This is a genomic window from Phormidesmis priestleyi ULC007 (assembly GCF_003003695.1).
GTDB lineage: Bacteria > Cyanobacteriota > Cyanobacteriia > Leptolyngbyales > Leptolyngbyaceae > Phormidesmis_A > Phormidesmis_A priestleyi_A.
This window is the reverse complement of record NZ_PVWG01000008.1, coordinates 1-57671: the sequence shown is the minus strand read 5'-3', so window position 1 is coordinate 57671 and position 57671 is coordinate 1. Positions and strand designations below refer to the sequence as shown.

General features: G+C 48.6%; 55 protein-coding genes and 1 tRNA gene (1 of these 56 running past the window's edge). 29 read left to right on the top strand and 27 right to left on the bottom strand.

Going from position 1 to position 57671, the window contains the following annotated elements:
* On the top strand, positions 1-840 hold the 3' portion of the coding sequence (dusB, locus tag C7B65_RS09480; RefSeq protein ID WP_073071053.1) for a tRNA dihydrouridine synthase DusB. It extends 219 nt beyond the left edge of the window; only the last 840 of its 1059 coding nucleotides appear in the window; the start codon falls outside the window, past its left edge; its stop codon occupies positions 838-840.
* A 10-nt stretch (positions 841-850) separates the two neighbouring features.
* Here the strand turns inward: dusB and C7B65_RS09475 are convergent, their stop codons facing one another.
* Positions 851-2197: a sensor histidine kinase gene (locus tag C7B65_RS09475; RefSeq protein ID WP_073071052.1), complete on the bottom strand. Its 1347-nt coding sequence runs from the start codon at positions 2195-2197 to the stop codon at positions 851-853.
* 87 nt (positions 2198-2284) lie between these two features.
* Between C7B65_RS09475 and C7B65_RS09470 the strand changes: the two genes are divergently transcribed.
* Entirely contained in the window at positions 2285-3088 is an 804-nt protein-coding gene (locus C7B65_RS09470; protein WP_073071050.1) for a Uma2 family endonuclease, read from the top strand.
* Positions 3089-3104: 16 nt separating this feature from the next.
* Here the strand turns inward: C7B65_RS09470 and C7B65_RS09465 are convergent, their stop codons facing one another.
* Entirely contained in the window at positions 3105-6335 is a 3231-nt protein-coding gene (locus C7B65_RS09465) for a phosphorylase b kinase regulatory subunit alpha/beta (RefSeq protein ID WP_073071048.1), read from the bottom strand.
* Between the two features lie 220 nt (positions 6336-6555).
* Entirely contained in the window at positions 6556-7977 is a 1422-nt protein-coding gene (locus C7B65_RS09460) for an amidohydrolase (protein WP_073071046.1), read from the bottom strand.
* A gap of 258 nt (positions 7978-8235) precedes the next feature.
* Between C7B65_RS09460 and gap the strand changes: the two genes are divergently transcribed.
* Complete coding sequence (gap, locus tag C7B65_RS09455) at positions 8236-9261, top strand: type I glyceraldehyde-3-phosphate dehydrogenase (protein ID WP_073071045.1); 1026 nt, start codon at positions 8236-8238, stop codon at positions 9259-9261.
* Between the two features lie 182 nt (positions 9262-9443).
* Here the strand turns inward: gap and C7B65_RS09450 are convergent, their stop codons facing one another.
* From C7B65_RS09450 to C7B65_RS27770, 3 genes are all read right to left on the bottom strand, one after another.
* Positions 9444-10013, bottom strand: a complete 570-nt coding sequence (locus C7B65_RS09450; protein ID WP_073071043.1) for a Pycsar system effector family protein — start codon at positions 10011-10013, stop codon at positions 9444-9446.
* A 29-nt stretch (positions 10014-10042) separates the two neighbouring features.
* A complete protein-coding gene (locus C7B65_RS09445; protein ID WP_073071042.1) occupies positions 10043-10894 on the bottom strand; it encodes an adenylate/guanylate cyclase domain-containing protein in 852 nt (283 codons plus the stop codon).
* Positions 10895-11072: 178 nt separating this feature from the next.
* Positions 11073-11246, bottom strand: coding sequence for a hypothetical protein (locus C7B65_RS27770; RefSeq protein ID WP_181314375.1), 174 nt, complete (start codon positions 11244-11246; stop codon positions 11073-11075).
* Here C7B65_RS27770 and C7B65_RS29235 point away from each other — a divergent pair.
* The 3 genes from C7B65_RS29235 to aroC all read left to right on the top strand — a co-directional run bounded on the left by C7B65_RS29235 (position 11246) and on the right by aroC (position 12774).
* Positions 11246-11380 (top strand): hypothetical protein, encoded by a 135-nt coding sequence (locus tag C7B65_RS29235; protein WP_262983534.1) that lies wholly within the window; start codon positions 11246-11248, stop codon positions 11378-11380. The genes C7B65_RS27770 and C7B65_RS29235 overlap by 1 nt on opposite strands.
* A 154-nt stretch (positions 11381-11534) precedes the next feature.
* Positions 11535-11606: transfer RNA gene (locus C7B65_RS09440), tRNA-Lys, on the top strand.
* Between the two features lie 19 nt (positions 11607-11625).
* Positions 11626-12774, top strand: a complete 1149-nt coding sequence (gene aroC, locus C7B65_RS09435; RefSeq protein ID WP_317615810.1) for a chorismate synthase — start codon at positions 11626-11628, stop codon at positions 12772-12774.
* A gap of 11 nt (positions 12775-12785) precedes the next feature.
* On the opposite strand, the gene C7B65_RS09430 is transcribed toward aroC, so the two are convergent.
* From C7B65_RS09430 to C7B65_RS09415, 4 genes are all read right to left on the bottom strand, one after another.
* Positions 12786-13118, bottom strand: a complete 333-nt coding sequence (locus C7B65_RS09430; RefSeq protein WP_073071038.1) for a hypothetical protein — start codon at positions 13116-13118, stop codon at positions 12786-12788.
* Positions 13119-13226: 108 nt separating this feature from the next.
* Positions 13227-14753 carry a bifunctional aminoglycoside phosphotransferase/ATP-binding protein gene (locus C7B65_RS09425; RefSeq protein ID WP_073071036.1) on the bottom strand — a complete coding sequence of 509 codons (1527 nt, stop codon included), beginning with the start codon at positions 14751-14753 and terminating at the stop codon, positions 13227-13229.
* An 84-nt stretch (positions 14754-14837) separates the two neighbouring features.
* Complete coding sequence (locus tag C7B65_RS09420) at positions 14838-15434, bottom strand: 50S ribosomal protein L25/general stress protein Ctc (protein ID WP_073071035.1); 597 nt, start codon at positions 15432-15434, stop codon at positions 14838-14840.
* 69 nt (positions 15435-15503) lie between these two features.
* Positions 15504-16844 (bottom strand): adenylosuccinate synthase, encoded by a 1341-nt coding sequence (locus C7B65_RS09415; protein ID WP_073071033.1) that lies wholly within the window; start codon positions 16842-16844, stop codon positions 15504-15506.
* 168 nt (positions 16845-17012) lie between these two features.
* Here C7B65_RS09415 and C7B65_RS09410 point away from each other — a divergent pair, with 168 nt between their 5' ends.
* Positions 17013-17927 carry a branched-chain amino acid transaminase gene (locus tag C7B65_RS09410; RefSeq protein WP_073071031.1) on the top strand — a complete coding sequence of 305 codons (915 nt, stop codon included), beginning with the start codon at positions 17013-17015 and terminating at the stop codon, positions 17925-17927.
* Positions 17928-18253: 326 nt separating this feature from the next.
* Here the strand turns inward: C7B65_RS09410 and C7B65_RS09405 are convergent, their stop codons facing one another.
* The 3 genes from C7B65_RS09405 to psaM form a co-directional block, all read right to left on the bottom strand.
* Complete coding sequence (locus C7B65_RS09405; protein ID WP_073071029.1) at positions 18254-18628, bottom strand: Mo-dependent nitrogenase C-terminal domain-containing protein; 375 nt, start codon at positions 18626-18628, stop codon at positions 18254-18256.
* Between the two features lie 614 nt (positions 18629-19242).
* On the bottom strand, positions 19243-19644 hold the full coding sequence (locus C7B65_RS09400; protein WP_073071027.1) for a slr1601 family putative cell division protein: 402 nt from the start codon (positions 19642-19644) through the stop codon (positions 19243-19245).
* 403 nt (positions 19645-20047) lie between these two features.
* The gene (gene psaM / locus C7B65_RS09395; RefSeq protein WP_073071025.1) at positions 20048-20143 is read right to left on the bottom strand and encodes a photosystem I reaction center subunit XII; all 96 of its coding nucleotides are present in this window, start codon (positions 20141-20143) and stop codon (positions 20048-20050) included.
* A gap of 239 nt (positions 20144-20382) precedes the next feature.
* Here psaM and C7B65_RS09390 point away from each other — a divergent pair, with 239 nt between their 5' ends.
* A complete protein-coding gene (locus C7B65_RS09390) occupies positions 20383-21144 on the top strand; it encodes a TerC family protein (protein WP_073071023.1) in 762 nt (253 codons plus the stop codon).
* 133 nt (positions 21145-21277) lie between these two features.
* On the opposite strand, the gene ndk is transcribed toward C7B65_RS09390, so the two are convergent.
* Positions 21278-21727: a nucleoside-diphosphate kinase gene (ndk, locus tag C7B65_RS09385; protein WP_073071021.1), complete on the bottom strand. Its 450-nt coding sequence runs from the start codon at positions 21725-21727 to the stop codon at positions 21278-21280.
* Between the two features lie 162 nt (positions 21728-21889).
* On the opposite strand from ndk, the gene speA reads away from it, so the two are divergent.
* On the top strand, positions 21890-23929 hold the full coding sequence (speA, locus tag C7B65_RS09380) for a biosynthetic arginine decarboxylase (protein ID WP_083582850.1): 2040 nt from the start codon (positions 21890-21892) through the stop codon (positions 23927-23929).
* A 5-nt stretch (positions 23930-23934) separates the two neighbouring features.
* Complete coding sequence (locus C7B65_RS09375) at positions 23935-24948, top strand: DNA-methyltransferase (protein WP_223257351.1); 1014 nt, start codon at positions 23935-23937, stop codon at positions 24946-24948.
* On the opposite strand, the gene C7B65_RS09370 is transcribed toward C7B65_RS09375, so the two are convergent.
* From C7B65_RS09370 to C7B65_RS09360, 3 genes are all read right to left on the bottom strand, one after another.
* Entirely contained in the window at positions 24945-26144 is a 1200-nt protein-coding gene (locus C7B65_RS09370; protein ID WP_073071019.1) for an aspartate aminotransferase, read from the bottom strand. The genes C7B65_RS09375 and C7B65_RS09370 overlap by 4 nt on opposite strands.
* 33 nt (positions 26145-26177) lie before the next feature.
* Positions 26178-27347 (bottom strand): iron-containing alcohol dehydrogenase family protein, encoded by a 1170-nt coding sequence (locus C7B65_RS09365; protein WP_073071018.1) that lies wholly within the window; start codon positions 27345-27347, stop codon positions 26178-26180.
* A gap of 140 nt (positions 27348-27487) precedes the next feature.
* Positions 27488-28027, bottom strand: a complete 540-nt coding sequence (locus tag C7B65_RS09360) for an orange carotenoid protein N-terminal domain-containing protein (RefSeq protein ID WP_073071016.1) — start codon at positions 28025-28027, stop codon at positions 27488-27490.
* 237 nt (positions 28028-28264) lie between these two features.
* Here C7B65_RS09360 and C7B65_RS09355 point away from each other — a divergent pair, with 237 nt between their 5' ends.
* Complete coding sequence (locus tag C7B65_RS09355; protein WP_073071014.1) at positions 28265-28639, top strand: hypothetical protein; 375 nt, start codon at positions 28265-28267, stop codon at positions 28637-28639.
* A gap of 78 nt (positions 28640-28717) precedes the next feature.
* Here C7B65_RS09355 and C7B65_RS09350 read toward each other — a convergent pair whose 3' ends face one another.
* Both C7B65_RS09350 and nrdR read right to left on the bottom strand, forming a co-directional pair.
* On the bottom strand, positions 28718-30403 hold the full coding sequence (locus tag C7B65_RS09350; RefSeq protein ID WP_073071012.1) for an NB-ARC domain-containing protein: 1686 nt from the start codon (positions 30401-30403) through the stop codon (positions 28718-28720).
* An 87-nt stretch (positions 30404-30490) separates the two neighbouring features.
* Positions 30491-31015, bottom strand: coding sequence for a transcriptional regulator NrdR (gene nrdR, locus C7B65_RS09345; protein ID WP_073071011.1), 525 nt, complete (start codon positions 31013-31015; stop codon positions 30491-30493).
* Between the two features lie 180 nt (positions 31016-31195).
* Here nrdR and C7B65_RS09340 point away from each other — a divergent pair, with 180 nt between their 5' ends.
* From C7B65_RS09340 to C7B65_RS09325, 3 genes are all read left to right on the top strand, one after another.
* On the top strand, positions 31196-31897 hold the full coding sequence (locus tag C7B65_RS09340; RefSeq protein ID WP_073071009.1) for an esterase/lipase family protein: 702 nt from the start codon (positions 31196-31198) through the stop codon (positions 31895-31897).
* Between the two features lie 129 nt (positions 31898-32026).
* Positions 32027-32692, top strand: coding sequence for a cytochrome b N-terminal domain-containing protein (locus tag C7B65_RS09335; RefSeq protein ID WP_073071007.1), 666 nt, complete (start codon positions 32027-32029; stop codon positions 32690-32692).
* A gap of 591 nt (positions 32693-33283) precedes the next feature.
* Positions 33284-34408, top strand: coding sequence for an RNA-guided endonuclease InsQ/TnpB family protein (locus tag C7B65_RS09325; RefSeq protein WP_073071003.1), 1125 nt, complete (start codon positions 33284-33286; stop codon positions 34406-34408).
* A 36-nt stretch (positions 34409-34444) separates the two neighbouring features.
* Here C7B65_RS09325 and C7B65_RS09320 read toward each other — a convergent pair whose 3' ends face one another.
* Positions 34445-34999 carry a diheme cytochrome C gene (locus tag C7B65_RS09320; RefSeq protein ID WP_073071001.1) on the bottom strand — a complete coding sequence of 185 codons (555 nt, stop codon included), beginning with the start codon at positions 34997-34999 and terminating at the stop codon, positions 34445-34447.
* 187 nt (positions 35000-35186) lie between these two features.
* Here C7B65_RS09320 and C7B65_RS09315 point away from each other — a divergent pair, with 187 nt between their 5' ends.
* Complete coding sequence (locus C7B65_RS09315; protein WP_073070999.1) at positions 35187-35642, top strand: GNAT family N-acetyltransferase; 456 nt, start codon at positions 35187-35189, stop codon at positions 35640-35642.
* Positions 35643-35778: 136 nt separating this feature from the next.
* Here the strand turns inward: C7B65_RS09315 and C7B65_RS09310 are convergent, their stop codons facing one another.
* Both C7B65_RS09310 and C7B65_RS09305 read right to left on the bottom strand, forming a co-directional pair.
* Positions 35779-35979, bottom strand: a complete 201-nt coding sequence (locus C7B65_RS09310; protein ID WP_073070997.1) for a hypothetical protein — start codon at positions 35977-35979, stop codon at positions 35779-35781.
* 42 nt (positions 35980-36021) lie between these two features.
* On the bottom strand, positions 36022-38328 hold the full coding sequence (locus C7B65_RS09305) for a BamA/TamA family outer membrane protein (protein WP_223257350.1): 2307 nt from the start codon (positions 38326-38328) through the stop codon (positions 36022-36024).
* A 371-nt stretch (positions 38329-38699) separates the two neighbouring features.
* Between C7B65_RS09305 and C7B65_RS09300 the strand changes: the two genes are divergently transcribed.
* Complete coding sequence (locus tag C7B65_RS09300; RefSeq protein WP_223257349.1) at positions 38700-39053, top strand: hypothetical protein; 354 nt, start codon at positions 38700-38702, stop codon at positions 39051-39053.
* Here the strand turns inward: C7B65_RS09300 and C7B65_RS27375 are convergent.
* Positions 39050-39319, bottom strand: coding sequence for a glycine zipper domain-containing protein (locus C7B65_RS27375; protein WP_143162042.1), 270 nt, complete (start codon positions 39317-39319; stop codon positions 39050-39052). The two genes, C7B65_RS09300 and C7B65_RS27375, sit on opposite strands and share 4 nt — an antisense overlap.
* A gap of 116 nt (positions 39320-39435) precedes the next feature.
* Complete coding sequence (locus C7B65_RS09295) at positions 39436-39885, bottom strand: pyridoxamine 5'-phosphate oxidase family protein (protein ID WP_073070994.1); 450 nt, start codon at positions 39883-39885, stop codon at positions 39436-39438.
* A 468-nt stretch (positions 39886-40353) separates the two neighbouring features.
* Here C7B65_RS09295 and C7B65_RS29230 point away from each other — a divergent pair, with 468 nt between their 5' ends.
* Positions 40354-40476 (top strand): hypothetical protein, encoded by a 123-nt coding sequence (locus C7B65_RS29230; RefSeq protein ID WP_262983533.1) that lies wholly within the window; start codon positions 40354-40356, stop codon positions 40474-40476.
* Between the two features lie 351 nt (positions 40477-40827).
* Here C7B65_RS29230 and C7B65_RS09290 read toward each other — a convergent pair whose 3' ends face one another.
* Complete coding sequence (locus C7B65_RS09290; protein ID WP_073070993.1) at positions 40828-41889, bottom strand: ATP-dependent 6-phosphofructokinase; 1062 nt, start codon at positions 41887-41889, stop codon at positions 40828-40830.
* A gap of 6 nt (positions 41890-41895) precedes the next feature.
* Positions 41896-42096, bottom strand: coding sequence for a DUF2949 domain-containing protein (locus C7B65_RS09285; protein ID WP_073070991.1), 201 nt, complete (start codon positions 42094-42096; stop codon positions 41896-41898).
* Between the two features lie 203 nt (positions 42097-42299).
* Here C7B65_RS09285 and C7B65_RS09280 point away from each other — a divergent pair, with 203 nt between their 5' ends.
* The 11 genes from C7B65_RS09280 to C7B65_RS09225 all read left to right on the top strand — a co-directional run bounded on the left by C7B65_RS09280 (position 42300) and on the right by C7B65_RS09225 (position 54671).
* On the top strand, positions 42300-42827 hold the full coding sequence (locus tag C7B65_RS09280) for a universal stress protein (protein WP_073070989.1): 528 nt from the start codon (positions 42300-42302) through the stop codon (positions 42825-42827).
* A 13-nt stretch (positions 42828-42840) separates the two neighbouring features.
* The gene (gene hoxE / locus C7B65_RS09275) at positions 42841-43368 is read left to right on the top strand and encodes a bidirectional hydrogenase complex protein HoxE (protein ID WP_073070987.1); all 528 of its coding nucleotides are present in this window, start codon (positions 42841-42843) and stop codon (positions 43366-43368) included.
* Positions 43369-43406: 38 nt separating this feature from the next.
* Positions 43407-45032, top strand: a complete 1626-nt coding sequence (locus tag C7B65_RS09270) for a NuoF family protein (RefSeq protein ID WP_073070986.1) — start codon at positions 43407-43409, stop codon at positions 45030-45032.
* A 391-nt stretch (positions 45033-45423) separates the two neighbouring features.
* Entirely contained in the window at positions 45424-46134 is a 711-nt protein-coding gene (gene hoxU, locus C7B65_RS09265) for a bidirectional hydrogenase complex protein HoxU (RefSeq protein ID WP_073070984.1), read from the top strand.
* A 239-nt stretch (positions 46135-46373) separates the two neighbouring features.
* Complete coding sequence (locus tag C7B65_RS09255) at positions 46374-46916, top strand: NADH-quinone oxidoreductase subunit B family protein (protein ID WP_073070980.1); 543 nt, start codon at positions 46374-46376, stop codon at positions 46914-46916.
* Between the two features lie 12 nt (positions 46917-46928).
* Complete coding sequence (locus tag C7B65_RS09250; RefSeq protein WP_073070978.1) at positions 46929-48380, top strand: Ni/Fe hydrogenase subunit alpha; 1452 nt, start codon at positions 46929-46931, stop codon at positions 48378-48380.
* 105 nt (positions 48381-48485) lie between these two features.
* Entirely contained in the window at positions 48486-48986 is a 501-nt protein-coding gene (locus C7B65_RS09245) for a hydrogenase maturation protease (RefSeq protein WP_083582849.1), read from the top strand.
* A complete protein-coding gene (hypA, locus tag C7B65_RS09240) occupies positions 48968-49309 on the top strand; it encodes a hydrogenase maturation nickel metallochaperone HypA (protein WP_073070976.1) in 342 nt (113 codons plus the stop codon). The genes C7B65_RS09245 and hypA overlap by 19 nt, the downstream gene beginning before the upstream one ends.
* 9 nt (positions 49310-49318) lie before the next feature.
* Positions 49319-52123, top strand: coding sequence for a bifunctional acetate--CoA ligase family protein/GNAT family N-acetyltransferase (locus C7B65_RS09235; RefSeq protein ID WP_073070975.1), 2805 nt, complete (start codon positions 49319-49321; stop codon positions 52121-52123).
* A complete protein-coding gene (hypF, locus tag C7B65_RS09230; RefSeq protein WP_073070973.1) occupies positions 52120-54450 on the top strand; it encodes a carbamoyltransferase HypF in 2331 nt (776 codons plus the stop codon). Before C7B65_RS09235 ends, hypF begins: the two co-directional genes overlap by 4 nt.
* Positions 54441-54671 carry a HypC/HybG/HupF family hydrogenase formation chaperone gene (locus C7B65_RS09225; protein ID WP_073070971.1) on the top strand — a complete coding sequence of 77 codons (231 nt, stop codon included), beginning with the start codon at positions 54441-54443 and terminating at the stop codon, positions 54669-54671. The genes hypF and C7B65_RS09225 overlap by 10 nt, the downstream gene beginning before the upstream one ends.
* Before the next feature lie 162 nt (positions 54672-54833).
* On the opposite strand, the gene C7B65_RS29580 is transcribed toward C7B65_RS09225, so the two are convergent.
* On the bottom strand, positions 54834-55442 hold the full coding sequence (locus C7B65_RS29580; protein WP_073070969.1) for a zinc ribbon domain-containing protein: 609 nt from the start codon (positions 55440-55442) through the stop codon (positions 54834-54836).
* Between the two features lie 438 nt (positions 55443-55880).
* Between C7B65_RS29580 and nifJ the strand changes: the two genes are divergently transcribed.
* Positions 55881-57632 (top strand): pyruvate:ferredoxin (flavodoxin) oxidoreductase, encoded by a 1752-nt coding sequence (nifJ, locus tag C7B65_RS09220; RefSeq protein ID WP_083582847.1) that lies wholly within the window; start codon positions 55881-55883, stop codon positions 57630-57632.
* Positions 57633-57671: the final 39 nt, after the last annotated feature.

The following is a 57671-nucleotide window of genomic DNA, read 5'->3' as shown; positions in this document are numbered from 1 at the left end:
GAGGTAGACCCCAACGAGCGTCCGATTAGCATTCAGCTTTTTGACTGTCGCCCCGACTTTTTGGCAGAAGCCGCACAAATGGCAGTCGCAGAAGGAGCTGATACGGTCGATATCAATATGGGCTGTCCGGTGAACAAGATCACCAAAAACGGAGGCGGCTCTTCTCTGCTGCGAGACCCCGAAACGGCAGAAGCGATCGTGCGCGCCGTAGTCAAAGCGGTAAACGTTCCGGTGACGGTTAAAACTCGCATCGGCTGGACAGACCAAGAAATTAACATCCTCGATTTTGCCAAGCGGATGCAAGATGCGGGGGCACAAATGATCACTGTTCACGGACGGACGCGATCGCAAGGCTATAACGGAGCCGCCAAATGGGAATGGATTGGGCGCGTGAAAGAAATTCTCTCGATTCCGGTGATTGCCAATGGCGATATGTTCTCAGTCGAGGCAGCCGTTAAATGCCTGGAGCAAACCGGAGCCGATGGTGTGATGTGTTCTCGCGGAACGCTGGGCTATCCATTCTTAGTAGGCGAAGTTGATCACTTTTTGAAGACAGGAATCGAGAAACTAAAACCCACTCCGATCGAGCGTTTGGAATGCGCCCGTGAACATCTACAAATGCTGTGGGAATACAAAGGCGATCGCGGAGTCAGACAAGCCCGCAAACACATGACGTGGTATGCAAAAGGGTTTGATGGTGCCGCAGATCTGCGCGGAAAACTCAGTCTAATTGAAAATGTGGGTCAGGGATTAGAGATTATTGATCGGGCGATCGAGCGTTTGACCCATTCTGGTTGGCAAGAAACCGAAGAAGCCGAAGCCCAATTAGTTGAAGCTTAATTTGTGTCAACTAGCTTGCAGTTTCCTGCTGTGGTAGCGTCACTGTAACCGTAGTTCCTTTACCGAATTTACTTTCGATTTGAATTTGTCCGTGATGATTTTCGATAATGGCTTGCGCGATCGCTAAACCTAACCCCGATCCCCCGGTTGCTTTAGTTCGGGCAGGATCGACGCGATAGAAGCGATCGAACAATTGCGGCAATGCCTCTTCTGGAATCCCAATTCCGGTGTCCGTCACTTTAACTTGCAGAGAAGATCCACTCGTGCGTTTAAGTTGCTGTAAATCTATCGTTACCTTTCCATTCGCAGGTGTGTACTGTAGAGCGTTGCTGATTAAGTTGGTGAATAATCGAGAAATTTGATCGCGATCGCATTGCAGCGAGAGCAAATTTTCAACACGAGGGAGTGATTTCAAAATAATTGATTGACTTGCAGCGAGTTCCTCTGATGCTGCACTGCAATTGAGACTTAACGAAATTCCTTTTTCTACGGCGATCGTCTGCTGTTCTTCTAACACTTCAGTCAGCAAATCATCCAGGTTGACTAAAACGCGTCTGGGTTGTGCCGTGCTGCTATCTTGTCGTGCGAGAAACAATAAATCATCGACCAGTCTTCCTAAACGACGAGTTAGCCGTTCAACTACCTGTAAGTGATAGCGTTGCATTTGTGGATCTGATTCTGGATCTGAAAGCGCAACCTGCACATTAGTTTGAATGATTGCGATCGGGTTCCGCAACTCATGAGACGCGTCGGCGGTAAACTGCTTTAATCGCTGATAAGATTCTCGAATCGGCTGCATCGCCAGACCGGATAACAACCATCCGATCGCGGCGACGATCGCGACCATCACCGTTGTTCCAGCTATTAAATCTAGAAATAACTCGCGAGTGGGCTTTGTCACTTCAAACCAGGGATGGCTAACGCGCAAATAGCCTAACACCTGTCGCCCGACTTGCACTCGTTGCGTTACTTGTCGCAGCAAATGATCTGCCGATAAATGCACCGTTTCGCCATTGATATTGAAGTGGAGCGGAACTGCGATCGGGTCGGCAAATGTTGACCACACGATTTCACCTTGAGGGCTAAACCACTCTAGATCAATGTGATCATCTTCAACCGAAATGGCATTATCTCGAAAGCTCGACTCGACATTAACGCGCACGTCTCCGCCTTGATTAATTGGCTCGATTACCAACGATCGCTGCACCACTTCGACCACATGGTTAAGCGTGTCATCAATGCGTTCAATTAACGTGCTGCGGACATACAAATAAAATCCACTTGCAAACACTAGCAGCAACACTGCCGTAACGGTAGTATACCAGATCGCAAGACGACGACGAGTCACCTGAAACATAAGACTAATCAAGGGGCTACACTTATTATCGGTGTAAAATGTGCCGTAAGGGTCAAGCGGAAATTTCGTGTCGGGAGAACGACTGCGATGTCACTAGAAGCCACCACTGAACAGACTAACCCAGTTCTAGAGCCGATCGAGTGGGAACCGCCTATGCCACCGACCGATCTAATTTTTGACGACGGAGAACCTTTGGAGAGCAATCGTCACCGAGTAGCTATGAATGTCTTGATTCGATCGCTCAATCAAGGCTGGTCAGACCGCCAGGACTTCTTTGCAGGCGGCAATATGTTTGTCTACTACAGCAGCAGCCAAGCCCGCAATCGCGACTTTAGAGGACCTGATTTCTTTGCAGTTTTAGGGGTCGAGGCTGACTCGTCTCGTCAAGGCTGGGTGGTCTGGGAAGAAGGGGGACGCTACCCCGATGTGATCGTAGAAATGCTGCCACCTAGCACGACCAACGTTGATTTGGGAGCCAAGAAAACCCTTTATGAACAAGTGTTTCGCACACGGGACTATTTTGTTTATGATCCGTTTGATCCCAGTGCCTTTCAAGGGTGGCATCTTGACTTAGATCAGGGCTATCAGCCGATTCCCGTCAATGAACAGGGATGGCGATGGTGCCAAACGCTGGAGTTGTGGCTGGGATCATGGTCGGGGGCAGTCGATATCGATACAACGACGTGGCTGCGATTTTACGATCGTAACGGCAATCTCGTGCCTCTACCCGAAGAAGCGGAGCGTCAACGAGCCGATGAACAACACCAACGTGCTAATGAACAACAGCAACGAGCCGATGAAGAACGCCAACGAGCCGATGAAGAACGCCAACGAGCCGATCGCCTAGCCGTACGTCTACGAGAATTGGGAGAAGATCCCGATCGTGGGTGAATCACAAAATTATTCTCTAGACAGGGGTAGTTTGCCCCAACTGCGTCAAGAAACGCATTGCTTTAGCGATATAGCTGGCACAATCATAAGGTGACGATTCATAAAACGATCGCCATGCTGATCCTTTGTGTTCATCGTAGCGATCGAAGAAGTCTGGAAATTTGTCGAGCCACGCTAATCGAACTGCGTGACCAATCAACACATCTAGCACGATCGATTCTTCAATTTTGAGATCGGGGTTACGTTGCGCGATCGTGGCTAATTCCATCATGGCTTCTACATTCACCTGGCGATATTCGGGCGCTTGAATTTTGTTTAACAAGTGTTCAATTTGGAGTGCGAAGTTTTTCTCGCCTGCGGTCATTTCCATGATGATCAATTCGCTATCGAGACGGTTGCGGCGTTCTAGCTTGTCACCAATCACCAACCCTTTGCAGTGATGCAATAGCTGCCACACACTGGGATAAAAATCTTTAGGGACGCGGTTAAGAGAGCCGTCTAGTTGCCGCTTGCGCCACCAATCTTGGTTAGCAGGTTCGACTTCAGTTTGTTCGTCTAGCAGAACCACCCAATCGATGCCGCGATCGGGCAATTTCACCCGCAGCGATTCTTGCTTAAACAATGCCTGATTGAGGTCGGCATAACCCATTAGAATCTGTCGCAAACACGTTTTAATCTCAAACGGACTGAGTTGCATTAAGTGTTCGTAGGCTTCGTCTTGTGTGAGAGCAAGTTCTTGGGCGAGGTTGGCTGTAATGAGCAAGATCAGATAGCCCACTTTCAGCGTTAGCAAGCCTTGAAAGAGATTGGGTTCGCTTTTGATCAAGACGCTGAGATAGATGAGAATTTCTTGAGTGAGGACGCGATCGCGAATGTCTTCTCGACAAAAGTGACGAATTTTTTCCAGCACTTCGACGTAGGGCAACGGCTGCATAATCAGCGAGTCTTCACTATAGGCCCGACCCACAGCAATCTGTTTTTGCCGCACTAAAATATCGGTAACTGCATCCGACAAACCGACATCAAGTTTATCGAGCAACCCTGCCGATCGGCGAACAATACCCCAATAAGGACAGCCCAACTCGTCGCCTTTGCTGGCTTTTGCGTAGACTTCGTTGAGCAAATCCATCACGGTGATGATAGGCTGCGATTCGGTGAAGCGGGTATCAAAGTCTAATCCTTTTAGACGAGCTAGAGTACTCAATAACTCGATTTGTTCATACAAGTTATGAGATTGATGCAGACTTGAAACTAACGAGTCAATATCGGTTTCATACTCCAGCTTAAATTCTTGCGAAAGGCTTAATGGACAGTTTTTCTCTGGATGAGAAACCAGATGATAGTTGGGTAACGTTGTATCGACCACAGACGACGGGGGAAACTCAAAATCGTGCAGAGAATCGATGCGTTCAGTCCCCGCTGTGAGGGCAAGTTGGTTCAGGCGACCCAACTGCACAGGAACGTCACCACAGCGACCTTCCTGAAATTCTTGGACGAGGTTGATCAGCGCTTCTCGACCCAGTTCTAGCATTTCTTTGGTTAACAACAGCGTCATCGTCGGTTTGCCCAAATCTTGCCAGTGGCGATGAGTGTAGGCAAGCTCACTTTTGATGTTGGAAACCAGAAAATGATAATCGAGAGTGAGATAAAACCGTCTTGGCTCTAAGAACGATGGCAGAAAGACGATCGTCTCTCCACAAATTTTAAACACTCTAGAAGTTGTCAAACTCCGCATTCGTCGCATGGGGCGACCTGTTAAATCAAGCTTATCATTGCGTCCGACTTGAGCATAGGCGGCGGCTAGTTCTCGTGCATGACGGACTTGAATCGGCTCGACTTGTTTAAGGGTTTGAGTTGTGATGTTGTTGGCAGCGAGTTTAGACTGCAAATCTTCGTCTTCAGCCAAGAGCGCAATTTGTACAGTCGCTTTGCGTTTTTGACCGATGCGGAGATGACCACCGATCGGGTCAATATCGCCCACAGCTAACAATCCTTCGTGCAGCATTTGCGCCAGAAAATATAAGCTTTGTGCCCACACGAGCGGAACATTTTCGTTAGGTAAACGAGTTTGACTAGAGGGATTCGCTTTTTCTGGCTCGATCGCGGCTTCAGGCACATAGTACAACTCTGGCAGCAAGTTCAAGCCGTCTCGTTTGACTACAACTTGTTCCAGTTGATCGAGGTAGTATTGCGCTTGTTGACGATCGTCGCGGAACAATCCATCGAGTGCCAAATAAGTAAAGAAGAGCGGCCATTCAGACTCAATATGCTCAAATTGCTTGAGTTCCCACGGCTCATAGTGAAGACGACTGCTGTTTTCTAGAACAGTTTGGTGCCCGTCGCGCAGAAAGCGTTTGCAGCCATAGCGACCTTGCAGCAGCGTCACAATTTTGGTGCGAGTCCGATCGACCAACTGCACGTCTTCAACAGCAAACGCTGGAAAGCTAATCACACTCAACAGAGCGGCATCGACTTCTTTAGAGCTAGATTCTCTAGGCAACAGTGATTCTAGCGTCGTGCGACACCGAGCAATTTCATCGGGCAAGACGTGAATCACCGAGGCTTGGCTGCCATGAACGCCGAACAAATTTAGCCCATTCAGCGCTTCGAGTGCTGCTTTTGCCATGCCCACCGAGCTGGCATTAAGTTCAGGGTTGCCGTGATTAATTTTGTTGCCTCGCTCCCAAATCCCATAATCGGGTGTGCGATAAGTTCTGCCGATGTAGTAGACGAGATTTTGAATGAAGTTCACCTCATCGGTGGTGAAGACGATCGCTAACCCTGATGCGGTCATTTGCGCCAACATCAGCAGAAAAATTGAGGTCGCGTCAAGCTGCAAATGTCCCCATTCGTCATCGCCAACGACGGTGCTTCCGGTGTCGGTGTCGTATTTGGCATGAAGTGCATCGAGCGGGGCTTGATTGGCTTTGAATTTCTCGACTTTTTCGGCTTGTCGCATCATTGAGAACAGCAAGCCGCGCATCAACTTGACAACGCTGTGTTCTAGCTCGTAGGTACGTCCCCGATCGTCGTCGAGTTTGCGATAGGCGAGTCCCAGCCCCCACACGGCGAGAATGCTGTAGACATTATCGCGCACCCATGCGTCAGTGTAGTCGCCGTGGGCGTTGACAGCAGTACTGGCAGGAAGCAGCCCAGAAATCGGGCTTTGACGGCTGAGAATGACGGCTCGAACCTGTTCGTAGTAGTGATCCAAACGGGTTGCCAAATCAACGGTTTTGATGGCCATGCCGTCCCTCAAGTGATTAGTAAATTTGAGCGGGCAAAGCTTAATTTTAGCGGTTGTGCAACGATCCTGCCGACTTAGGATTGCAAGTAACCGATGTTGTTTAATCCACGATCGGATATTGCTGAACAGGAATAATTTGTAGGGGCAATCCCCTCGTGGTTGCCCTCCGTCAGGGGTAGGCACGAGGGGATTGCCCCTACAGCCATTTCATCGAATAATTTTAAGAATAGCCTAGCGTTGATTCTGATAAACCCATCACCGATCGGTAGTGTGCTTCGAGTTGCGCTACCGTCGGAGCCTGCCGTTTTGCATTCCATTGGCTTTGATTAAATAATTCTTGCTTCAATTGATTCACATCTACATTGCAGACAGTATTATTTGCAACGACTGACTGACCATTCACCCAGGCATGATCAACAACATTGACGGGGCGACCCAAAACCAGAAGCCCGATCGGGTCGGTGCGCGGCAACAAAGACAGATTCATCAAGTCGTATAGGACTAAATCAGCTTTTTTACCCACCGTCAGCGAACCGAGTTGATCATTTAGATTTAAGCCCATTGCGCCTCCTAGAGATGCCATCTCGATCGCTTGGCGAGGCGTAATCCAATTCTGATAATCGAAGTCAGTCGTATTGTGCAAAATCGAACCAATCTTGATCGCTTCGAGTAAATCTTGAGAATCATTACTCGCCGAACCATCACACCCGAATGAGACATTCACGCCTGCCTGCCGATATCTGAGAATCGGGGCAATTCCACTCCCCAATCGCAGGTTGCTAAGAGGATTGTGAACAACTGTTGATTTTGTGGCTGCCATGATCTCAATGTCGGCATCATCGAGCCAAACGCAATGAGCGAGAGAGGTACGATCGCTCAAAAACCCAATTTGCTTGAGATGTTCAACGGCGCTACGGCCATATTTTTCTTGAGCCAAAAGCTTCTGCGCTCTGGTTTCTGACAAGTGAGCGTGGCGACAGAGATTGTAGCGATCGCTTAACTCAATGCACCCTGCAAACAAGGCATCTGAACAGAGTTGTATTCCCGTGGGCGCGACGAGAATGTTCACTCCTTCATCAGGTCGATGAAACTGATTTACGGCTTCCTCGATTAGCGCTAAAGTTGCCGCCGTCGATCGCACATAGTCTCCGTGTTCTCGCTCGATTCCCCCGTTGGGAAGGCTTGCTGCTAAAGCCTCATCTTGAATCAGAGGAGCCACAAACGCCCGAATTCCGACCTGTCGATAAGCTCTAACCGCCGTCGCGATCGTCGCCAATTCCTGACCGGGGATCAAGACCAAGTGATCGACCACACTGGTTCCACCAGAGAGCAGCGTTTCGACCGCAGTTCCGATCGCGCTGAGATAAACTTGCTCTAGCTCTAGGGGCGTAAAGTCATAGAGTTCTGCAATCCACAACTCTAGAGGAACGGGCGGAATCATGCCTCGCTGCCACATCTCAGAGGAGTGAGTGTGAGCATTGACAAAACCGGGCAAGAGTAGCTTATTGCGTCCGTCGATCAAGGTGCCAACGGGTTCTAAATGGGGCGCGATCGCCGCAATCCGATCGCCCTCAATCTGCACATCAACCGTCTCGTAGGCACGATCAACTGGAATTAAAACATTCTGAATCGTAAAACTCATGTCGGTGAACGTTAGGGAACAAGTTTAAGGAAAGGGTAACAGATGTTATCGAAGCCTCGATCGTTGAACTGTTATACTCGCTACAAAATCGATTGTTCTATTTCGTGCAGAGTCCAAATTTTTCTAACCAAAGCTGGAATGATCCCTATAGAGCGATACTTAAACGAATGAAAAGATTACGCTAACCGCGATCGTCGATTAAGTACGCTAATTTATTGAGAAAATCTGAGTTCACTAACGCTTTGAGGAGCTTTTATTATGACCACGCTTAAAGTAGGAATCAACGGATTTGGGCGAATTGGTCGCCTCGCATTTCGAGCTGGCGTTGACAATCCCAATATCGAATTTGTGGGCATTAATGATTTGGTGTCGCCAGACAACCTTGCCTATTTGCTCAAATATGATTCGACTCACGGCAGATTTAAGGGCACCATTGAAGCCAAGCCTGACGGCATTATCGTCAACGGCAAATTTATTCCCTGTACGGCAATTCGCAACCCTGCCGACTTGCCTTGGGGCAAGCTGGGCGCAGACTATGTGATTGAGTCTACAGGTTTGTTTACTGATTTTGAGGGTGCATCAAAACATCTGATGGCGGGCGCAAAACGAGTCATTCTCTCGGCTCCGACCAAAGACCCTGAAAGAGTGCGGACGCTGCTGATTGGGGTGAACCATGACCAGTTTGACCCTGACAAAGATACGATCGTATCAAATGCCAGTTGCACGACAAACTGTTTAGCACCCGTTGCCAAAGTGCTCAACGACAGTTTTGGTTTAGCAGAAGGGCTGATGACCACTGTTCACGCGACCACAGCCACTCAACCAACGGTCGATGGCCCCAGTCAAAAAGACTGGCGTGGCGGACGGGGAGCCGCTCAAAATATCATTCCATCTTCGACCGGGGCAGCAAAGGCGGTGACATTAGTCTTGCCAGAACTCAAGGGCAAACTGACAGGAATGGCATTTAGAGTGCCCACACCCGATGTCTCTGTCGTCGATCTGACCTTCAAAACCAACCAAGCAACCAGCTATAAAGAAATCTGTGCCGCGATGAAGGAAGCGGCGGAAGGCTCACTCAAAGGCATTTTGGGCTACACCGATGATGAAGTGGTTTCGACCGATTTTCAGGGCGATTCGCACTCTAGCATTTTTGATGCCGGGGCAGGCATTGAGCTAAACTCCAATTTCTTCAAAGTCATCTCGTGGTATGACAACGAGTGGGGCTATTCGTGCCGAGTGATTGATTTGATGGTGTCAATGGCCCAGAAAGAAGGGATTTTGTAGAACGGGTGAAGTGTCGATCGGCTCCGGGAAACATGGGAGCGATCGACACCTTCTCGTTCAGTTAAATTAAGAAGATGAATACTTTGTTGCTGACTCAATCTGAGTGGTGAAAAGCGCAGGCAGAAAGCTCTTTAAGGCTTAAACGTGATTCTTCCCATTTAGAGTGATAGAAGAGGGACAACTTACAAACTACGATACAACAGCAAGCTAATCAACAGCGAAATTGGCGTAACAAAAAAGGAAAGTATTAGAATCGAAAGAGAGGCTGTGAAAAACTTAAATTTTATCGATGCGATTTCCGAATTTACGATTGTTTGACTCACTACATCCAAATCTTCTTTTCTAAATGGAAGCTTAATTTGATCGTCGAAATAAAGCCTGTTCATTGAACTTAGTAATTCAACGGGCTGATATTTCTTCAAATCATTGAAGAAATAGAAATTATCGGTATCCTTCAACCCATGTTTGACTCTTCTAGACGGTTTAGACATTAACCAAACAATCCGCTCAAGATCAGTCTTAGGAAGAAAAGACAGAGAGCTTATCAAGGCACTGATAAACAGAAGGGACATCGAAATTGAAGAGCCTTGCTGAAGCGAATTTGGCACGTTTGAAGCTGCACTAAGATAAGTTACAATTACAGTAACACCAGTACCTGAGAAAGCAAGAAGGACAGCATTTTTTGCTTCAGCAAACTTAAGCCAATCATTAGTTATTTGAAAAATTGAAAGCAGCTTCTCTGTAACTTCCATAGAAATTTTTCCTGAGAAATAGACTTAAATCAACTGTCTAGCTCAACTAGGCTTGAGCAGAAGGATCTGCCGTGTTTTTCACACCAATTGCTATCCAAGCTATAAGCAGTATCAAAATCAAATCGGCTGTCGTCAGACATATTCTCCTCTGTCCAAAGCTCGACTTTATTACCACTCGGACATCCACAAGAGTGTGTTGCCTTCTCATCTCTGAGGTTGCCAAAAAATCTATCTGAAACCCAGAGCTTGTTGTCTGTAGATAAACTGGCTAATTTTGCTGCCATATTTATTGGCTTTCCAGCCCAAACCTCATTCTGCCTATCTGTTCTGTTCTGATAGGTTTTTAATCCAAACCTGCGAACTAAGACAGTCTTTTGATCTATTCCGAAGTGACCGCCAATGTGCTGCTCAGTAAGGGCTTCGACTTTAGGCGTAAAATGCTCGTAAACAAAAGTTTTGAATGATATTGTTGCCGCGAGTGCCGAATAGGGTTGATCCTGGTTGAATAAGGCAAAAACTCCGTCTCCTTTGATGTCAATATATTCGGCTCCAAACTCATGAAAAATGCGGATACCCGTTTCCGTAAAAAGCCGATATGCTTTTGCCGTTGTTTTATCATGCAAACCAGCACTAAGTTTTGTAGATCCCTCCATATCTACAAAGCAGCAGATCACATTCGGGATCTTCAACCAAGTTCTAGGATTCTGAATTGGTATCTTGGGAGTGTCTGGAATTTGATCTACGTTAGTAATAGATACTGACTTACTAAAATGACCCAGTTCTGTTTCAATGATTTGCTCAATCGGAGTTAGCAGCTTGCCTTCTACTGTAGAATCTTCTCTAAAGAGAAGGGCATCCCTTACATCATCAAATAGGCTCATCGCGATCACTTGTGTTAAAAATTTACGTTTCTGCGAGGTTCGCGCTCACGTCATATAGAACACTAGCACTATTGCAAGAAAGTGCAACAGTGTGAAGGAATATATGTGGTGTGGATTGCCGGACTTGCGTGAACCGCTACTCCAGATAGAGTATCCACTGTGTTCCAGCACTACACCGTCAAAATTCAACATCATCATCGTCGATCGCAGAGTCAGGAAATCGGGCTTTGAGGGCGGGAATCACAGGGCATGGCTTACGATCGTCCAAATTCTCCGATTTGTTCCAGCTAAAAGGTGCTTGTTTGGTTGCTCTGCAATAGACATCAAACCTTAGAAATTGCGAAGTAGGCAATGAATACTACAGATAATTCTCCAATGGATAAAGATGTGGCTTTTCTTCGAGAATTGATGGATGAAATCAGCGACAGAGCCAGAGCTAGAGGCTTAACGCCGGAGATTCTGGAGTCTATCCTCAATGAGTCTTGAACGGTCATTTGTTCTCGATACCAATATCATGTCAGACCCGATCGCCAAAATTGAGGGTTAAATGCGATCGCCCCGGAGAAAGCATTAAGTAAGTTGCAAACTTCCCTCGAATTCGTGCTATATTTGCAATCGCACGTTCAAAACGCGCAAACAAGGGTTGCTAGCTCAGTGGTAGAGCATTCGGCTTTTAACCGACTGGTCCCGGGTTCGAATCCCGGGCAACCCATAAAATAGGGAGTTAGCAATTGCTGACTCCCTATTCACCTTTTCAGGTACGATCGACACCATCGTCCTCAAAAACCATCATGGGCAGCAATTTTGGTCATTTGTTCCGCATCTCTACGTTTGGCGAATCTCACGGCGGTGGCGTAGGCGTGGTGATCGACGGGTGCCCACCCAAAATTGAGATTTCAGCAGACGAGATTCAGTTTGAGTTAGATCGACGAAGACCGGGGCAAAGCAAAATTACGACTCCTCGCAATGAAGCCGATCGCTGCGAGATTTTGTCTGGCGTGTTTGAGGGCAAAACTCTAGGAACGCCGATCGCGATTCTCGTTCGCAATCAAGACCAGCGATCGCAAGACTATGACGAGATGGCGGTCAAATATCGTCCTTCTCACGCCGATGCGACTTATGACGCAAAGTATGGCATTCGCAACTGGCAGGGCGGCGGACGCTCATCGGCGCGAGAAACGATCGGGCGAGTGGCAGCAGGCGCGATCGCTAAAAAAATTCTGCGCGAGATTGCGGGTGTTGAAATCATCGCTTACGTGAAGCGCATTAAAGATTTAGAAGGCGTGATCGATTCCAACACGGTGACGCTAGAAGACGTTGAGAGCAACATTGTGCGCTGTCCCGACTCAGATTGCGCCGAGCAAATGGTGGACTTGATCGAGCAGGTTCGCAATCAGGGAGACTCGATCGGAGGCGTGGTCGAATGTGTGGCGCGACAAGTTCCGAGAGGACTAGGTGAGCCAGTGTTTGACAAGCTAGAAGCAGACCTCGCCAAAGCGATGATGTCACTCCCCGCGACCAAAGGCTTTGAGATTGGCTCTGGCTTTGCGGGTACGGTGATGACTGGCAGTGAACACAACGACGAGTTTCATACCGAAAATGGCGAGATTCGCACCGTCACTAATCGATCGGGCGGCGTGCAGGGCGGCATCTCAAATGGAGAAAATATTCTGATTCGGGTTGCCTTCAAGCCCACCGCAACGATTCGCAAAGAGCAGCGCACCGTCACCAACGCAGGCGAAGAAGTGACGTTAGCCGCTAAGGGTCGTCATGATCCTTGTGTATTGCCGAGGGCGGTGCCGATGGTTGAGGCAATGATGGCGCTTGTCTTGTGCGATCACCTGTTACGACAGCGCGGACAGTGCGGCGAAGTCCAATAAGGCAACCTGAATTACGATCGCCTACGAAGCTGCTGCCACCAATTTGTGGTGCCTTCTTGCTGCTGTTTGCGCTTTTTACTTCGCTGTTTGAGGCTAGAGTATTGACTGCGTTTTTTACGGACTTTCGTTTCTTCGGCGAGTCCATCTTCGGCAGCTTCTTTTTGCTCTGGCTCAATCTCTTTTGACACCCACCAATCGACAATTAAGCCGCTTGCCAGACCACCGATCGCGCCTAAAAAAATACTTAAGGGCGCAGAGTAGCCCATCCCAAACAGACTGATTAAGAACAGCAGCCAGATTTTCAGTCCTGTCGAAAATCCTTTTGAGATTGGTTGTCTTCGCACGGTCTCGACCCTTAAATAGTCACTACAAAGGATACCTCATTCGTCGTCAGTCATTCGTCATTTTTGAATCGCTTTTAGAGAAGAGGTTTGATGACGAATGACCTATGACTATTTTGGTAATTGTTCTTCTAAGTTTTGAGTGGTGTCTAGCATCTTGAGGTAAGGTTTTTCGGTTTCGGTAAACGGCTCCATCTGTTGGGTTTTGAGCAAATCAGTCGTCGCATCTGAGATATCGCCTTGACGCTGCTGCACGCGATCGCTCAACACCGACAGAGGCGCATCACAATAGAAGATTTCTAGCGGAATCTGGTGAGCAGCGGATTGAGCAACGACGGGCGATCGCAGCGCTTGACGATCGTACTTAGCATCCAAAATCACGGTGTAACCTTGCGATGCCAGCGTAATGCCGAGATTGAGGAGACGATCGTAAGTCTTCTCAGTCATTTCTAGGCTGTAGAGATCGGCTTCTCCTTTGGCATCTAGCGCAACGCCGCCGAGATGTTTGCGAATGGCATCCGATCGCAGGTGAATCGCTCCAGTCTGACGAGCTAACTGCCGGGCTACGGTACTTTTGCCAGACCCCGACAAACCCGACATCATCACCAATCGTCCCGATTTATGACGAGTGTATTCCCACGCCAAACGATAGTAGCGAGATGCCGTTTCGCTGGCTTCCTGCTTCACCGATTCTGCAATTGCCGGGTCGTCTAATAAGAAAGAAGTTACCTTGGCACGAACATAAGATTGACGACTGAGGTAGAGCGGCAACACCTGTAAGCCTTCCCAGTCGCCCGTTTGCTCAAGATAAGCGTTGAGAAATAAATTACTCAAATCAGGACGATTCCGGGCATCTAAATCCATCACGATGTAGGCAACATCGAACATCACATCGACAAAGCGAAACGGCTCATTAAACTCGATGCAGTCAAACAGCAAGATTTTGTCGTGCCAAAAGCAGATATTTCTCAAGTGAACGTCGCCGTGACATTCGCGAATCCATTTATTTTGAACTCGATTGACAAAAAGTTCTGATTGTTCAGCAAATAGTTTGTCTGTGTAGGCGCGAGTCTCATCAAATTGGACTTGGGTTTGCGATCGTCCAACATAACCCACGGTTTGATCATAGTTTTCGTCGATCGCTTGTCGAATTTGCGAGACTTCTCCAAACTTGAGAATGTAATCGCTGGTCGGTGCCTTTAAATGGAACGCTGCTAATTCTCGTGCCAGATCTTCTAGATGTTGTTCGGTGAGTTCGCCGCGATCGAACATTGCACTTAGCAACGTCTCTTGAGGAAACTGACACATCTTGACAACATACTCGACAGGTTCCCCGGTGCCGCCAAGCTGAAAGGTTTCTCCGGTCTGTGTGATCGGCTCAACGCCTAAATAAAGTTCGGCGGCTCCTCGTTGATTGAGACGCAACTCTTCATGACAAAAATGCTCCCGTTTCTCTAACGTCGAGAAATCTAGAAAGCCGAAGTTGACTGGTTTTTTGAGTTTATAGACCACCTCACCCGTGAGCAACACATAAGAGACGTGGGTTTGAATCAGTTCGATCGGCTCCGTCACCGGATGCGGATAAAACTCCGATCGCAGCATTTGCTGAATTAAAGGGGGTAGGGTCGTTTGGGTCATAGTTCGCTTTTAGACAATTATAAAAAAGCCAGGGAATGGTTGCTCCCTGGTTCTATATACACCTTAAGTTGACGTGAACCGCGCTTATACGACAGCGGCGGCTGCTTCGTCGTCGCCAGTTCCAGCACGGGTCGCCGAAATCATCACGACCACTCGACTGGCTTCACCTTGAGCCGTAACGCCTTCAGGCAAAGGCAACTCGTGAACGTGCAGAGCATCGCCAACTTTGAGGGCTGTTACATCAATTTCAATGCTTTGAGGAATGCGATCGGGCAGACATCTCACCTCTAATTCTGTGAGTTCGGTTTCCATCACGCCGCTCTCTTGCTTGACCCCATAGGCTTCGCCCACAAAGTATAGAGGCACCGTGATTTCAAGAACACTCTCAGCCGACACTGAGAAAAAGCTGAGGTGATAGAGGTAACGCTTCCAGGGGTGTGACTGAATCTCGCGCAGCAGCGCTTTACCCGTCCAGGGCAGTTCAGGGATGTTGACATTGATCAGCGTATTGTTAACCGAGGCATCGCGCACCAAAAATTCAGCCTTTTTAGCGTCAATGGTTAACTCAAGGGATTCGTTGCCTTTGTGACCATAGAGTACGGCCGGAATTTGTCCTGAGCGGCGCAGGGCATTGGGCTTACTTCCGGCAGCGCGTTTATGACAGTCGATCGTGATTTGCATAATGACCTTGGGAATGTGAGAGATGAACTTTGGACTTTGGATTTCAAGCAGTCTCAATCCAAAATTCTTTTATTTGACCACTGCTTGCGGCGTGCCGTTGGTGTATAGCAGCGCTCGTTTGGGCCCGTGAATGGGGTCTTCGACGATAATGGTCTGGTCACGGCTTGCGCCCAGAGACACGATCGCGATCGGCACATCCATTAATTCTGCCAGGAATTTGAGGTAATCGAGGGCTTGGCTCGGCAGATCTTCGAGAGATTTGCATTCCTCGGTCGATCGTTTCCACCCTGGCACGGTTTTATAAATCGGCTTGCAGCGAGCAAACAGCCGCGAATTGCTCGGAAAGTCTTCACAGCGCTGCCCATCGAGTTCGTAAGCAACACAGACCTGAATCTCTTCCATCTCGTCTAAGACATCTAGCTTGGTGATCGCGAGACAGTCAAGACCATTGATTCGCACTGCATAGCGACCGATCACCGCATCAAACCAGCCACAGCGCCGTTGCCGCCCCGTAGTAGTGCCAAACTCTGCCCCGCGATCGCACAGCAGGGTTCCGACCTCGCCGTGTAGCTCAGTGGGAAATGGCCCTTCACCCACGCGGGTTGTATAGGCTTTGGCTACCCCAATCACCCGATCGATAACGGTCGGGCCGATGCCTGTGCCAACACACGCCCCACCCGCAACCGGATTTGAAGAAGTGACATAGGGATAGGTGCCGTGATCGAGGTCTAACAGCGTCCCTTGTGCGCCCTCAAACAAAATATTCCGTTTGCGGCGAATGGCATCGTAGATTTTGAGAGAACTATCGACAACATGAGGACGCAAGCGATCGGCGTATTCCAGATATTCGGCCGTGACCGCTTCTACGTCGAGCGGCGGCAGACCATAGAGTTTTTCGAGAATGCCATTCTTGTAGTTAATCGTCCAATGAAGCTGTTTTCGCAGCGTATCAGCATCCATCAAATCAACGACTCGAATCCCCGTCCGCTCAGATTTATCAGCGTAGGTGGGCCCAATCCCGCGCCCAGTGGTGCCGATTTTATGAGTGCCGCGATGCTCTTCAGAGGCCCGATCGATCAGCCGATGATAGGGCATTGTGACATGCGCCGTTTCGGAGATCAGCAGGTTGTCAGTTGAGATATTTAAACTGATTAATTGATCCAATTCTTCAATCAGAACTTTGGGATCAATCACCGTGCCGCAACCGATAATGCACTCGGTTTCAGGATATAAAATGCCAGAAGGAATAAGGTGCAGTTTAAACGTCTGATCTTTGACAACGACTGTGTGCCCAGCGTTAACACCACCCTGGTAACGAACTACAACATCCGCCGATTTACTGAGCAGATCTGTAATCTTTCCTTTCCCTTCGTCGCCCCATTGGGCACCAATTACAACTACGTTAGCCAAGGGTTTTAAAGAGTGCTAGAGTTTTCAACAAACTCCCATTATCATCAGTAAATGCTGCGCGTGTCAATGGTGAATGATCGCAGGTCATCGGGTTTCGTTAACAGGAATCTGGTTGACGGTGCCTGATGGCGAAAAGTTTTCCTCGTTCAATTCTCTTCAACTGCTGCTATGCACAACTTTCTGCCGATCGCTTATTTCAAAAATCAGTTTGTCCCGTTTGCTGAGGCAAATCTTTCGATCGCGACTCACGCCCTTCATTATGGCACCGGAGCTTTTGGCGGGCTGCGAGGCATTCCCGACCCTAAGAACGCCAATCAGATTTTGTTGTTTCGGCTCGATCGTCACTGTCAGCGACTGAGCAACAGTGCCAAGCTGATTAACTACGAGTTACCTGCCGATAAAATTCAAGCGATCATTACTGAGTTTGTTCGGAAAAACAAGCCCGATCAATCGTTTTATATTCGTCCGTTTGTCTACACGTCTGGCTTGGGCATCGCGCCTCGACTCCACAATATTGAAAAAGATTTCTTCGTCTATGGGCTGGAGCTAGGTGACTATTTGTCAGCAGATGGCGTGACCTGTCGCATCAGTTCATGGTGTCGCCAAGAAGATCGCAGCTTACCGTTGAGAGGAAAAATTAGCGGTGCCTATATCACGTCATCTCTTGCCAAAACTGAAGCCGTTGAATCTGGTTTTGATGAAGCGATCTTGCTCAACACTCAAAGCAAAGTCAGCGAGGCTTCGGGAATGAATATTTTCCTAATCCGCAATGGTGAGTTGATCACTCCAGGCTATGAGCAAGACATTCTAGAAGGAATTACCAGAGATAGCATTTTGACGCTGGCTCGAAACTTGGGGATCAAGACTGTAGAAAGACCAGTGGACAAATCAGAACTGTTTATTGCCGATGAAGTCTTCTTGAGTGGCACGGCTGCCAAAATTACTCCGGTCAAAAAGATTGAAACTTACCCGATGCCTGAAACCCATCCCATTACCGATCGGTTGAAAGCAAAACTAACCGCCATCACTGAAAACTTAGAGCCAGACTATCGAGATTGGGTGTTTCCGATCGCGCTTCAATAGCGTCAGTTCGACGAGTTTTTTCGCTTCGTCAAGAGCAACTTCTGCCCCCTAAATCCCCCATTCTGAGGGACTTTGAACCGGAAATTTTGGCTTGAAGTCCCCCAAGATTGGGGGATTTAGGGGGCGCGATGGACTGGTAACGAAGTCGTCGAATTCGCAGCTTCATTAACAAAAAAAGAGATGTCTTTCACAGGCATCTCTTTTCTATCAATTAAATCGTAAAGATAAGCTTTTTTAAGAAGTGTTCCACCCTGGGGATCAACCCAGTAGAATTACTCTAGTTGGAAGCCGAGATGTAAGATCTCTCTCAGGGTAAGTGGAAAGAATTAGCAATAGCAGCTAATGTCTTCACCGCACTCATCTGCTAGATAGCACAGCGCTCGAAATCGCAGCGCAACCACTTCGTCATAGACGGGGTTAAGCTTGCACATCGGCGGAATGTGGAACAAAGTCTTTCCAAAGGCTTTAACGTCGCGCTCAAAGGGACACTGAGACGGAATTAGCTTACAAAGACGGTGAGCCAAGTCAGGGTTGCGGACTTGAACGCGATCGATCGCGTTGCGAAGTGGACGGAGTAGGTTAGGTTTTTGTGAATCATGAGATGACCGGGTAGCCGTGGCAGCATCGGTAAGCTCTGCTGCGGGTGAAGGGCTGACCCAGCTTGCGAGAGCGATGCGGCGTTGGGTGTCTTGCAATTTCATGTCTATCGTTTCCTCGACTCTGTTGAAGTGCGTAATGGGGAGAGGAGTAGCGTACGTATTAACTACATAATCAGGAACCAGAATCTCGGATGGTGAGACGGTTTTTTCAAAATCCTTGAGGATTGTTGGAGGCGTGTAAAGTTATTGTTACACTTTCTAGCTGATGCAACCATCTTGCCTAAAGTTTCAGCTAGGTAAACGCGTAGAATTGCTGAACTTTGATGATCATGCCTAAGTGATTGTGCTTATCGGATGAACGAATCAGAGCCGTACTAAATTTGCCCAATTGCGAACGCATAGGTAACTTTGTAACGTTAAGTAAACAATTCAGATTATATTCTAAACAGTCTTGATGCGATCGTTAGGTTACGCTTGCTACAAAACCACGCCGATCATGTAGTTTTTGGATTAGTTCAGTGCGATCCCCGCATGATAGGAGCGAACTTGACAGGTTGATACACTTTTTGTAAAAACCGAAAAGAGGTTCGATCGGACATTTCTGCCAGCGTACCCTTGAATCAGCCCCCAAGAATTCTCCAAGGATTGTGAATTGAAAAATATCGATTACTTGCAAATGGGCATGGCACTGCCGTGCCCCTATGTAATTTACGGTTCTAGGGAAGCTGTGCTGCCGTCTCGGACGTTGCATCTCCCCAAACGATTTGGCGTTGACTTGGGTCAGTGCGGTTTGTCTGCTCTTGCATAATGACTTTTGCCTGCCGGGGATCAAAATAGCGACTAAATTCTGCTTTGACGTGACCGACTCGTTTTTCTGTCGCCTTGACTTCAGCGTTGATTTCTTGCAGCTTTGAGTGCTGCGCCATGCTGTAGGGCAAGAGTTGAACCAGCGCCGCGATCGCCACGCCCGAAAGGGCAAGATTTACACCCAACTTGATTGAGGTCTCAATCGCGATCGTTCGATGATGTTGACGTTTTTTTTGTTGACCTGAGCGAGGCTGCGATCGAGGCGTTCTAACAGGCTGAAGAGGCTTAGTCGGCGATTGAAGTGCGTTCATGAGTTCAACGGGATGCGGTGCAGACGGTAGACTTTGACAGTCTTAATGGAAAAGTAGCTGCCTTTGGCGATTAATTCTAAATTGAGCGCTTCTAGACTGAAAAACTAAGCGGATCAGAAGACTAAAAACTCATTTTAGAGAGCTTGATACTGACGCTTCGATAACTCTACTGACAGAGTTAACTCAAAATCGCAAATATCTGCGCCAAAATCAAGAAGTACGTGTGAACTAAGCAGCGTTTCCCAATAATTTCGTCTGAGTCAGCAACCCAAATGAACTAGCCGGAAAACTGCCTCGTCAGTGTACCCCGCATCTTAAAAAACGATCACTCAACTTGTCGAGAGAATCATTGATTACTGCGGGGATCAGACAAAGCAGTCTCCCTGCCGCGATCAAGGGAGATCTATTTATACAACTCGGTAGACAGCCGGAAGGCAAGAATGCCAGGAATGAGGGCCACTACAAGGGCAACTAGAATTTGAGTATCTGATAGAGGCATTGAGTTTGAAACTCCTTAATCTCAGGGTTATCGTTCCTCAATGTCGATCAAACCGTCCGCTTTCGGAAGATTTTGTTACAAGATTCAACACAAAATGGGGATCATGAGACTCAGGTCTCGCGTGTGTGGCATGACTCAGACCTCCTAGTTAAGGTAGGCTGATATATGAGCAAAGCTTTTTCTTAAATTAGGATTGAGTTTGTCAAGACTTGTTTGTAACGCTTAATCAGAAATCATTGATGCTAGACCAACTTTCAGACTTCCCTGCCACCTTTAATGTTCAAACTCTTTTGCTGCTGCTGGTTTTAGTGGCATTAGAAGCGGTGCTGTCGGCAGATAACGCGATCGCCCTGGCTGCAATCGCGCAAGGGCTGGAAAAACCTGAGCTTGAACGGCGCGCCCTCAACATTGGCTTAGTGTTTGCCTACATTTTGCGGATGAGCTTAATTTTGACGGCATCCTGGGTGAGCAAATATTGGCAGTTTGAGTTGGCAGGGGCAATCTACTTGCTGTGGTTAGTCTTTCAATATTTCTCGTCTGACTCAGACGATGGAGACGAACACCACGGGCCGCGGTTCACCTCGCTGTGGCAAGCGATCCCCGTTCTGGCACTCACAGATTTGGCGTTCTCTCTAGATAGTGTAACGACCGCGATCGCCGTTTCTCAAGAAACCTGGCTGATTTTGATTGGGGCCACGATCGGGATCATTGCGCTGCGGTTTATGGCGGGTCTGTTTATTCGCTGGTTAGACGAGTTTACTCACCTAGAAGACGCAGGTTACATTACGGTCGCCTTGGTCGGATTGCGTCTGCTAATGCGAGTCATCAACGATAGTCTAGTGCCGCCCGAATGGGTGATGGTGACAGCCGTCGCGCTGATATTTGTCTGGGGTTTCTCTAAGCGCAATCCTGTTGAAGTTAAAGAAGTGAGAGCCGAGAAATTAGCAGCCTCTGAAAAAGAAAAAATGGCTGAACCTGAAGAAAAGAAATTAGAAGTTTGAGTGAGATTTTGCAGACGAGGGGATGAAATGAAATGGCTGTAGGGGGAGCGCCCCCGTGCCTACCCCTGACGGAGGGCAACCACAGGGGGATTGCCCCTACCCAAATCATTTCTCTATTCCGCAATACTAGAAGTTATTCGTAGATCCAGGAAAGGATAGTCGGTTGCCAGTTGACAAGTTCTTCTTCCTTAAACCACAGAGCAATTTCGCTTTGAGCCGTTTCAGGTGCATCTGAGCCGTGGATCAGGTTGCGTCCAATATTTGCGCCTAGGTCTCCGCGAATGGTGCCAGGTTCTGCCGTGAGCGGGTTGGTGGCTCCAATCACTTTTCTAGCCGCCGCGATCACACCATCGCCTTCCCAGACCATTGCGACAACAGGGCCAGACGTGATGAATTCGACCAAACTGCCGAAAAATGGGCGTTCTTTGTGAACCCCATAGTGCTGTTCTGCAAGTTCGCGGCTGACGTTCATGAATTTCAAACCCACGAGGGTAAATCCTTTTGTCTCAAAGCGTCCGATGATCTCGCTAATGAGCTTACGCTGCACACCATCAGGTTTGATGGCCAAAAATGTCCTTTCCACGAGTCGCTCCCAGAAATTTATGCCTTTTTACAAAACAAGATTAGCCCAGAACGGAGGCGATTGGCTTCGCGATCGCTAAAGGGGTGCGCTGCTTAACCTACGAATTTGTGAAGGATGCGGTAGACTGACATCTCAATAAGATTTTCCAAGGGGTAAGACACGATGGGGGAGCGCCACACGTCAGCGAAAGCAGAGGCGGAAAAAGCACTGGTTGAAGCACAATCAGCATCGAATGGGAAGAGTCTAAAAAGCAAGTCTGAAGCAACGCCGTCAAAGTCTTCTGGTTCAGCGGCGATCGTCAAAGACGTGCCCAAAAACTGGACGATCGAAGACAGCGAAGAACTCTATCGCATTCATGGCTGGGGCGATCCCTATTTTTCAATCAATGCTGCTGGGCATGTGACGGTTTCCCCTAAAGGCGATCGTGGCGGTTCATTAGATCTGTATGAATTAACGAATGCGTTGAAGCAGCGTAATTTAGGTTTACCATTACTGATCCGATTTTCAGACATTTTAGAAGATCGGATCGAGCGATTGAATGCGGCATTTGCAAAAGCGATCGCTCGCTACAATTACGCAGGCGTTTACAAAGGCGTTTTTCCGACTAAGTGCAATCAACAACGCCATTTGATCGAAGATTTAGTTCGCTTTGGTAAACCGCATCAATTTGGGTTAGAAGCCGGATCTAAACCAGAATTAATGATTGCATTAGCATCGCTGAAAACACCTGGAGCGCTGCTAATTTGTAACGGCTATAAAGATCGCGAATACATCGAAACGGCAATGCTGGCGAGACGGTTAGGACAAACGCCCATTATTGTTTTAGAACAAGTAGAAGAAGTGGAGTTAGCGATCGAGTCCAGCAAAAAACTGGGCATTCAGCCAATTTTAGGAATTCGGGCGAAACTAAGCGCCAAAGGCATTGGACGCTGGGGCACATCGGCGGGCGATCGGGCAAAATTTGGCTTGACGGTTCCTGAAATCATTCAAGCGATCGAGCAACTGCGCGAAGCAAATATGTTGGATTCGCTGCAACTGCTGCACTTTCATATCGGTTCACAGATTTCGGCGATTAGCGTCATTAAAGATGCGTTGCGCGAGGCGGGTCAGATTTACGTCGAACTCGTGAAACTGGGCGCAAATATGCAGTATTTGGACTGTGGCGGCGGTTTAGGCGTAGATTATGACGGTTCTCAAACGAATTTTCACGCCTCCAAAAATTACAACACGCAGAACTACGCGAATGATGTTGTCGCCGCGATTAAAGATGCCTGCACAAGTGCAAAAATTCCGGTGCCGACGTTGGTGACTGAGAGTGGACGCGCGATCGCGTCTCACCAATCGGTTTTAGTTTTTGATGTATTGGGCACTAGCGAAGTCCCGGCTGACAAACCCGAACCATTGCAGGAAGACGAACACCTGATCATTCGCAATCTCTACGAAACCTACGACTCGATTAAGCCAGAAAACTTTCAGGAGGCCTATCACGACGCAACTCAGTTCAAAGAAGAAGCCGTGAGTTTGTTTGGCTTTGGCTATCTGAGCTTGCCAGAACGGGCACGAGCAGAGCGATTATATTGGGCTTGCTGTCATAAGATTTTGGCGATCGTGCGTCAGCTTGATTACGTCCCCGACGATCTAGAAGACCTCGAAAAAATCATGGCTTCGATGTACTACATGAATCTTTCGGTGTTTCAGTCTGCACCTGATTCGTGGGCGATCGACCAACTGTTCCCGATCATGCCGATTCACCGTTTAGATCAAGAGCCAACGCAACGGGCTACGCTGTCTGACTTAACTTGCGACAGTGACGGCAAGATTGATCAATTTATCGATTTGCGTGATGTCAAGTCGGTGCTAGAGTTGCATCCGCTCAAACCAGGCGAGTCCTATTATCTGGGAATGTTTCTCAACGGTGCATATCAAGAGATTATGGGCAACCTGCACAACTTGTTTGGCGACACCAACACGGTGCATATTCAACTCACGCCGAAGGGCTATCAGATTGAACACGTCGTGCGCGGTGACACGATGAAAGAGGTCTTGGGCTACGTGCAATATGACGCGGAAGATATGATCGAAAGCATTCGCCGTCAGACCGAGCAAGCCCTACAAGAGCATCGGATTACGCTGGAAGAGTCTCAGCTTTTGCTGCAAAACTATGAGCGCAGTTTGAGCGGCTATACATACCTATCACCTTGAGGATTATGGATGGCTCAACTCAACCTAATCAAGACAAGCAACGCGCACCCATGAACCGGACTCTTACCCTCAGTGATGAAGATAAAGTCAGGTTGGCTCCTCGCATTCTCAGAAAGTTACCTTCAGATCCCTTTTTAATTCCGCCAACGGGCACTATTCAAGGTGACTGTCTAGAAGTAGCAAAGCTTCTACCGTTGGGTGTTGTAGACCTGCTGATCCTTGACCCACCCTACAATCTCAATAAAAGTTTTAATGGACGCAAATTCTTAAAGCGTACCGTTGATGACTATGCACTCTGGCTAGATGAAGTTGTTCACATTCTTAAGCCCTTGTTGAAGCAGACAGCCTCGATCTATATCTGTGGCGATTGGCTGTCTTCTGCTTCGATCTTTACCGTTGCCTCATCGCACTTTGTCGTTCAAAACCGCATTACCTGGGAGCGTGAAAAGGGTCGAGGCGCTAAATCAAACTGGAAAAATTCGAGTGAAGATATCTGGTTTTGCACAATGTCGGAGCATTACACATTTAACGTCGATGATGTAAAGCTTCGCAGAAAAGTAATCGCACCTTACAGAAATGGAGACGGCACACCCAAAGACTGGCAGGTGACAGGGGAAGGCAACTTTCGCGACACTCATCCCTCAAATCTTTGGACGGATCTAACCATCCCTTTTTGGTCAATGTCAGAAAACACGGATCACCCGACTCAAAAAAGTGAAAAATTAATTGCAAAGTTAGTCTTGGCAAGCACTAACCCCGGTGATTTTGTGCTCGATCCCTTTTTGGGTAGCGGCACGACTTCAGTGGTTGCAAAAAAGCTCGGCAGAAAGCATCTCGGCATTGAGCTAGATGAAACCTATAGTTTATTGACCGAACGCAGGCTAGAGATTGCAGACTCTGAACCCGGGATTCAAGGCTTTTCTGAGGGTGTATTTTGGGAGCGCAATACACTTGTTGTTCAGCAGAAGGGGAGAGCAAATAAAGCTATGTCGGAATCAAGTATTGTAGAGTCTGATTAAGCCAGCTTCGGTACATCATAGCGAATATTGGCTTTTCTCATCCGCTCTAAAGCTTCACCCAAACGATCGCACTCCGCAATCAAGCTAATTCGCACATAGCCTTCGCCGCCAGCCCCAAACGCATTGCCCGGAGTCAGCACTACGCCCGTCTTTTGCAACACCGACAGCGCAAAATCAGTCGAGCCGACTCCGATCGGGCAGGGAATCCATAAATACATCGTCGCTTGAGTTTTAGGAATTGACCAACCCAGTTGCGCCAATCCTGCAATCAAATAATCGCGACGAGTGCGATAGCGATCTTGCACTTCAGTCAAATATTTATCGGGCAGTTGCAACGCCGTTTCTGCTGCCGTTTGCAAAGCTGCAAAGATGCCATAATCTAAGTTTGTTTTTAGCGTTCGCAATCCTTGAATAATGTGACGATTGCCGACCACAAAGCCGACTCGCCAGCCTGCCATATTATAGGTTTTAGACAGCGTGTGAAACTCAACCCCAATGTCTTTCGCCCCCGGAATTTCTAACAAACTGGTAGGTTTGTAGCCGTCAAACGCTAACTCTGCATAGGCTTGATCATGCACCAGCATAATTTGATAATGACGAGCAAACGCCACGACTTCCTCAAAAAACTCACGGGGAGCCGTTGCTGTCGTCGGGTTGCTCGGATAGTTAAAGTAGAGAATTTTGGCCCGTTCGGCAATGCGATCGGGAATCGCCGCCAAATCAATCAACCAATCCTGCTCGGCTTTGAGAATGAGCGGATAAATTTCGGCTCCGGCAATCAACGGGCCGCGAAAATGGGGCGGATAAGACGGACTCGGCACCAGTACCAGATCGCCCGGATTGATATAAGCCAGCGCTAAGTGTGTCAACCCCTCTTTAGAACCCAGCAGCGGCAGCGCTTCGCTATCGGGGTCGAGATCGACATCATAGCGACGACGATACCAATCGGTGATGGCGCGCCGAAAACTAGCAGTGCCCTCAAACGGGGGATAGCCGTGATTTTTAGGATTTTTTAGCGCTTCAGTGGCGGCTTCGACGATCGGCAACGGAGTCGCCCCATCCGGGTTTCCCATTCCCAAGTCGATTAAATCAACACCCTGCGCTCTCGCATTTGCTTTTAACTCATCGAGACGCGCAAACACATAAGGGGGCAAAATTCGCAGACGATCGGCAGGCGTAATCCAACTTAGGCTCATGGCGCAATCTCTCTAAGAAAAAGAGTGAAGAGTTCAAGGTTTGAGATTTAAGGTTTGAGTTGGATATTCTACCTCAAAACCCTCGTCATTCTTCAGATTGTGGCAAGGTGCAGTCGTAGAAACCATCGCTGCCATCAGTTGAGTCGGAGCCACACTAAAGGGCAATCGGTGAATATCGGATTGGTCAGCACAGGCAACCTCGGCAGCTCGTTGAAGATCGGCGATCGAGACTTTTGCCAAGCCTAAATCGATTAAAGTTTGCGGCAGCCCAATCTCGCAATAAAACTTTAAAAGCTGCTGCCGCGAAGTGGTCGCCAACCAATTGCCCTGAATCATTTCTTCTAACCGAAGCTGCACCAAAATTCCGAAGGCAACTTTCTCGCCGTGCAGTGTGCCGTGACTTTCAAGCAAGTGAGTCAACCCGTTGTGAACAGCGTGAGCCGCCACCGTTCTACACTGTGCCCCGCCGATGCCGCCAATTACGCCCGCCATTAGCACGGTGGCATCCACCACTTCTTGCCAAACTTCGCCGCCAGGGAACTGCAAAGCAATGGCAGACTGTTGAAACAAAATGTCTCGCAAAACTCGCGCTTGCTGAACCGCCGCAATCAAAAAGGTTTGCTGAGAATGACCACTGCTCACCGAAGCCTCATACCACTTAGCGATCGCGTCTCCAATCCCTGCTACTAAGGTTCGTTGAGGTGCAGTTGCGATTAATTCATAGTCCAGCACTAATAAGTCAGGACATCGTGACAGACTAACATCATAGAGAAACGCACCGTCTTCTGAATAAACATTGGATAATGCTGTCCAAGCCGCACAGGTTGCCCCCGATGTCGGAATCGTGACGATCGGCAACTTGCATTGATGAGCGATCAGTTTTGCCGCATCTAGCGCTTTGCCGCCGCCACTGCCAATAATCAGATCTGCCCGGTGTTCGGCAACCGCTCGTTTCAGAGATAGTAATGCCGACTCACTACAATCAGCTCCATAAGAAGCTTGAGCGATCGTGCAATTCTGACCCGTCAAAGCAGACTCAAGACGAGGCTGAATGATTTGTAAGGTGTGATCACCACCGATTAGCAAAGGACGGGAACCTAATTGCGCGATCGCAGAACCGACTTGCTTTAGGGCACCGTTGCCTCGAATCACTTGAGCAGGTGCGATCGTCAGCGAGATCAAAGAATCAGTTCGAGTAGACATTTTGGCGAATCAAGCAAAAACTGAGTGTGAGTCTCAATTTTAGCTCTTATGGCAATTTGATTTACGCGACACCCTTGCAAGAGACACTGCCGTGCCATGCCCACACGGAAGATAGGGTGGGGGCACGGCATGCCATGCCCCTACAGGCTGGCTGTTTTTCCGGTTTGTGCCTGCGTCGGAATCTCTTGCACATCGGTGTAGCCCATCGTGCCCGCGATCTCTCTCAGTAAAGAAATTTGTTGATCAAAATCTAGCTTTTCGACTTGACCCAACACGCTCGTAATCGCTTCAGAGGCGCTATAACCTTCGGGCATTCCCACCACTGACTCGCCCATTGCTTGCGCCCAAGCATACCAAACGACTAGCTGATTGTTTTCTTTTAAAGCGCCATAGTTGCGAGAATATTCACTGTCGGCTCCACTCACGATGTCGCGCATCACATTAAGCTGATCATCATGAGACAGATTATAAAAACTCCCTCCTAACAGAATAGGCGCTAACTCTGGCTCGGCAGCAGCAGGAGCCGCCGGCGTGATCGAATCGCCCATTTTCTCATAGACATAATATAAAAATGCCAGCTTGCCATCAGTGTCTAGTTTGTCATAAGCCCCGATCGCTTTCTGCCCCGGTTCGTCAACATACTGCGATCGCACAGTGCCGTGATTTGCAGACTCAACCATAACAATCTCCTGTAAATAATTTAGGTTCACCAAGAGATGTATCAAGATTTACAGTCTTTTAGCGACTACCGATCGACCGAGCTTGTTTCTCAAATTGAAGCATGGGATCATTCTAATGAGAGAGATCAACAATCTGCCCTCAGACGGTTCAAAAACCTGGGGATCAGTCTGATAAGGTGAGCAAGAACCAGGGGTTAAGCTGTTTGCTGGAACCTGAAATAATAACAGGAGCTTTTTATGTCAGAAATCAATAGCGATTTGAATCCTTCTCAAAGTTACGACGCTCAACAAGTTTCAGAAGAAATTGCTGAAGGCAGTCTCCCGGCTCCTAAAGTGGATGTCTCGGCAGATTATGAAGCCTCGAAAGAATTTAGCGTTAGCGAAATCGATCGCGCAGATGAAGGAGAAAAAGCTGCCCAAGCTGCCAGCGCCCACGCCTTTGAGGTTCATGAAACAGAACCCACTCACGCGGAAGCAGAACCGACTGGCGATCCGAGTGACTTTCGCAACATGGCAAAATCGATCAACCACGACCAAAGCACAGCCGGAAACGTTGACGATGACTTGATCCACAAAGCGATCGAAAAAGGGCAACCCAGCAATCACGAATAATATTCACCGTCTGTAGGGACTTTCCACACAACGCTCCTACAGACAGCAACTCCACAATTTGACTTTGACGAGACCTCTTTATTTCCGAGTGTGTGCTGGTGTGGGTTTAACCGTTGGCACAGGCTGACCAAATCGGTTCACGATCGCCAACCCCACTAGCCCAGACAGCACAAACACCAAAAAGCCAATCAGCCCCAGCGTTAGATAGACCCCAAGCGGGTTAGCTACTAGCTGCGATCGTTCGCCCTCCGAGATAGGCAAAGTGATTTTCCTCAAATGTTCAAGGTTGTGACGACTTAAGCGCTCCCCCACCTCATCGTTTAGCAGCGATCGTAAGTTGATTGCCTCAGTCAGCGCATCATAAGCGGTGGTGACTTCTTCTTGGCAGAGTGCCAGAGTTCCGAGTTGATGCAGCCCCCAAGCTTCGCTGGTTGCGTCTTCTAGCGCCCAGGCAGCTTGCAAACCCCAATTGAGCACTCGTCCCCAGGTTTCCCACTGCTTGCCCAGCGCTAGTGCGCCTTCAAGCGATCGCACAAGCCGCAGAGTCTCTGCCCAACGTGCTTGGCTGACTGCCCACTCAAGGGTGTGCAATATCAGTGGCTGTTCAGCGAGTAGTGCGTTTGGCGATCGTGGATGGGTTTCTGCCCAAGGCAATAGGTAGGTCAAAACTTTTTCCATCCAGGGAGTCGAGTTTGAGACTTTTTGCAAAATCTCAACCAGGCTAGAAGACAAGCGATAGTGATGTCCCTCGATCTGAAGCAGATGGCGTTGCACCAGCGCTTGCAGACTCGGTAAGGGGTTGGGCGGCCCGGTGATCACCGCAATTTGTTCGGGTAGTAAGCCCGTGTTCCCCATTGCTACCAGCACTGCCATAATCCAGCGTTGAGGCTTGGGCAAAGAGGCAAGAATTAGCCGAGTCAGCGACTGTTCAAGCTCATCGGGCTGAATTTGGCTCAACACCGTCTCTAGAGAAAGCCTGTCTTCTCGTGCCAGGGCTGCCACTTGCAAAAGCCGTTGAGGGTTTCCCTGCAAAAGTTTCCAGAGTGCTTCGATCGTCTTTTTTTGAGGTGGAGCCAACGATTCAGCGCTTCGCGACGGAAACCGTCCTAATTCTCGATCGATTAACGTCACACTGTCTGACAGCGATAATCCCTCTAGCCCAATTGATCGCCCGTCTCCCCAAAGGCGGCGATCGCGAGAAGCGATTAAGAAGGTGCTATTAGGCAGCGCGGCGATCAGTTGCTGAAGATCGGTTGCCGTCAAAGCATCATCGTCTAGCAATATCAGCACTTGGCGTTCTCGAAGCGCTTGCCGAACCTCGCGATCGGACAGCTTAATATCAGGACAACTATGATAGAACGTGTCAAACAAGGTTTGTAAGCGATCGCCCACCGACCCAACCCCACTCAAGTCAGCGATGCCATCGGGATGGGAGGTCGTAATCTGCGGGCTGTGAGCAAGATAGCGCAACAGAACAGACTTGCCAATCCCGGCTTGACCATAGATCTCAACGATTTGTTTGGTTCGCAGGGCGGCGATCGCCAATTCGATTTCTGTTTGCCGACCGACCAGCCCCGCAAAGGCACGAGGAATCTGCACGATCGGAGTCTGTCTCAACTCAATCACAGATTCGCTGGCGTGATCACTGAGCAATGCTCCATGCACAGAACCGACTGACAGAGTAGAGTCGCCAACGGCTAACCGCCCGATCGTCTCATCCTGGAGGGTTGTCTCAAGTTGGTTAGAAAGCGTCGGTTGAGACATAAACGATAGACTGCACCAGCAAGAATCGCGGCCGAGATTCGGCTTCTCTAGAATAGCAACTGAGCTTGTGTGTAAACAGCGTACCAACTAACAATTAAAGGCGTTTATTTCTGACAGCGCTTCAGGATCAGATTGCTGGTTTGAAGGGTGGGATGGCTCAACTCGATCGTGAAGCCGATCGATCGCATCCACAAAGTCTTGAATGCCTGCAAACTGGCAGTAGATCGAGGCATAGCGAATATAAGCCACTTCGCTGAGCGATCGCAGATGGTGCAATACCAGTTCAATAATCTCGGCACTAGTGACTTCACGCCCGACTCGCTGCTGCAAGTCAGATTCAATTTCTTCGGCTAAAATCTCTATACGCGGCTCTAGAATGGCGGTTTTTTCGCAGGCCCGCACCAATTCTCGCAGCAGCTTTGAGCGGTCAAATGATTCTCGCTCTCCATTGCGTTTAAGCACCACGATCGGCACAAACTCAATGCGCTCATAGGTGGTAAACCGATGATTGCACCTTAAACACTCTCGCCGTCGTCGCACACTTTGACCCGCTTCTGCCGATCGCGACTCAAGCACACGATTATCTGGATGATGACAAGAAGGACACCGCATAAAGATCAAACGTTGAGAGAACAACCCTGTCAGAGGTGATCCTCTAACCCAGACGTTTCAAAGAGACTAACCCTCTGAATCTTCATGATACCCCTAGCGTGAAAAGTGGCAATATTTTTTTGTCTCCACTATTTCCAGCGTTGAATTCTACAAACGATCCTGTCCTTCGAGCGTTTACCGATGCCCTTACCGACTGTAATTTTGCCCGGATATCTTGCAGGCGCGATCGATTATCGCCGTCTTCAGCAACAGCTAACGGAGGCGGGCTATCCCACTGTGATCGTGCCGTTGCTCAAGCGAGACTGGGTGCCGACTCTAGGCGGACGATCGATGCTGCCGATTTTAGAACGCCTTCACGAAACGGTTACGCAAGTGTTGCAAGACTATAACGCGCCGCAAATTAACTTAATCGGGCACTCAGCAGGCGGCTGGATCTCGCGCATTTATCTGGGCGAGCATCTCTATGATGTACACGGAGTTCAGGCAAACCGCACCTACACCTGGAACGCGCGTTCTTGGGTTTCTCACTTGATCACATTGGGCACACCCCACACCAGCTTTGAGCGCTGGACTCGCACCAATCTTGATTTCGTCAATCTCACCTATCCCGGTGCGTTTTATGCAGATGTGAATTATGTGTGCGTCGCGGGCAAGGCAATTTATGGAGAACGTCGCCCTGGCAGTTGGTTGGCATATAGCAGCTATCAGTTAACCTGCGGCAAAGGCAACTGTTGGGGAGATGGAATTTGCCCGATCGAGTCGGCTCATTTAGCAGGGGCAGAAAATTTGACTTTAGAACAGGTCAGACACTCGCCCAGGTCAGGAGGGCTTTGGTATGGCTCTCTAGAAGTGGTGCCTCAGTGGATGAGTTATTTAGCTTGAGCGATCGCCATCTCTACGTTTGGGAGGATTAGAAGATTCGTAAAGTTTTATATCTTACAGTTAAGTTGAGGTTCTGCACTTCAACGATGTGTTTCGACTCATTTCTAATTAGAAAAGAGTATATGTCTCATGAAAGATTTTTCCCTTTCCTTCATCTTTAGGCGGCTATCGACGATCTTGGCAGTGGCAACGCTGACGTTGACTTTGATTGCGGCAAGTAGCGGCATTCTTTTAGCGTTTTATTATGAGCCAGCGGCTGGCGGCGCTTACGATTCTCTTAAAGCGATCGACACTGATGTTCCCTATGGTTGGCTGATCCACACGATGCACAACCTGTCGGGTAATGGGGTGATCGGGGTGGCGTTGATTCAAATCGTCGTGATGTTTTTGAGTGAGCGATTTCGCCCCAGTTGGTTAACGGCTTGGGTGAGCGGCATTTTATTCACCTTGTCGGCGATCGGGCTGGCTTGGACTGCGATGCTTTTAGGCTGGGATCAGCTTGGTTTTTGGCGACTCAAAATCGAATTAGGCACGATCGAGGCGATTCCTCTGATTGGAACCCAGCTAAAAGATGCGCTTACTGGAGGCGGCGCGATCGGCACGGTCAGCGTTGAGCATCTTTACGCGATTCACAGCTATATTGTGTCGATCGCGGCTGTCGGGTTAGCCGTGATTCATCTCGGCAGTTTGATGGTTCAAGAACGAGAAATGCAGGCAGAGGCTTTAACCGCGTTTGCTCAAAAAGCAGTTAGTGAAGATGAAGAAGAGGTTCGGGCATCAGCCGAGATTCTCTAGCCGTTAAAACAGTTTTTGGCATGAATAGAACGATCGATTAGCGTAGAGCGCAACTCTGAAGTAACCATTCTGGTTTTTGTATCTACCAAATTGTCAGAAAAATTCTATTTTTAACATCAGTTCGACGAGGTTTTTCGCTTCGTTCTGAGCGGCATCAGCCCCCTAAATCCCCCATTCTGAGGGACTTTGAACCGGAAAGCTTGGCTCAGGTAGCTCTCCCGGATTCACAATCGGAGTGAACCGCTTCTGTCGAACTGACGTTATTTTTACCAGAACGGAGGGTTCGGGAACCGTTAAAGCCCTGCTCGTTTACGACGGGGATGAAGAATCGGGTTCCCGCGTGGCTTCTTACTCAGTCCCCTACGGAGGGAAACCCTCCTTCAGGTCTGAGCGCTGCTTCAGCCACAGAGATCTCCTTGTTTGGATTCGGAAGTCTGTCTATCCAATCTTCTATCAATTGAGTCATTGTCTTTTTCCGCTCCTTTGCAACATCTCTAAGCTTTTGGTGCCTAGACTCCTCAACCCGAAGATTTAATACTGTTTTCATTGTTATCTATACGTTGTCTATACGATTAATGCTACCATAGACCCATGAAAACCTTGAAGTTCAAGTTGTACAATCACAAGCGGAATCGATTTCTCAAGCGCTCAATTAATGCGGCTGGAGTCATCTATAACCACTGTATTGCCCTCCACAAACGCTACTACCGGATGTGGGGCAAACACTTGAACTGCGCGAAACTTCAGGCTCACATTGCCAAACTGCGGCAGCGCAAAGAATTCTGGCAGCTAGTCGGCTCCCAAGCGGTGCAGGATATCTGCCAACGCATTGAGAAAGCCTATCAACTGTTTTTCAAACACCCCAAAAAAGGAGTTAGACCGCCCAACTTCAAGAAAGTGAGACGACATAAGTCCTTCACCCTCAAGCAAACTGGCTACAAGTTTCTAAGCGGCGATCGCATCCAGATTGGGAATCGAGTCTATCCATACTGGAATTCTAGAGAAATTGAGGGCACGGTCAAAACTCTGACCATTAAACGCACTCCATTAGGGGAGTTGTTTATGGTCGTGGTTGTTGACAGCGTTGATGAGCCTGAAACCAAATTCGAGACGAGTAGAATCGCTGGATTTGATTTTGGCTTAAAGACGTTCCTCACCGCCTCAGATGGAACAAAAATCGAATCGCCGCAATTCCTCAAACAATCGCTGAATGCCATCCAGAAAGCCAGTCGCAATCATTCCAAAAAGCGGAAAGGTTCATCGAATCGGGAACGAGCAAGATTGAATTTGGTTCGCAAGCATGAGGACGTAGTGAACCACCGCTCTGATTGGTTCTGGAAGTTGGCGCACGACTTAACGAATCAATTCGATGTTTTGTGCTTTGAGACGCTAAACCTCAAAGGCATGCAGCGTTTATGGGGACGCAAAATTTCAGATCTCGCGTTTGGTGAATTTCTGAAAATTCTCGAATGGGTGGCAACAAAGAAAGGTAAACAAGTTGTCTTCATCGACCGATGGTATCCATCCTCTAAGACTTGCTCAAACTGTGGGCACGTCTTGAAAGAGTTGGATTTGTCGGTGAGAGAATGGCGTTGCCCGTCTTGTCAGTCTGTGAACGGACGAGATGAGAACGCCGCGATAAATATTCAAAGGGTTGGGGCATCGACCCTTAAGTTAGGTGATGTTAGACAGGCTATGCCTGCAATTGCTGTCTGAGCTTAGAATCCCCGTGCGTTCACGCCGGGGAGTATGTCAAGGCGCATTTTCCCAGTCTGCGGTCAGGCTGCGGAAGTTAAATTGACTGACTCCGGGGTGGCACGTCACACAACTCGCGAGATTGAGCTTGCGCGGTAGCTCTACTTTGGGGTGCAACACTTTGAAGTATTGAGACTCAGAGACTCGATAGGGAACTTTTTCGTCAACTGCCACCTGTCGAGAGAACGTTTGCAAATAGTTCCACACCAACTGACGTGGCGGGTCAATTAAAGGTTTAACCTCAACGCCATAGTGCTGAGAATCTTGTAGCAGATCGCGCCAAGTCTGAGTGGGCAAAACCGACGGAGGAACCCCAATGTGACAAGTGGCGCAGTTTTCTAAATAAAGTTCTTGTCCAAACTTGTAGCGATCGGGCACGACATCCACTGTTCCTACCACGGCTGAAGGTTGAGGGGCTTCGATCGCTTGCGCCAAGCCCAATCCTAGACACAGACTCCAAATCAGCAGCAGCGCGACTAGCACGATCGGAGAACGTTTTTGCCTTCGAGGTTTAGACGGGTTAGTCTTGACGCGACGAGGGAAACGGAGCATAGGTTTCAACCAATTTGGATACGAACGTTACAGAACCCGTTGCCATCTAGACTCAATATCTTCCCTGGATGTTTCTCTATTCAGGATAGAGGGGTTTGTGATCATTCTGCCAATGAAAACGAGCCGCCTCGATCATTGGAATTGGCAGCCTCAGCATGTAGATTCAATAAGGGTAAAAACGGTAGGAATGGATTGTAGTCATATTCAGCTTTGCGATCGCCCAGAACAGATCGATCTTCAGCAGCTTCAGCGCTTGTTTGGGGTTGCAGCATTTTGGGCAAGCGATCGCCGATCAGAGGAGTTAGCGATCGCAATTCAACACAGCAATCCCGTCATCTCAGCTTGGGATGGCGATCGGCTAATTGGGTTTGCGAGAGCGATTTCAGACGGGATCTATCGAGCTACTATTTGGGATGTCGTGATTCACCCTGACTATCAAGGTGCAGGATTGGGACGCAAATTAGTAGAAACGGTGCTGAGTCATCCTCACGTCAACAGAGTTGAGCGGGTCTATTTGATGACGACTCATCAACAGTCATTTTACGAAAAGATTGGCTTTGAAGTTAATTCCAGTACAACAATGGTGTTGTTTAATCAGCCAATTGAAGCTTTGGATATTGCGCGATCGGTTGACGCTGAGTGAGATAGCTAAGAAGATTTCCAGCAAAGAAATTCTCCGAGTGTTCCCTAGAATTCCCCAATTCTGGGAAACTTTAACTCAGAACCCATGGAACAGAAAGTTACGCGAAGGCTAAAAGCTACAGGCCAAGTTTTTCCAGCTAATCGGTCAGCTCAAATACGTGGGTTCGATCGTCGGCGATTTCAAACCCTAGCTTACGCCCATCACTGGCTTGAAAGGTTCCTTCTGTAGTTCCTTTTGAGGTTACATCATACTGAAAAAATTTTTTAACTTTCACAGATGTCGCCGACTCAATTAACGACTTCATCGAGGCTTCAGGGTCTAACTCAGGCTGGGACATATCTCACCTTTTTTCTTATGGTATATTTTAACGAAAAATCTCCTAGAACTTTTGCCCAAACCCAAACTGCACCCGGCTATCACCCTGATCGTTTAATCCAAAATCAGCGCGAATAACTCCTAACGGTGACTTGAGGCGCACCCCTGCCCCAATGCCAAACCCCGATCCGGGTCTGCCACGCTCGATTCCGGGCTGCCCTAACACCGATCGGCTTGACCCTAGATCAGAAGCAAAATCGGCAAACACTGCGCCTCCAATAATGCTGTAGATCGGAAAGCGATATTCTGCCGAAGCTAAGACATAGGTGCGAGAAATGCCGATATCGCCCGCATCATAGCCTCTGACAGAGTTCGGGCCGCCGAGAGAATAGGCATTGTAGGGAGGCAAGTCTCCGATCGTGGTGCCTCCCTGAATATTAAAGGCGAACGTTTCTGGCTCGTTTTTAGTTTGCAGCGTGTTTAAGATATTCACAGGCACATATTGCGTATAGTTTGCCTGAAGGCGATTAGCGAGAATGCTGCCACTGCCGATCGGCAAAAATTGCTCAGTGCTCAAACTCAAAAGAGAGCCATTAGTCGGATCGATCGGGTTATCGCGCTGGTCACGAACCGCCGCAAAATTGAGCGACACCAAATCATCAATGCCCGTGCCGCTAAACGAAAGCGGATTGCCATTGCGATCGCGCCTGACCACATTGCCACTCGCATCCCGCAAGCTAACACGGTTGTAGTTTAAGCCCAGCGATCCACCCCAGTCTTTATCGATCGGACGGTTGACCTCAACGCCGCCCCCAAATCGTCCTTCTCGAACGCGATCGCCGTTTTCCAATTTAACGTTGTCATCAAACACGCGAGACAGCCCTCTGCGGCGGAAGGCGTTGACGCTATAGCCTAGCTTGTCGGGTGCGCTGTCGCGGTAGGGGCTGATAAACCGTCCATCAAATTGAGCGTCTTTCGTGCCGATCAAGACGTTGGTGCTGAGTTGTTGCCCAATTCCTGCCACGTTGCGGTCTTGATAGTTGACTCCACCATAAAGACCCAAATCGGTGTTGTAGCCACCCGTTGCATTGACAGAACGAGCGCGACCTTCTGTGAGGTTGTAGACGACGATCGTCCGTTTTGCGTCGCCTTCTAAGCTGACACGGGCGTTAGTAAACAGCCCAGTTTGAACGAGCTTTTGCAGATCTTGTCGCGCAATATCTTCTCTAAAAACTTGTCCTGGCCTAATTTGTACCTGCTGTTTAATAAAACTCTCTTGAGTTCTGCCGCGAATCGGTTCGCCTTTGTCGTTGACGGGTTTGCCTAGCTCGTCGGTGAATCGGATTTGCACATCGCCGATCACACCTTCAGCGACTTCGATCGTCAACACGCCTTCTCGACTAGGCTGCAATGCCACGACTCGCGCCAAATTGTAGCTATTTTGGGCATACCACTGATTGATTTGTCGCACACCTTGATTGAGTGCCGAAGGGCTGACGATCGTGCCAATCTGCGATCGAAAGATATCATTAACCACCGCAGGCGTGAGCGCTTGAGCGTTGACCAGTTGCACAGACCGCACCACGATCGGCTGCACTTGAAAGGTGACACTCAACCCGTTGGAGTTTGCGCGACTGTTAACGCTGGCAGTGCTAAACAAACCCGTTTCCAAAATTGCCGCAACATCTGCTTGAAGTTGACTTTGACTCGTGCCTCCGCCGGGTTGAGTGCGAATGTTGCTGCGAACAATCTGCTGTAGCTCAGGATCTGCACCCACAATTTGCACGTCAGTTGCCGTCACCACTAAATCAGAGGGCAGCGATTGAGATGGATTGACGATCGGTTTAGGAGCCGGAGTCGCGGGAGGATTGACGATCGGGGAAGTCACATTTTGAGGAATGATCCAAGTCGGTTGATTAATCGAAGTCGGCGGGGTAGGTGTGACCGAAGCCGCAGGTGTTGCTATCGGCGGGGCATCTATCTGTGGAGATTGAGAGATCGCTGGAGTCGCGGCTGTAGGTTGATAGTCTTGATAATATTGAGCGTTGGTTTGAGCCACCCGCACTGGTGCCTTCGTTGAAAACTCTTGAGAGACGATCGTTTCAGGCGGGACAATTTTGGGAATGGGCGCAGGCGCGATCGCATCCGTCGCAACGACAACATCGGCGGTTTTCTCGATCGCAGGCGTTTCTAAAACAGCAGCATTTGCGTTTTGGCAGGCATCCCACGTAGAGAGCGCGGCGAGAGTGCAGACTGTGACGGTCGAGAGGCGCATAAGGCGGCGATCAGTTGGGGTGAGATATTTATAGTCTGAAATGAGCGATCTGGACGGTTTAGTTTGACGAGCAAACCCATCACTCTGCTGTCTCAAAAAGTTTAATGTTAGAACAATCCCACTTTGTTTCTTATCTCAATATCAAAAGACAGATTTTCGATGTCATACCCATTTGATTCGTGGATGCAATAGAGCCGCGTAGCATGGCATGCCGTGCCCCGTCGGATTGAACGATCAGTCGTAACTGCCTCCGAAATTGGCATAACTCTATGAGCCGGATTTCTCAAGTCATTCATAGTGAACAATGAAGCGTAATCCCCTTATAGAGTTCCCTTAACAATTGCTCGTGTCTTTAAATTCTTTTTCAATCGCCCCAGTACTGTTTAACGTGAACGGCGTTTGATTTCGCTGTATTGAGGTAAATGTGATGTTTGATTTCTTAAATTTTAGACTAGAAATTCTGCCTTATGGTCAAGCGATCGCTTCAAGCATCACCCAATGGGATTCAACAGGCAAAACGAGCGTTTGCTCTGAAAGGTTGGACTCAGGCAAATCTGGCAGGGGAGGTGAACCTAAAAACACGCCAACCGATTTGGCCGTTTTTCACCGGGCAACCCATCGATCGCCAGATTCTCCTAGAAATTTGTTCCGTGCTGGAATTAGATTGGCATGAGATCGCAGTTGATCCGCCAGCAGAACTTCCTGAATCGGGTGGATTGGTTCGGGCTTCCTTACCCGATATCGATGCCTTGGTACAACAGGTGCGATCGCAGCGTCGAGACAAGGCAATCTTTCAAGAACGGTTTCGCACGATCGCTTAATCAGCAAGGTGTATCACCAGAATTGGGGGACAGGGGGGCGTATTCATCCCTTGATTCTGCAACGCCGATAGAGCTTCTACAGGGCGGTGGTGATCCTGTCTAAAAGTATCTACTGTTGATAGAAATGGTAATCTTCTATCTTCTACTTCTGGCGATCGTAGCCCCGATCGCAGCCCGATCGCTACTCCAATTCCTATCCACAAAGCTAGGTTGTTAAATATCGTTCCAAGAACCACTCCGCCGAGTAGCCCATAGGAAGTACCCATACCCAGAACATACCGTTGTGAATGATTCGTGATTTGTTCCTTGTGACAAGTTGATAAAGATACCGTTCAAGATTTGCCTCTTTGCCCACAAGCGTGGTTTCGTGGTTTTTCAATGCTCACCGACTGCTCACCCCATCCGTCATCCGTCCGCTCATCTCGGTGGGGTGAATGCGATAGATTTCAATCACTTCCGATCGTCCCTCAGCATCAACCCAGGTGCGATTGATAGCAGGCGACAGTGTTGGGTTTTTGGTTTTAATAAACTGCATCGCCTGGTCAATGTCTGGCTGCTCGGTGAGTCGTTTGGCTTGACCCATGACAACAACGCTGCGCCAGCGCTCTGAATCACGAACGTCTTCCACCTGCAAACAGACATCTGGATTCGCGTCCATATCATGAGACTTCATCCCTTCGGTCGTAAAAATGTAGATGTCTGAATCTTTGAGGTAGTAGTGCATTGGCATCACATAAGGCTTTCCCTGATGGAGGCAGCCTAGATGCCCGTGTCCGACTTGCTGCAAGAGTTCTTGAATTTCTTTTGAACTCATCTCATCGATATCTAACATGATGATTATCCTATTTGTAGTCAAGTGAACTACCACACACCGACCGCTGGGCGGTACGTTGTGGGCTTCCCAATTCATCGGGAATCGCCTCTAGAACTCCGTAATTCCGTTGGTCTTACATTCCCTCCAAGGGCAGGAGTCCTGGTTCCCAAGACCCAAATGTTTTCAACAATCATGACTAGCCACTTTGACCGTTTGGTTTTCACGACCCTGACTGCGTGGTTTTTGCAGTCGTTGCAGCGTTTATGTTGCTTTGCTCAGAAGTATATCAGAACTATCGCTTCGTTGGTAAGAAATTGGTTATTTTTTGCCAACGAAGCGTATGGTGTGTGGATTCCCGCCGAACTAGCTAATCTTAGCGAACTAAGCCCAAGTTCAACAGTTCTTGAGGAGATGCCAGCACGTCGATCGCCACAAAGAAAATCTTGCCTTCAGGATTGAGCAAAAACCGATCAGTTAACCCACTTCATGGCATTGCTGCTGTGGGTGGCGGGCATTCTAGCCTGGAGCGCAGACAGAATTTGGGCAAGTAGCTGCGTCAAACGGGAACCCAGCATCCCTGTCAGGCTGCTGCTAGAAGAGGCTGATTGAGAAGAGATTGTTTGGTCGGTTGTTGAATCATTTGTTCCAGCGAGCGCTGTTTCAGTTTCAGTAAGGAATAGTCGTGCAGTGTCACCAAATCTGGCATCTCTTGCCAGCAATGGCGGCAGAACGAAACGGTTTGATGATGACAGAAACAATGCACCATCGGGTATCCGCAGCAAGGACAGTCTGTCATAAAAAGCGTCACATCCGTTTGTAATCAACTGTTTAGTAACGCGGTGGATAACGTGTCATCCATCTATCTAAAGCGTAGGATGAAAATCTGAGGAACTTGTGAAGATTCCATCAATGCAGTAAAGAAACAAAAAGAGAGTTTAAGCTGTTGTAACCTACAGGATACTACTCACCCATGTAGATGCCCAATGCGCGTGCCGTTTGTACCAAATCGCCATCAGGGTCAACCGCGAGTGGGCTACGATCGCAAACTTGTGCAATCGGAACGGCAACTACCCGTCCATTTTGCCAAGCCACCATCTGATTTGATTGATCTTCAGCAATTAAATCCACCGCAGTTTTGCCAAAAGCGGCAGCAGTCAAGCGATCGAGGGCAGAAGGAATGCCGCCACGCTGGATGTATCCCAACACCGAAACCCGTGTATCGACTGGATAAGCGCTGCACTTGGCAATGCAATCGGCAATATACTGCCCTCTGCTACCGGATGGTTTTTGATGGGGTAGGTAGTTGGCATCGTGGGCGGGATGAATGCCTTCTGCCACAAGGACGATCGCAAATTTGCGTTGCCAGCGATCGTGCAGCTCGGCTAAATGACCACATACTGTTTCAATAGAATAGGGAATTTCGGGAATCAAAATCACATCGGCTCCCCCAGCAATGCCAGAATGCAGCGCCAGGTGACCTGCTTCGTGTCCCATTACTTCGACGACCATGACGCGATCGTGACTGGCTGCTGTAAACGTCAGACGGTTGAGAGCATCTGTAATCGTATTCACCGCCGTATCAAAGCCGATCGTGCGCTCGGTAAGTGCCACATCATGGTCAATTGTTTTGGGAATCGCAATGAATTGCCAGTTGCCCTGCAATGCCAGTTGACTCAAAATAGCGATACTACCATCGCCGCCAATGCCAATCAGGGCATCGAGTCCCAATGCTTGGTAACTGGAAATTATTTCATCCATGCAAGCCAGAGTATTCCCTTTGTTGATCGTGCCCAAGATCGTGCCACCCATGCTGAGTAGCGGATCGATGCCGCGCAGGTCAAAACTATGCACATGCAGCGGAATCATCTGACGTTCCAGTAAACCCTGAGTGGCATAGGGAATGCCAAAAACTTGCCAATCGTAGGTCAGGGTGGCATGGCTCACTACCGCTCGGATTACAGCGTTGAGTCCAGGACAGTCGCCGCCGCTGGTTAGAATTCCCAATCGTGTTTGCCTATTCATAGCGACTTATCCCAAAAGCCGTTGTTCTAGCCAATCAAAAATTTGATTCAACTGGTTGAGGGTAACAAATCCGTATTGCCAAAGAATCATCGGTAACATTCCAGGCGTTTGTTCAGGATGTCGTAAAGCAAGCTGGAGATTCGCATCTGGAATCGCCAGATCGGTTTGCAAAAATTGCAGCAATTGAGTTAGTTCCTTAGATTCCATCATGGCTCCTCTGAATTCCATTGCCTTGAGATTAGGGAATAAGTTTGAGGAAGTTGTGAGAAACTGAAACCCTCTATTCTCAAACTTTTCAACTCGCCTCACAAGTTCCTCACATTTTTCTCCTAACTTCAACGTAGAGGTCAATGGTTTGATTGGGTGTCCTAGAAGCCAACTATTTACAGTAATTGTAAAGAGGGAAAAATATGTTTCACAAAATTCTGGTGGCGATCGACCGTTCCGAGCATAGTCATCAGGTTTTTGATCAAGCCCTTGATCTTGCAAAAGCAACAAATTCTAGTCTGATGCTATTGCACGTCTTGTCTAGTGAAGAGGAAGGCAGCCCCAACGTCTCTATGATTGGGTTGGACTACTACCCGACGATCGCTGGCGAAATTTCGGAAATGCACCAGAAGCAATGGGCAGACTATGAAAATCGGGGTTTGGAGATGCTGCGATCCTATGTAGAGCAAGCCGCTGCTGCGGACGTAAGCGCTGAATTCACCCAAAATTCTGGCAGTCCGGGTCGAACCATCTGCGAATTTGCTCGCACACGGGAGGCTAATCTAATTCTGATCGGTCGGCGGGGGCATTCTGGCTTGAATGAACTCTTGCTCGGCAGCGTGAGTAACTATGTGCTGCATCATGCTCCTTGTTCGGTTCTCACCGTGCAAGGTCAAGTTCGGGAGCCATCGGAGGTTACTCCTGACAAACAAGTTACAGCGGTGTCGTAGACACTTACCGATCATGACCACTCGTCAGCAAATTAGAAGTACTAAAGGGGTCTCACTCAAGCATCCCAGTGGAGACAAGCGTTTTCAGATACTAGACGCAACGATGAAACGGCATCAGTATCAACAAGATGCGTTAATTGAAATCCTGCACAAGGCGCAAGAACTGTTTGGCTATCTCGAAAACGATCTTTTGCTTTACGTTGCTCATAGCCTGAAGCTACCTCCCAGTAGGGTTTATGGCGTGGCGACGTTTTACCATCTGTTTTCTCTGGCACCCAAAGGCATCCATCGCTGTGTAGTGTGTACGGGAACTGCTTGCTATGTCAAAGGTGCAGCGGCATTGCTGGCAGCGGTTGAGCAATCTGCCCAGATTCATGCAGGTGAAACGACAGCGGACAATCAGCTTTCTCTCTCAATTGCCCGCTGTTTGGGAGCCTGTGGGATTGCCCCTGCCGTTGTGTTTGACGGAACAGTATGTGGTCATCAAACACCAGAGTTGGTTGGCGATCGTCTGAAGGAATATTTGGGAAAAGAGCAATAGGGAACAGGGAATCAATCACACAGCAATAATCAATCACTATGGATCTCTCTGAACTACTGGAAATTGCTGAACAGGAACGCCAATCTCAAAAAGCGTTGCAAATTCGGTGCTGTGTTGCGGCGGGTTGTCTCTCTTCTAATGCACTGGCGGTTAAAACTGGGTTGGAACAGGCAGTTACAGAAGCAGGGTTGACAGACACCGTGCAGGTTTCTGGTGTAGGGTGTATGCGGTTGTGCTGCCAAGGTCCACTGGTTCAGATTGATACTTCAGCAGAACTGGAGCATTCTGAAATTCTGTATGAAAAAGTGGCTCCCGATCAGGTTTCTGCAATCGTCGCAACCCTTCAATCCCAAACCCCTGCAAATACACCAACGACCCTCCAGCAGGGCGATCTCACTCAGCCATTTTTTACCCAGCAACGGACGATCGTCCTGGAAAACAGCGGCAAAATTGACCCAGAACGAATCGAAGCCTACATCGCTGCTGAGGGCTATCAGGCGCTTTACCACACCCTGTATGAGATGAAGCCAACAGACGTTATCAATGCGATTACCCACAGTGGGTTAAGGGGTCGAGGTGGAGGTGGTTATCCCACAGGTTTGAAATGGGCAACGGTGGCAAAGGCAACCGCAGAACGTAAATATGTGATCTGCAATGCGGATGAGGGTGATCCGGGGGCATTCATGGATCGCAGTGTGCTGGAAAGCGATCCGCATCGGGTGCTGGAAGGAATGGCGATCGCGGCTTATGCGATCGGGTCTACTCAAGGTTACATTTACGTCCGGGCTGAATATCCCTTAGCGATTAGTCGTTTGCAAATTGCCATTCGACAGGCGCAACGGTTGAAACTTTTAGGCAGTCAGGTGTTCGATTCTCCCTTCGACTTTCGGATTGATATTCGGATTGGCGCAGGAGCCTATGTCTGCGGAGAAGAAACGGCGCTGATGGCATCGATCGAAGGCAAGCGGGGCGTTCCCAGTCCGCGTCCTCCCTATCCAGCCGAACGGGGATTGTGGGGCTTCCCCACGTTAATCAACAATGTCGAAACCTTTGCTAATATTGCCCCCATTATCCGCCACGGAGCCGATTGGTTTGCCAGCATTGGCACCGAAAAAAGCAAAGGCACGAAAGTTTTCGCGCTGGCAGGCAAAATTCGCAATACGGGCCTGATTGAAGTGCCGATGGGAACGTCTTTGCGGCAAATTGTGGAGGAAATGGGGGGCGGCGTGCCCGATGGCGGGTCAGCAAAAGCGGTGCAAACGGGTGGACCTTCTGGCGGTTGCATTCCTGCCTCAGCCTTTGATACGCCAGTGGACTACGAATCGTTGACGCAGCTCGGCTCGATGATGGGGTCGGGTGGCATGATTGTGATGGATCAGACGACTAGCATGGTGGATGTGGCGCATTACTTTATGGAGTTTTGCCGAGATGAGTCTTGCGGCAAATGCATTCCCTGTCGAGTGGGCACTATGCAACTCCATCAATTGCTGACAAAGATTCGAGAAGGTCAAGCAACTGACGTTGATATGGAATTGCTCAAGGAACTGTGCGATATGGTAAAACACACGAGCCTGTGTGGGTTGGGTCAGTCTGCTCCAAACCCAGTTCTCAGCACCTTGCGCCACTTCGAGGATGAATATAGGACATTGATTGATAAACCGTGATGAGAGACAGCTTTAAGGTCTATTTCTTTTCTGAGGTAGGAGGGTTTAAAGGATGTTGAGAGAAACACAGTTGTGTACAAAGTGCTATAGAGAGTTTCTCTCATGGCAAATGTTGGGTGGGATATGTTCGGAGTGCAGAGAAGGAGAGGAGAAAAACAATAAAATTTCTCCACCACTAACACAAAAGACAAAAATCATACCACCACAGTCATGTGTTAAATGCAACACACTATTTTTCCAATCGGAAGTTTTGGACGGAGTGTGTCCTAAGTGCAGAGCACTAGAGTTGAAGAAAATTACTAAAAAAGAACCACTATAGATTTTTCAAGTCAAACCCCCTTGAAGTTCCAATTTTGATCTGCTGAAACTTACATCTTTAATGGAATAATTTATGGCTGTCAAAACCCTAACGATCGACGATCGCTTAGTCAGTGCCCGTGAAGAAGAAACCGTTCTGGATGCAGCACGGGAAGCGGGTATTCACATTCCTACGCTGTGCTATTTGGAGGGGGTTTCTGAGGTGGGGGCGTGTCGGCTTTGCCTGGTTGAGGTTGCGGGTAGTTCTAAACTTCAACCTGCCTGTGTCACTAAAGTGGCAGAGGGCATGGAGATTCAAACCAACACCGATCGCTTGCAAAATTATCGCCGCATAATTGTTGAAATGTTGTTTGCAGAGGGCAATCATGTTTGTTCTGTGTGTGTTGCCAATGGAAATTGTGAACTGCAAGATTTAGCGATCGAAATGGGAATGGATCATGTGCGACTGGAGTATCAATTTCCTGATCGCCAAGTGGATCTTTCCCACGATCGCTTTGGCATGGATCACAATCGCTGTGTATTGTGTACTCGCTGTGTTCGCGTTTGTGATGAACTGGAAGGCGTACATACCTGGGATATGGCGGGTCGGGGTTCTCAATCCCATGTGATTACAGATCTCAATCAACCCTGGGGCACGTCTCAAACCTGTACATCTTGCGGCAAATGTGTTGAAGCTTGTCCCACAGGGGCAATTTTTCATCAAGGTTCCAGTGTGGGTGAAATGGTGCACGATCGCGCCCGGATTGAATTTATTGCAACAGCTCGTCAAAAACAACAATGGTAGTCCTAAAAGAGGTAGTTAATATGTTACGACCGCATTTTCCCGAAACTTATCTGTGGATTATTTTATGGTTCATTTTTGCATTATTCCTCTTGATTGCAGAAGCCGCTCTCCTGCCTCAACCAGCCATTGCAATGGTGAACCAAATCAAGGAAGCTCTGGACATATTTTTGCTCCAGGCTACTCACTTCATTTAGTAGAAGCAGCAAGAAGTTGTTGCACAAGGATAACTGGAGGGAAATATGGCACGGATAAAATTCGCAACCGTTTGGCTAGGTGGCTGTTCCGGTTGCCATATGTCCTTTCTGGATTTGGACGAATGGCTGTTTGATTTGGCAGCCCAAGTTGACTTCGTTTATAGCCCGTTTATGGATGTTAAAGAGTATCCAGAAGGTGTGGATATAGTGCTGGTGGAAGGGGCGATCGCCAACGAAGATCACCTCGACATGATTCGCAAAGTCAGAGCACGATCGCGGTTGCTGATTTCCTTTGGCGATTGTGCGGTGACTGGCAACGTCACGGCTCTCCGCAACTCCCTTGGCAGTGCTGAACCTGTACTGCAACGATGCTACATCGAAGCGGCTGATCTTCATGCTCAGATTCCCACTGAGCCGGGAATTGTGCCGCCTTTGCTCGATCGGGTCACGCCTGTTCATACTGTTGTTCCGGTCGATGTTTACCTGCCTGGTTGTCCACCGCCCGCCGATCGGATTCGAGCTGCCCTGGAACCGCTATTAACAGGCAATATGCCTCATCTAGAAGGACAACAAATCAAATTCGGCTAAGGAGGAGGATTGATGTCTCAGCGAATTGTGATTGATCCGGTGACGCGGATTGAAGGACACGCCAAAATTACAATTTACCTGGATGATGTCGGGCAAGTCACCGATGCCCGCTTTCATGTCACAGAATTTCGCGGATTTGAAAAGTTTTGTGAGGGACGACCGCTGTGGGAAATGCCAGGCATTACAGCGCGGATTTGTGGCATTTGTCCCGTTAGCCACCTGCTGGCATCGGCTAAGGCGGGCGATCGCATTCTGGCAGTCACGATTCCCCCCGCAGCGGTCAAGCTACGCCGCTTAATGAATTTGGCACAAATCATCCAGTCCCATGCCCTCAGCTTCTTTCACCTCAGCGCACCCGATTTGTTGCTGGGCATGGAAAGTGATCCCCAAACGCGCAATATCTTTGGGTTAATGGCGGCTAACCCTGATTTAGCACGGGGCGGCATTCGCCTCCGTCAGTTTGGACAAGAGATTATTGAACAATTAGGGGGACGCAAAATTCATCCCGCTTGGGCGGTTCCTGGTGGAGTGCGAGAACCCTTGTCTGAAGAGGGACGGACTCATATCCGCGATCGCATTCCAGAAGTCCGCACCACTGCCCTGAATGCTCTAGAACAATTTAAGCAATTGCTTCAGACTCACGAACGCGAAGCCCAAACCTTTGGCAATTTTCCCTCTCTGTTTATGGGATTGGTCACACCCGATGGCTTATGGGAGCATTACGACGGTTATCTTCGCTTTGTCGATAGTGCCGGAAACATTGTCGCTGACCGCCTCGATCCCGCTCGCTACCAGGAATTTATTGGCGAAGCGGTGGAATCGGATTCCTACTTGAAATCCCCCTACTACCGTCCCTTGGGCTACCCCGACCAGAACGATCACTGTCGGCTAGACAGCGGTATCTATCGCGTAGGCCCCCTGGCACGGCTAAATATTTGCACCCAGATTGGGACACCCCTAGCGGATCAAGAACTGCGGGAATTTCGCGATCGCGGTCATGGCACCGTTACATCTTCATTCTTCTACCACTACGCCCGTTTGATTGAGATTTTGGGCGCGATCGAGAAAATTGAACAAACGATCGATGATCCAGACTTACTCTCAACGCATTTAAGAGCCGATGCAGGCATTAATCAACGGTCAGGTGTGGGAGTCAGCGAAGCCCCACGCGGTACGTTATTTCATCACTATCAGGTAGACGAAAACGGGCTAATGCAGAAAGTGAATCTAGTGATTGCCACCGGACAAAACAACCTGGCAATGAACCGAACTGTGGCGCAGATCGCCCGCCATTTCATCCACGGTTCTGATATCCCGGAAGGAATGCTAAACCGAGTGGAAGCCGGAATTCGCGCTTTTGACCCCTGCCTCAGTTGCTCCACCCACGCTGCTGGGCAGATGCCGCTCCATGTTCAACTGGTTGGTGCTGATGGCACGCTGCTCAACGAAACCTGGCGAGATTAATGATTCATTTTTTATAAACCCTCACAAGTTCATCAAATTGTTTTCCTAACCTCAAAGTGGAGCCAATAGGTCGATCGCTCCTCAGGAAATTATCAGGAACACATCATGGACTGCCACCTAGCCGCTACACTCAAAAGCTTGCACCGATCGATTCTAGTGATTGGTTACGGCAGTCCGCTCCGCAGTGATGATGGCGTAGGGCAGGAGATTGCTCAACAGATTGCAACTTGGGGAATGCCGAATGTGAAGGCGATCGCCGTTCACCAACTGACCCCCGAATTGGTTGAATTGCTGGCAAAGGTTGATATCGCCATTTTTATTGATGCTTATCCTGCCACCGCAGACCAAGAGATCCAAGTTCGCCTACTGGAGCCTGCTGATGGCATCACATCAGGACATTGGTGTGAACCGCAGGTGTTGCTGGCAATGACACAGGCGCTCTATAGCAAACATCCCCAGGCGTGGTGGGTGATGGTGCCGGGGATAAATTTTGAGTTGGGAGAGTGCTTTTCTGTGGTTGCGAATCAGGGCATGGAAGCAGCACTCCAGGAAATTGAACAGTTAATGCAATCAATGAGGACAGAATCATGCATGAAGTTGGGATGATGCAAAGTATTTTAGAGCGGGCTGTGGAACGTGCCAAACAGGAAGGCGCTCACCATATTGACGGAGTGCATATGCGAGTGGGTGCGGCTTCTGGAGTTGTACCCGACTCTTTGGAATTTGCGTTTGAAATTGCGAAAAAAGGCACGATCGCAGAAGATGCTCGGCTCGAAACAGAGCTAGTTCCTGTGGTCTGTTACTGTGCCAATTGCCAGCTTGAATTTCAACCCACAGATTTACTGTATGAATGTCCTGAGTGTCACCAGCCCAATTGCGAGGTGAAACAAGGACAAGAGTTTGAATTGGCATTTCTCGATGTGTCTTGAGGAGGGGTGATGCCCGAAACATTTAAGTCAGCGATGGACAAAGCCTACGATATCTTGCGGACTGAGCATCAACCTCTAAAAGCCATCTTTGCACCAAAAAGTGTGGCGGTGATTGGGGCGACCGATCGGGTTGGCAGTGTCGGGCGAACAGTGCTCTGGAATCTGATCAGCCACACTTTTGGTGGCACAGTATTTCCAGTCAATCCTAAGAGACATAGTGTGCTGGGGATTCAGGCATATCCCACCGTTAGCAGCATTCCTGAACCCGTTGATCTGGCGATCGTAGTTGTGCCTGCTCCCGGCGTTCCTGATGTGATTACGGAATGCGTAGAAGCAAAGGTCAAAGGCGCGATCATCATCTCGGCGGGATTCAAGGAATCGGGGGCAACGGGGGCGGCATTAGAAGCGCAAATTTTGGAACGGGCACGGCGGGGTAATTTACGCATTATTGGTCCAAATTGTCTGGGCGTGATGAATCCACTTACGGGTTTGAATGCCACCTTTGCAGGAGCAATGGCGCGTCCTGGCAATGTGGGCTTTATTAGCCAGAGTGGGGCACTGTGTACCGCCATTTTAGACTGGAGTTTGCGGGAGAATGTGGGCTTCAGTGCGTTTGTGTCAGTGGGTTCCATGCTGGATGTGGGCTGGGGTGATTTGATCGATTATTTGGGCGACGATCCGCACACCCACAGCATCGTGATTTACATGGAGTCGATCGCCAATGCCCGTTCGTTTCTCTCCGCAGCGCGGGAAGTTGCCCTCACCAAACCGATTATTGTGCTGAAGGCAGGTCGCACTACCGCCGCTGCCAAAGCCGCCACGTCCCACACCGGAGCTTTAGCGGGGAGTGATGGGGTGCTGGATGCTGCCTTCCATCGCTGTGGGGTTCTGCGAGTTGACACCATTTCTGACTTGTTTGATAGGGCAGAAGTGCTGGCAAAACAACCCCGTCCGCAAGGATCGCGCTTAACGATTTTGACCAATGCCGGAGGTCCAGGCGTACTCGCTACTGATGCGCTGATTGCTGCTGGCGGAGAACTGGCGGAACTATCGGAGGAAGCGATCGCCCACTTGAATCAAGTCCTGCCCACACACTGGAGTCATGACAACCCGATCGATATTCTCGGTGACGCTGATCCACAGCGCTATGCAAAAGCACTGGAAATTGCTGCTCAAGATCCCAACAGTGATGGCTTGTTGACCATTCTCACGCCGCAAGCGATGACCGATCCTACACAAACAGCCGAGCAGTTGAAAGCCTATGTCGAAACTACACAAACCTCTACAGCATCTCTAAAACATAAACCGATCTTGGCAAGTTGGATGGGCGGAGCCGATGTGGCAGCAGGGGAGGCAATTCTCAACCAGGCTGGCATTCCCACCTATGCCTATCCCGATGCAGCCGCACGAGTGTTCAGCGACATGTGGCGCTACAGCTATAACCTGCGAGGCATCTACGAAACGCCTACATTAGCTGGATTAGATGCAGAAATTCCCGATCTCTTCGAGATACCCGCAAGGGGTCGCCCCTTGGTAGAAACCATCATCCAAACCGCTCGTCAAGCCGATCGCACCCTACTAACCGAAGCCGAATCTAAACAAATTCTCCATGCTTACGGCATTCCTGTCGTTCAAACCTGTGTTGCCCAGAGTGAAGAGGATGCAGTGCATTGTGCAGATGCGATCGGCTATCCGGTTGTGCTGAAATTGCTCTCACAAACCATCACCCACAAATCAGATGTGGGTGGCGTGAAGTTGAATCTTGCCGATGCTGATGCTGTTAGAAAAGCATATCAAAACATTGAAGCGGCTGTTGTTGCTGATCCCGCCTCCTTCATTGGCGTTACCGTTCAGCCAATGGTTAAACTCGACGGCTATGAACTGATCATGGGTAGCAGTCTGGATGATCAGTTGGGACCTGTCGTGTTGTTTGGATCGGGTGGACAACTGGTAGAAGTGTTTGAAGACCGGGCGATCGCTCTACCGCCACTCAACACCACACTGGCGCGACGGATGATGGAACAAACCCACATCTATCGGGCACTCAAAGGCGTTCGCGGACGACCAGCAGTTGATTTAGCCGCATTAGAGCAACTATTGGTGCGCTTCAGTCAACTTGTCGTCGAGCAACGGTGGATCAAAGAAATTGATATCAATCCCTTACTAGCCAGAAGCCAGGAGTCGGCTCCATTCATCGCTCTGGATGCTCGCATCGTTTTGCATGGACTGGATATTCACCTGGATCAGTTACCCAGGCTGGCAATTCGCCCTTATCCCACGCAATACCTTTCTGCTTGGACAATGAAGGATGGCACCTTCCTCACCATTCGTCCCATTCGTCCTGAAGATGAACCGCTGATGATTCAGTTCCACAAAACACTGTCTGAACAAAGCGTTTATTTTCGCTATTTTCATCTGATTAAACTCAGTCAACGCACGGCTCACGATCGCCTGACGCGACTCTGTTTTATTGATTACGATCGCGAGATGGCGTTGGTGGCTGACTATACTCATCCAGATACCGAAGCGCATGAAATTCTGGCAGTTGCCCGACTCAGCAAACTGCACGGCACCAATGAGGCAGAATTTGCGCTCCTGGTCAGCGATCGCTACCAGTGTCAGGGATTAGGCACAGAACTGCTGAAACGTTTGCTCCAAGTGGGTCAGGATGAACAGCTAGAACACATTCATGCCGAAATTCTGGCTGATAATTCTGCGATGCAGCGAGTCTGTGAAAAGTTAGGATTTAGCCTGCGATCGATCGAAGCAGGCGTGATGCAAGCAACGATTGAGGTACAACAAATCACACGATGAATATTGTATTCCAGCAACGATTACATCTCGTGATTCAGGGAGCTGTTCAAGGGGTCGGCTTTCGTCCCTTTATCTATCGGTTAGCGGCTGATTTAGGGTTAACGGGTTGGGTCAATAATTCTGCTCAAGGTGTCGTGATTGACATTGAAGGAGTGAGATCGCAGCTCGATACATTTCTGCACCGACTTAATCAAGAAAAACCATCGCGATCGCACATTCAAAGTTTAGAATCCTCATGGTTTGATCCAGTTGGTTATTCTATTTTTGAAATTCGCAAAAGTGTTGTGGGTGAGAAAACAGCTATTGTTCTGCCCGACATCGCCACTTGTCCAGAGTGCCTTCAGGAGATCTTTGACCCTACAAATCGCCGCTATCGCTATCCCTTCACCAACTGTACGAATTGTGGTCCTCGCTTCAGCATCCTTGACGCGCTTCCCTACGATCGCTCTAACACAACGATGCAGTACTTCAAAGTGTGCAGAGATTGTCAAATAGAGTACGGAAATCCTGGCGATCGGCGGTTTCATGCCCAGCCCAATGCCTGTCCGCAGTGCGGACCTCATCTACAATTGTGGAATCCATCCGGTGAAATCGCGTCTCACGACAATGCTTTGAAGATAGCAGCAGATGCAATTCGCCAGGGCAAGATTGTGGCGATCAAAGGCTTGGGTGGATTTCATTTAATGGTTGATGCTCGTAATGAGACAGCAATTCAGCGATTGCGGCAAGCAAAACAACGAGCCGCTAAACCCTTTGCATTGATGTATCCTTCCCTGGAGTTAATCAAGGCTGATTGCGAAGTCTCAGAGTTAGAAGAACAGTTGTTGCGATCGCCCGAAGCTCCGATTGTTCTCTTAAAACACTCCAAAACCCAAACTCTCAACGCTAAAATTGCCCCATCTGTTGCCCCCCACAATCCGTATCTAGGCATCATGTTGCCCTACACGCCCTTACATCACCTACTGATGGCTGATGTGGGTTTTCCTATTGTGGCAACCAGTGGCAATCTTGCCGATGAACCCATTTGCACCGATGAACAGGAAGCCATCCAACGGCTCGGAACCATTGCTGATTTGTTTCTTATTCATAATCGTGAGATCGCCCGTCCAATTGATGATTCCATTGTTCGAGTGGTGATGGAACAGAAAGTGGTATTGCGTCGTGCGCGGGGCTATGCGCCGTTGCCGATTTCAATTCATTCAAAATCCAAAATCCTGTCCGTTGGCGCACATTTAAAGAATACGATCGCCTTTTCAACCAATCAGCAGGTCTTTGTCAGTCAGCACATTGGCGATTTGGAGACAGTTCCGGCATTTGAGGCGTTTCAACAAACGATCGCTAGTTTTCAACAGATCTATGAACTGCAACCGACTGCGATCGCCTGCGATTTACATCCCGATTATCGCTCTACACAGTTCGCTCATCAACTTGCTAATCAATTGCAGATTCCGGTTATCCCCGTTCAACATCACTACGCTCATATCCTCTCCTGTATGGCAGAGCATCAGCTTGAGGGTTCCGTTTTAGGCATTGCCTGGGATGGCACAGGCTACGGATCGGATGGCACTCTCTGGGGTGGTGAATTTCTGCACATCACCGATACGACCTTTAGGCGGGTTGCTCACCTGCGTTCGTTCCATCTGCCTGGAGGAGATAAAGCCGTTAAAGAACCGAGGCGATCGGCGATCGGATTGCTTTACGAGCTGTATGGTGATCAGGTGTTTGAGATGAAGGCACTTGACTCTATACAAACATTCTCAGATCAAGAATTAAAAATCTTGAAAACTATGCTGAACAAGAATCTCAATGCTCCAATTACATCCAGTGCCGGACGCTTGTTTGATGCGATCGCTTCAATCCTCGGATTGCGTCAATACATCCAATTTGAAGGGCAGGCAGCGATGGAATTAGAGTTTGCGATCGAGGGCTTTGAAACCGATGAATCCTATCCATTTGAAATTCAATCAACCAGATCTCCGACTTCTCCAAAGAAGTCGGAGATCTTAGATTGGGCAGCGATGGTACGGAGAATCTTAATTGATAGTCGATCAGGTCTATCGATCAGCAATATCTCAGCCAAGTTTCATAACACACTGGTTGAGATGATAGTAGCGATCGCGAACCGAGTTGGAGAAGAGCGAGTCGTTCTTACAGGCGGCTGTTTTCAAAACAAATATCTAACCGAACGCGCCATTCAACGATTGAGAGCAGAAGGATTTCGACCCTACTGGCACCAGAAGATTCCAGCCAACGATGGCGGCATTGCATTGGGTCAAATCATGGCAGCGCTACGGGAAATTTCAGGAGGTAAAGAACGATGTGTTTAGCAGTTCCAGGAAAAATTATCGGCATCCACAATCAGGACGATCCATTGCTGCGGACTGGTAGAGTCAGCTTTGGAGGCGTAATTAAAGAAGTCAGTCTTGCCTATGTGCCTGAAGCAAAAATCGATGATTATGCGATCGTCCATGTGGGCTTTGCCCTCAGTATTCTTGACCCTCAAGAAGCAGAACGAACATTGAGGTACTTAGAGCAAATTCAGACCTGATCGTGCAATGAAGCGCGATCGATATCGATTATCATAACGCCCCTGTTGAGCGGCGATAACAGCCCTGAATAGAAGCAAGAAAACTCTGCTCGCCACTCCAACAGGATTGTTAGACCACTAATCCTCCTAATAAGGCAATAGCCAAGCATTGATACGAAGGCACTAAGGTTCTTTGGGGTAAAGAACAGTAAGCTTCAATAAAGCTGCTAACGGCTTGAGTAATATAGATAAAATCGAGTTTTGAAGTATCTTAGATTTCTGGATAACCTGAGCTATGCTAGGTGAAAAGCAATAGTAAAATTGGACTAATTTTTTGCCAAAGAACGAAGGCAACAAAATTTTGTCTCTGAATTTGTAGAATGTGCTTAAAGTTTCTGTGTCTGCGTTACAGGCAGTAGCAATAAAGCATGAGCCGTTGTTTGAGGGGACATAGTTCGTCCGTCCATCAAAAATGAGAGGGTCTACGAGAGGTTTTGGACGAATTATAAGTTGTCCGCAGTGTGGACAATATTCGTTGGGTATCGCTTCCGAATGAATATCAATTTTTATTGGAGGATCAATTTGCCGCGGATATTCAGGTGGAGTAGGAGTAAACCCCTTTGGGGCTTTTATGTAATTAGGGATTGAAGGATCTATATAGTTGGGAATCGGTTGTATTAGCGAGACTCCGCAATGAGGACAATAGCGAAAGTTTGAAGATATAGATTGTTTACAGTGAGGGCAATCTCGAAAGAGGGGTACTTGATATTTGTCAGACGTGTAGGATGGCATAATCACTCCTTTTCTTCTTACCCAGATTATGGGAGATAAATTTGAAGAACTTGTGAGTAGACCCAAAAACCTGACAATTCTTCAGCAGATTTTAGAATCTGGCTTCAACCCGTCAGGCTAACTATTAATAGACTGAAAGCTTCCGCCTAAGATCCCGTAGTGGGTGAATAGGCAGAAGGATTCGGCATAACGCCCCAAATTTAGCACTTCGGTAGAATCTTTCTCCATAATGTGCTGCTGAAGGTGAATAGGCAGAATCTTTTCATATATTTTCATATTCATTACGGAGACGATCGGATGTGCTATTAAGCGCACCGTATATCGCTCCTCTCCACTCGTGATGCAAGAACGCCCAAAGAAATTGTCTGATTCCTCACAAGTTCCTCAAACTGTTTACCTAACCTCAATGCTATAGCCAATCATTGGGACTCTATGGTTATGGCAAATTCTAAGCTGAGAACTGTTGCAACCATTGATGCTAACGAAGCCGTTGCTCAAGTTGCCTATCAACTGAATGAAGTGATAGCTATTTATCCCATCACGCCTTCTACGCCAATGGCTGAAGGGGCAGATGTCTGGGCTTCTGAGAACAAGCCAAACCTCTGGGGCACTATTCCTGCTGTGGTTGAAATGCAGAGCGAAGCAGGGGTTGCTGGAACCATTCACGGAGCCTTGCAGACGGGTGCATTGACGACAACCTTCACTGCATCCCAGGGATTGTTGCTGATGATCCCAAATATGTACAAGATTGCCGGAGAACTCACCCCGACCGTGTTTCATGTGGCAGCGCGATCGCTGGCAGCACAGGCACTTTCTATCTTTGGCGACCATAGTGATGTGATGGCGGTTCGTGCTACTGGGTTTGCTATGCTTTGCTCTGCTTCTGTGCAAGAGGCGCAAGATTTTGCTCTGATTGCTCAAGCCGCCACGCTGCGATCCAGAATTCCCTTCCTGCACTTTTTTGATGGCTTCCGCACGTCTCATGAAATTGCAAAAATCGAGTTGTTAGAGCAGGAGGATTTGAGATCGCTGATTGATGAAGATTTGATTCACGCGCATCGATCGCGGGCACTGTCTCCTGATCATCCCGTCCTGCGAGGAACAGCCCAAAATCCAGATGTCTATTTTCAGGCACGGGAAACGGTCAATTCATACTACGCAGATTGTCCAGACATCGTGCAAACTGCGATGGAGCAATTAGGGCAATTAACGGGGAGATCCTATCACCTGTTTGATTATCACGGTGTACCCGATGCCGAACGGGTAATTGTGTTGATGGGGTCGGGTTGCGAAGCAGTTCATGAAACGGTTGATTACCTGAATGCCCGTGGTGAAAAAGTCGGTGTGGTGAAAGTGCGGCTGTATCGTCCCTTTGATGTCAAACGATTTGTTGAGGTGTTGCCTGAGAGTGTGAAGGCGATCGCTGTTCTCGATCGCACTAAAGAACCCGGTAGCACAGGCGAACCGTTATACCTGGATGTGGTCAACGCTATTTATGAAACAAATTCAACACTCAAAGCTCAAAACTCAAAATTAATTATCGGCGGTCGCTACGGACTATCTTCCAAAGAATTTACACCTGCGATGATCAAAGGTGTATTTGATCATCTGACAGCCGCTAGTCCAAAAAACCATTTCACAGTGGGAATCAATGATGATGTCACCCACACTAGCCTGGACTATGATTCAGGATTTTCGATCGAATCAGATAAGGTCATTCGCGCTATCTTTTACGGACTGGGTTCGGACGGCACAGTTGGAGCTAACAAAAACTCAATTAAGATCATTGGTGAAGAAACGGACAACTACGCTCAGGGATACTTTGTTTATGACTCCAAAAAATCAGGTTCCGTTACCATTTCTCACCTACGGTTTGGCTCACAACCGATTCGCTCATCCTATCTGATTAGTTGTGCAAACTTTGTCGCCTGTCACCAGTCAGCATTCCTGGAACGGTTTGATATGCTTCAGCATGTTGTTGCAGGTGGAACCTTCTTGTTGAATACTCCGTACAACACTGAGGAAGTGTGGGAACATCTACCCCAACCCATGCAGCAGCAAATCGTTGAGCAACATCTGAAGTTTTACATTATTAATGCCAATAAAGTTGCCCACAACAATGGCATGGGTGGGCACATCAACACTGTGATGGGGGTGCGACCTCTACTTGATTTAATCATTCAATCATGATATTACCTCAGTGATGCAACCAAGAGGGGTGAGTATGAG

Coding starts and splice junctions, on each gene's coding strand:
- C7B65_RS09300 (WP_223257349.1), top strand. CDS start 38,700: ATGGTCAAGCGATCGCTTCAAGCATCACCCAATGGGATTCAACAGGCA.
- C7B65_RS09280 (WP_073070989.1), top strand. CDS start 42,300: ATGTTTCACAAAATTCTGGTGGCGATCGACCGTTCCGAGCATAGTCAT.
- C7B65_RS09390 (WP_073071023.1), top strand. CDS start 20,383: ATGCTAGACCAACTTTCAGACTTCCCTGCCACCTTTAATGTTCAAACT.
- hoxE (WP_073070987.1), top strand. CDS start 42,841: ATGACCACTCGTCAGCAAATTAGAAGTACTAAAGGGGTCTCACTCAAG.
- C7B65_RS29230 (WP_262983533.1), top strand. CDS start 40,354: ATGGCATTGCTGCTGTGGGTGGCGGGCATTCTAGCCTGGAGCGCAGAC.
- hypA (WP_073070976.1), top strand. CDS start 48,968: ATGCATGAAGTTGGGATGATGCAAAGTATTTTAGAGCGGGCTGTGGAA.
- C7B65_RS09225 (WP_073070971.1), top strand. CDS start 54,441: ATGTGTTTAGCAGTTCCAGGAAAAATTATCGGCATCCACAATCAGGAC.
- C7B65_RS09310 (WP_073070997.1), bottom strand. CDS start 35,979: ATGTCCCAGCCTGAGTTAGACCCTGAAGCCTCGATGAAGTCGTTAATT.
- C7B65_RS09245 (WP_083582849.1), top strand. CDS start 48,486: ATGGACTGCCACCTAGCCGCTACACTCAAAAGCTTGCACCGATCGATT.
- nifJ (WP_083582847.1), top strand. CDS start 55,881: ATGGCAAATTCTAAGCTGAGAACTGTTGCAACCATTGATGCTAACGAA.
- hypF (WP_073070973.1), top strand. CDS start 52,120: ATGAATATTGTATTCCAGCAACGATTACATCTCGTGATTCAGGGAGCT.
- C7B65_RS09460 (WP_073071046.1), bottom strand. CDS start 7,977: ATGAGTTTTACGATTCAGAATGTTTTAATTCCAGTTGATCGTGCCTAC.
- C7B65_RS09475 (WP_073071052.1), bottom strand. CDS start 2,197: ATGTTTCAGGTGACTCGTCGTCGTCTTGCGATCTGGTATACTACCGTT.
- C7B65_RS09420 (WP_073071035.1), bottom strand. CDS start 15,434: ATGCAAATCACGATCGACTGTCATAAACGCGCTGCCGGAAGTAAGCCC.
- C7B65_RS09320 (WP_073071001.1), bottom strand. CDS start 34,999: ATGCTCCGTTTCCCTCGTCGCGTCAAGACTAACCCGTCTAAACCTCGA.
- C7B65_RS09365 (WP_073071018.1), bottom strand. CDS start 27,347: ATGTCTACTCGAACTGATTCTTTGATCTCGCTGACGATCGCACCTGCT.
- C7B65_RS09235 (WP_073070975.1), top strand. CDS start 49,319: ATGCCCGAAACATTTAAGTCAGCGATGGACAAAGCCTACGATATCTTG.
- hoxU (WP_073070984.1), top strand. CDS start 45,424: ATGGCTGTCAAAACCCTAACGATCGACGATCGCTTAGTCAGTGCCCGT.
- C7B65_RS09425 (WP_073071036.1), bottom strand. CDS start 14,753: ATGACCCAAACGACCCTACCCCCTTTAATTCAGCAAATGCTGCGATCG.
- C7B65_RS09350 (WP_073071012.1), bottom strand. CDS start 30,403: ATGTCTCAACCGACGCTTTCTAACCAACTTGAGACAACCCTCCAGGAT.
- C7B65_RS09355 (WP_073071014.1), top strand. CDS start 28,265: ATGTCAGAAATCAATAGCGATTTGAATCCTTCTCAAAGTTACGACGCT.
- C7B65_RS09465 (WP_073071048.1), bottom strand. CDS start 6,335: ATGGCCATCAAAACCGTTGATTTGGCAACCCGTTTGGATCACTACTAC.
- psaM (WP_073071025.1), bottom strand. CDS start 20,143: ATGCCTCTATCAGATACTCAAATTCTAGTTGCCCTTGTAGTGGCCCTC.
- speA (WP_083582850.1), top strand. CDS start 21,890: ATGGGGGAGCGCCACACGTCAGCGAAAGCAGAGGCGGAAAAAGCACTG.
- C7B65_RS09445 (WP_073071042.1), bottom strand. CDS start 10,894: ATGAGCCTATTTGATGATGTAAGGGATGCCCTTCTCTTTAGAGAAGAT.
- C7B65_RS09250 (WP_073070978.1), top strand. CDS start 46,929: ATGTCTCAGCGAATTGTGATTGATCCGGTGACGCGGATTGAAGGACAC.
- C7B65_RS09255 (WP_073070980.1), top strand. CDS start 46,374: ATGGCACGGATAAAATTCGCAACCGTTTGGCTAGGTGGCTGTTCCGGT.
- C7B65_RS09270 (WP_073070986.1), top strand. CDS start 43,407: ATGGATCTCTCTGAACTACTGGAAATTGCTGAACAGGAACGCCAATCT.
- C7B65_RS09325 (WP_073071003.1), top strand. CDS start 33,284: ATGAAAACCTTGAAGTTCAAGTTGTACAATCACAAGCGGAATCGATTT.
- C7B65_RS09315 (WP_073070999.1), top strand. CDS start 35,187: ATGGATTGTAGTCATATTCAGCTTTGCGATCGCCCAGAACAGATCGAT.
- C7B65_RS09340 (WP_073071009.1), top strand. CDS start 31,196: ATGCCCTTACCGACTGTAATTTTGCCCGGATATCTTGCAGGCGCGATC.
- C7B65_RS09400 (WP_073071027.1), bottom strand. CDS start 19,644: ATGAACGCACTTCAATCGCCGACTAAGCCTCTTCAGCCTGTTAGAACG.
- C7B65_RS09360 (WP_073071016.1), bottom strand. CDS start 28,027: ATGGTTGAGTCTGCAAATCACGGCACTGTGCGATCGCAGTATGTTGAC.
- C7B65_RS09290 (WP_073070993.1), bottom strand. CDS start 41,889: ATGAATAGGCAAACACGATTGGGAATTCTAACCAGCGGCGGCGACTGT.
- C7B65_RS09370 (WP_073071019.1), bottom strand. CDS start 26,144: ATGAGCCTAAGTTGGATTACGCCTGCCGATCGTCTGCGAATTTTGCCC.
- C7B65_RS09295 (WP_073070994.1), bottom strand. CDS start 39,885: ATGTTAGATATCGATGAGATGAGTTCAAAAGAAATTCAAGAACTCTTG.
- C7B65_RS09285 (WP_073070991.1), bottom strand. CDS start 42,096: ATGGAATCTAAGGAACTAACTCAATTGCTGCAATTTTTGCAAACCGAT.
- C7B65_RS27375 (WP_143162042.1), bottom strand. CDS start 39,319: ATGGGTACTTCCTATGGGCTACTCGGCGGAGTGGTTCTTGGAACGATA.
- C7B65_RS09335 (WP_073071007.1), top strand. CDS start 32,027: ATGAAAGATTTTTCCCTTTCCTTCATCTTTAGGCGGCTATCGACGATC.
- C7B65_RS09450 (WP_073071043.1), bottom strand. CDS start 10,013: ATGGAAGTTACAGAGAAGCTGCTTTCAATTTTTCAAATAACTAATGAT.
- nrdR (WP_073071011.1), bottom strand. CDS start 31,015: ATGCGGTGTCCTTCTTGTCATCATCCAGATAATCGTGTGCTTGAGTCG.
- gap (WP_073071045.1), top strand. CDS start 8,236: ATGACCACGCTTAAAGTAGGAATCAACGGATTTGGGCGAATTGGTCGC.
- C7B65_RS29580 (WP_073070969.1), bottom strand. CDS start 55,442: ATGCCATCCTACACGTCTGACAAATATCAAGTACCCCTCTTTCGAGAT.
- C7B65_RS09375 (WP_223257351.1), top strand. CDS start 23,935: ATGGATGGCTCAACTCAACCTAATCAAGACAAGCAACGCGCACCCATG.
- C7B65_RS09405 (WP_073071029.1), bottom strand. CDS start 18,628: ATGAAATTGCAAGACACCCAACGCCGCATCGCTCTCGCAAGCTGGGTC.
- C7B65_RS29235 (WP_262983534.1), top strand. CDS start 11,246: ATGAATACTACAGATAATTCTCCAATGGATAAAGATGTGGCTTTTCTT.
- C7B65_RS09470 (WP_073071050.1), top strand. CDS start 2,285: ATGTCACTAGAAGCCACCACTGAACAGACTAACCCAGTTCTAGAGCCG.
- C7B65_RS09410 (WP_073071031.1), top strand. CDS start 17,013: ATGCACAACTTTCTGCCGATCGCTTATTTCAAAAATCAGTTTGTCCCG.